Source organism: Streptomyces sp. NPDC058459, from assembly GCF_042721685.1.
GTDB lineage: Bacteria > Actinomycetota > Actinomycetes > Streptomycetales > Streptomycetaceae > Streptomyces.
In genome coordinates, this window is record NZ_JBHXLV010000007.1 from 1 (window position 1) to 54,665 (window position 54,665).

Consider the following 54,665-nt stretch of genomic DNA (forward strand, 5'->3'; position numbering starts at 1 on the left):
CCGCCACGGTGGTGGCGGACACCGGCACCGGTGCGCCCGGCAGCCGCTCGGTGGACGGCTGCTCCTGGACGGGCCGGGGGATGTCCGGCTCGATCCAGTGGCGCTGGGGGCGCAGGGGGTGGCCCGGCAGGGAGACCTTGCGGGCGAACGGGACCGGGGTGCCGTCGGCCGGAAGCCGCCCGTTGGAGCCGTCCGCGATCAGCGCGTGGAGTCCCGCCCGCACTTCGGCGAGGTCCCCGGCGGTGAACGTGTGCGCCACCGGCTGCCGGCTGCGGCCCGCGAACAGGGTGTACGCGAGGTCCGGGAGCCGGATACCGGGGTGCTCGTCGAGGTGGACCAGCAGCCGGCGGGCGAGGTCGCTGAGGGCGTCGGCGTCGCGCGCGGAGAGGACGATCGGGTACGGCGTCGCCGGGTGGTCCTCGTCGTCGGGCAGGGCGGCGGGCGCCTGCGCCAGGACACAGTGCGCGTTCGTCCCCCCGATCCCGAACGAGCTCACCGCGGCGGCCCGCAGCGGCTCGGCGTCGAAGTGGACAGCGGCGCGCGGCACCTCGTACGGCAGCCGGTCCAGCCGCAGGAACGGGTTGGGCTCGTCGAGGTTGATCTGCGGCGGCACCGTCTGGTGGTGCAGCACGAGCGCCGCCTTGATCAGTCCGGTGACCCCCGCGGCGGCGTCCAGATGACCGAGGTTGGCCTTGAGACTGCCGATGAGGGTGCCCTCGGCCGGCGTACCGGCCGCGCGGTGCGCGGCGGCGAGCGAACTCAGCTCCAGCGGGTCGCCGACCGCCGTGCCGGTGCCGTGCGTCTCGATGTAGCCGATGTCGCCGACCGGGACCTGGGAGATCGCGGTCGCCTTGCGGATCACGGCCTGCTGTCCCGCCGTGCCCGGCGCGGTGAACCCGATCTTCGCCGAGCCGTCGTTGTTGAGGGCGCTGCCCCGGATGACGGCGTAGACGCGGTCACCGTCACGTCGGGCGTCGGCCAGCCGCTTGAGGACGACGACCCCGCAGCCGTTGCCCTTGATCGTGCCGGACGACTCCGCGTCGAAGACCCGGCAGTGCCCGTCCCGGGAGAGGATGCCGCCCTCCTGGTAGTCGTAACCGGTGGCCTGTGGGAAGGAGATGCTCACGCCCCCCGCAAGCGCCGCATCCACCTCGCCGTCGTTCAGGGCCCGGCAGGCCAGGTGCACCGCGGTCAGGGAGCTGGAGCAGGCAGTCTGCACCGTCATGGCGGGGCCGCGCAGGCCGAGCTTGTAGGCGACGCGGGTGGCCAGGAAGTCCTTGTCGTTGCCGAGCAGGACCGGGTACGTCAGCGCGGCGTCCGCCCGCTCCGCGGAGCGCAGGACGTTGAAGAGCAGGTACGTGGAGAGGCTGCCGGCCGCGTACACGGCGACGTTCGCCCCGCCCCCGGTGACCAGGCCCGCGTCCTCGGCGGCCTCCCAGGCGCAGGTGAGGAAGACCCGCTGCTGCGGGTCCATGAGGCGCGCCTCGCGCGGGGTGACGCCGAAGAAGTCCGCGTCGAAGAGGTCGGCGTCCGCGAGGTCGGCGCCGTAGGGCACGCGCGTGGGCGCGTCCACCTCCGCCGGGCTCAGTCCGGCGGCCGTCATCTCCTCGGCGGAGAAGCGCCTCACGGCCTCGCGTCCGGACAGGAGCAGCTCCCACAGCTCGGGCACGCTCGCGGCGCCCGGGAACCGGCCGGCCATGCCGACGACGGCGATCGGGCCGGTGAACGGATCAGGACGGTCAGGCATGTGTGGTCCCCCGTATGGCGTCGATGTGGGCGGCGAGCTGCCGCGTGGTGGTGTGCGTGAAGAGTTCGATCATTTCCAGGCCGTCGACCCCCAGCCGGTCCCGCAGCCGCCGGTGCACCTCGACCACATGCATGGACGAGCCGCCGATGTCGAAGAAGTTGTCGTCGGGCCCGAACGTCGCCGCGGGCAGCACGCCGCGCCAGACGTCCTCGACGATGGAGGCGGTGGAGGCGGTGTCAGGTGCCGCGGCCGGCCTCGGCGGGGCGTCGGTGGCCGACGGCGGCCAGGGCAGGGCCCGTTCGTCCACCTTGCCGTTGACGGTCAGCGCCAGCGCGTCCACCCTGACGACGCGTGACGGCATCATGTACGACGGCAGCAGCCGGCGCAGCACGGCACGCAACTCGGCGTCGCCGGGCAGGCCGCGACCGGCGAGGAAGGCGACGAGGGCGGGATGGTCGGCGTCCCGTTCGTCGAGGCGCACCGCGCATTCGTGGGCGCCGGGCAGCGACAGCAGTGCCGACTCGATCTCGCCCAGCTCGATCCGGAAGCCCCGTAGCTGGACCTGCTTGTCGATGCGCCCGAGGTGCACCAGGGTGCCGTCACGGCGGACCAGGCCGAGGTCCCCGGAGCGGTAGACGACCGCGCCGTCCCGCACCGGGAAGCGCTCGGCGGTCAGCTCGGGACGCGCGAGGTAGCCGCGGGTGACACCGGCGCCGCCGACGACCATCTCGCCCGGCACGTCCGGCGGGCACAGGTGTCCGTCCTCGTCGACGACACGCACCGTCAGGTCGGACAGCGGCCGCCCGATGGCGGAGGCCGTCTCGTACTGAGCGTCCTGCTCGGTGACCAGGTGGTAGGTGACGTGCACGGTCGTCTCGGTGATGCCGTACATGTTGATCAGCCGGGTGTGCCGCCCCATGAGTGCGAACCAGGGCTGAAGGGCCGCGTACCGCAGCGCCTCGCCGCCCAGCACGACGTAGCGCAGGGCGACGGCGTCACGGTCCTCGGGGCGCAGCACCTTCACGAGCTGGCCGAAGGCGGACGGCGTCTGGTTGAGGACCGTGACCTGCTCGCGCACGAGGAAGTCGCGGAAGGAGTCCGGTGACTTGGCGACGGTCTCGGGGACGACGGCCAGCCGTCCGCCGTACAGCAGCGCCCCGAAGATCTCCCAGACGGAGAAGTCGAAGGCGTACGAGTGGAACAGGCTCCACACGTCGCACGGCCCGAAGCTGAAGCGCTCCTCGGCCGAGCGCATCAGCCGCATCACGTTGCGGTGGGTGACCTGGACGCCCTTGGGGCGTCCGGTGGACCCGGAGGTGAAGATGACGTACGCGTCGGCGTCCGGGTCCGCCGGCTGCCGCGGCGCCGGTCCGGCCGGGCCGGAGGCGAGGAGGTCGTGGGCCACGAGGGCCGCGGTGCCGAGGTCGTGCCAGCGCGCCTCGTCCTCGACGACGGGCAGTCCTTCGGGGAAGCTGCGCAGGATCTGTTCGACGCGCGCGGCGGGCGAGCCGGGGTCCAGCGGTACGTAGGTCTTGCGGGCCTTGAGGACACCGAGGATCACGGCGATCAGCGCAGTGCCCCGGCGCATGGCGATGCCCACATGCTGTCCGGGCACCTCCCGGGCGAGCCGGGCGGCGATCCGGTCGGACAGCTCGTCGAGTTCGGCGTACGTCAGCCGGTCCCCGCCCGCGGTGACGGCCGTGCGGCCGGGGAGCCGCTGCGCGATCTTGGTGAACCAGGCGTCCAGCGACCGGTCGACCGGATACGCCGGGCGCGCCGTGTGCGGGTTGACCAGGTGGTCGAGTTCGGCCCCGGCCTGAGGGGAGAGGGCCGGGATGGCGGTGACGGCGATGCCGGGATCGTCCCGGACGCTGTCGAGGACGGTGCGCATCACGGACAGCGGATCGGTGGCCCACTGCTCGTGCGAGCACTCGACGTTGACGGTGAAGGAGCGGCCGAAGTCCTCCACGTTCATGGACAGCGGGTACTTGACGAGTCGGCGGGGCTGGATGAGCCACTCCACCTCGCAGCCCGCGAGGCGCGGCTGGAGGGGCTCCTTGTAGTAGGTGAAGGTGCTGTCGGTGCTGAGGATGCCGCCGACCGCCCCGGGGCAGACCTCGCGGGCCGCGGCGGCGAGGTCGAAGTTCTGGTGGCGCAGCATGCCGGTCGTCGTCGCCTGTACGGAGCGGCACAGGTCGGCGAAGGTGTCGTGCTCGGTGAGGTCGACGGCCAGCGGGAGGGTGTTCACAAAGTAGCCGAACGCCTGCCGCTGGCGCAGTCCGCGCCGGCCCGCCAGGGGCAGCCCGGTGACCAGCCGGCGGCCGCCGGTGCAGCGGGCGTAGGCCACCAGGTAGGCGGCGAGGAAGTAGGAGAACGGCGTGCAGCCCAGCTCCTTGGCCTGCTGCCGGATGCGGTCGCTGGTGAGGGCGTCCAGACGCAGGCGCCGCTCCTCGCCGGGCAGGCCGCCGTCCGGGGCGCGGCGGCCCCGGAGACGGTCGTCGCCGAAGGTGGTGACATGCTCCAGCTGCTTGCGGAAGAAGGCCACCGCGTCGGGCCGCGGCGGGAGCGGGCCGACCAGGTCGGAGGGGTCGTCCTGGGTGGCCGGCGAGAGTTCGGCGTCCGGGTCGGCGTACAGCCGCTCCAGCTCCGCGATGAAGTTGAAGTACGAGTAGCCGTCCATGACGATGTGCGAGAACAGCAGGGCCGCGTAGACGGCGTGGTCGTCCTGGTAGAGCGTGAAGTGGTACTGCGCGGGGGCGTCCGGCGGCAACGGGGTGTCGGCGCGCTCGGCCAGGAGCCGGGCGACCTCCTCGCGCTGGTCCCCGCTGAGCCTGATCAGCGGGATGTCCTCGGCACGGGGCTCGGGTCCGGGCCGGTGTACGGCGAGCACCTGACCTTCGTGTTGTTCGAAGACGGTGCCGAGAGCGCGGACACCGCGGCCGAGCCGGGCGAGCGCGCCGCGCAGCCGGTCGATGTCGACGCCCCCGGTGATCCGGTAGGCGCCGGCCAGGTTGAAGGCGGCGTTGTTGGTGAAGAGCTGGGTGTGGGTGTAGAGCTTCAGCTGCGCCGGAGTGGCCGGCCGCGCCGAGCGGCACTCAGTCATGCGGGTCTCTCTCTTCGTACGTCTCTACGTCGGTGGATCGTTCGCGGGCTGTCAGTGAGCCGGCTTGCTGAGGTCCCAGGCGAAGGCGCGCGCGGTCCTGCGGGGCAGATGGCGCAGGCCCCACGCGGCGACCTTGTAGCGGAGGCTCGGGATGCTGACGACCGTGCCCTTCTCAAGATCCTTCAGGGCGGTACGGACCACGTCGTCGGCGCTGAGCCACAACCAGGGGGGCGGGAAGCTGGTGGGGATTCCCGCGCGCTGGTGGAACTCCGTACGGGTGTAGCCGGGCAGCAGGGCCGTCATCCGCACTCCGGCCGATGTGACCTGGTGCGAGGAGGCGAGGGACTCGGTGAAGGCGAGAATCCACGCCTTGCTGGCCGGGTAGGTGGAGCTGAGCCAGGCCGGACCGAGTCCGGCGACGCTGGCCACGTTGAGGACGGCTCCGGCACGGCGCTCGGTCATCGCGGTCAGGGCGGCGTCCGTCAGTCGCAGGACGGCTCGGACGTTGAGGTCGAGCAGGCGCTCCTCGGCAGCGATGCCGTTCGCCAGGAAGGGCCGTTCGTGGCCGATGCCGGCGTTGTTGACGAGCAGATCGACGGCGGGCGCGGCCCCGAGGCGCTCTACGACCGCGCCGCAGCCCTCGTCGCTGGTCAGGTCGGCCGGGATGGTCTCGACGTCGACTCCCCGCTCGCGCAGGTCCTCGGCGCTCTCCTTGAGATCGGTCTCGGAACGCGCCACGAGGACGAGGTCGTAGCCGCGTGCCGCGAGCTGACGGGCGAAGGCGCTGCCCAGTCCGGCTGTGGCTCCGGTGACGAGGGCTGTGGGCATGGCGGTGACTCCCTGTCGTGACGGGTGGGCGGGTGCGTGGGAGGGGTGGAGAACCTGCGGGGTACGGACGGGAGCAGGGGGCGGTTCGGTCCGGGGGCCGCTCGGTCGAGGGCGGACGCGTCGCGCGGCGCGGAACGGTCGGGGCGGCGAGCCGGCCGGGCCGGCACTCGGGGTGGGGCGCTGCGGTCGTCCGCGCAGCTCAGCCCTTCCGGCGGAGTTCAGGCCGCGCCGAGCGGCGCCGGACGCCGGGTCCCGGCAGGCGGAGGGGGCGGTGACGGGCGCGCACGTCCCCGGCCGGAGGGCCCCGGCCCCTTCATCTGGTTCATCTGGTTCATCTGGTTCATCTGCTTCATCTCGGCGGACACGCTCAAGCCGCCACGGACAACCCCAGCACCCGCTCTCGTACCGCCGCGAATCCGGCCACCGCGCGGTCGAGGTGTTCGCGCGTCTGCACGGCCGTGTAGCTGGTGCGCAGCCGCGGTGAGGCGGCCGGAGGCAGCACCGCGTTGACGTACACCCCTTGTTCGATCAGCAGGTTCCACGCGTGCAGCGTGGCCAGTTCGTCGCCGGTGTCCACGGGCACGATGGGAGTGGCGGCGTCCCCGACCCGGTAGCCCAGCGCGGTCAGCTCGCGGCGCATGTACGCGGCGTTGTCGGCCACCGCCGTGCACCGCCAGGGCTCGTCGCGCAGGATGCGGAGGGACTCCAGCGCGGCGGCGGTGTTGGCCGGGCTGGCGCTCGCGGAGAACATCAGCGCGCGGGCGTTGTGGCGGAGGTAGTCGATGACCTCCTCGTCGCCCAGCACGGCACCGCCGATGGAGCCGAAGGCCTTGGAGAAGGTGAGCGTGATCAGCGGGACCCGGTCGGTGAGACCGAAGTGGGAGCAGGTGCCGCGCCCCTTGTCGAGCACACCGGCGCCATGGGCGTCGTCGACGAGCAGGGTGGCGCCGAACTCCTCGCATATGTCCACGAGTTCAGGAAGCGGGCACAGATCGCCCTCCATGCTGTAGACACCGTCCACCACGACGAGCACGCCGCCGCGGTGATTGGTGCGCCGCAGCTTGCCGGCGAGGTCGGCGGTGTCGTTGTGCGCGAACCACTGGATCTTGGCGCGGCTGAGCCGGGCGGCGTCGATCAGTGAGGCGTGGGCCTCCTTGTCGATGAGGATCAGGTCGCCCGGTCCGCACAGCCCCGCGATGGCTCCGAGATTGGCCTGATAACCGGTGGTCAGCAGCAGCGCGGCGGGCTTGCCGAAGAATTCGGCGAGTTCGCGCTCCAGCTGGTCGTGCAGGTCGATGTTGCCGTTGAGGAAGCGCGAGCCGGTGCACCCGGCGCCGTACCGGGCGGCTGCCTCGGCGGCGGCGGCTATGACCCGCGGGTCGGTGCTGAGCCCCAGGTAGTCGTTGGAGCCGCACATGACGACCTCACGCCCGCCGGCCATCCGGGCGACACCCGCGTCCCGCGCGTCGAAGTTGAGGAAATAGGGGTAGAGACCGGCGTTCCTGGCGTCGCGCGCCCGTGTGTAGGAGACGCATTTCTGTACGAGGAGACTCACTCTCGTCCACCTTTTCGAAGGTCGTTGGAAGGCATGGACAAACTAGGTCGCGGAATATGCAGTTCCATCTCTCGGACGACCATGTGGAGAATGCTGGACATGGTCGTGAGTTCCCGCGGCGGCGCCGTTGCCGACCTTTCAGGTGGGTGAGAGAGAGGTTCTGGATCGCGTTCCGCGCATTCGGCACGGAATGGACTCATCGGCCGGCGCGGTCCCAGCTGTTCCAGAGCAGCTGAAAGACGGATGCGATGTCACATAGCGCGTTGCCGACCGCGTTCGCGATCTTGTTCATATGTCCCCCTGATGTGATCACGAGGGAAAGCGTCACAGGTCGCCACGCGCCTACCTGGACGCACCACCCCCGTGGGTACGTCTTTGACGTGCGAGAACGCTCCGGTTCCGACCGCTTGGGGCGAGATTCAGAACGATCCGACTCGTTCTAAGCTATAGTTGCGGCCCGATCGCGTCAAGTGACATTCTAGTGAATGGTTTGACTTTCAATTAGTCGATGGAAGGGGAGTCCAAGGCTCCACTTGAACCGTCGCATTACCGCTGGTACGCCATGGGAGCCGCCGGGATCGGCCCGGCTTCCCGTTTTCTTGAACCAAATTCAAAAACCACCTGGGAGAACCCTGTGGAACGCCAGTGGAACGTACAGGAGAGCATCCTCGTGGATGCGCCCCGCACGAAGGTCTACGCGGCACTGTCCCGCCCCCGGAACATGGGCGAATGGAGCCCGGAGTGCTTCTGGGTGTGGCATCGCGGTACGACGGCGCGCGAGGGGACCGGGTTCGTGGGCTTCAACCGCAGGGGCCCGCTGGTGTGGTTCACGAACTGCCAGGTCACCGTGGCCGACGCGCCCCACGAGTTCGCGTTCGAGGTCAGCACCTTCGGCCTGCCCGTGGCCCTGTGGGGCTATCGGCTGGAACCGGCCGGGGAGGGGACCCGCGTGACCGAGTACTGGCGGGACCTGCGGACCGGTCCACGCGCTCGCGTCACCGAACTGCTCGGCCTGGTGTTCACCGGCACCCGCCCCGAAGCGCGGGCGGCCGCCAATCTGGCCGGCATGCGCACCACGCTGCGCCGGCTGCAGCGGGCCCTCGCGGGCTGACCCACCGACAGACCCACAGAGAGGCTGCGCGGCTCATGGACCTCACGACGGACGCAGGATCATTCGCACCGCTCAGGGAGCGCATACGCACCGCCGGCCTGCTCACCCCCCGCCGGGGCTACTACGCGGCCAAGTTCGCCACGAACACGGCCCTGCTGGCCGGTTCCTGGACCGTTTTCGCCCTGGTCGGCGACTCGTGGTGGCAGCTCGCCTGCGCCGCCCTGCTCGCCTTCGCGTACGGCCAGACCGGGCTGCTCGGCCATGACGTGGGCCATGCCCAGGTCACCCATGACAGAAGAGCCATGGAGATCCTCGGGCTGCTGCACGGCAATCTCGCCCTGGGCTTCAGCTACGGCTGGTGGATGAGCCACCACACCCGGCACCACAACCACCCCAACCACGTGGACCTGGACCCGGACATCCTGCGCCGGGTGGTCGCCTTCTCCCCGCGCCAGGCCGAGGGCGTCTCCCGCCTGCGCGCCTTCGTCATCCGCCACCAGGCACGCCTGTTCTTCCCGCTGCTGTGCCTGGAGTCGCTCGGCCTGCGCATCGGCTCGGTCATCGCCATCCGGCGCGGGGTGGTGCGACGCCCGCGACTGGAACTCGCCCTGCTCGCGGTGCACGCGCTCACCTACGGCGCCGTGGTCCTCATCACCCTCTCCCCGCTGCCGGCCCTGCTGTTCGTGGTGGTGCACCAGGGCCTGTTCGGCGTCTACCTGGGCTGCGTCTTCGCCCCCAACCACAAGGGCATGCCGGTGCACGACGGCGAGGAACCCGACTGGCTCGCCCGCCAGGTGCTGACCTCCCGCAACATCGTGAGCACCCGCGCGCACGACTTCTTCTACGGCGGCCTCAACTACCAGATCGAACACCACCTGTTCCCCACCATGCCGCGCCCGCACCTGCGTCGCTGCCGGCCGCTGGTCCGGGACCACTGCGCCGAGATCGGCCTGCCCTACTACGAGGTCGGCGCCGCCCGCTCCTACCGCGAGGTCCTCGCCCACCTGGACGAGGTCACCCGCGCCGTCGCCCGGAGCGCTCCCGCGCCACGCTGATCCCGTCGGTGAGCAGCGCGACCAGTTGCCCGGTGAAGTCGTCCGACACCGGCCTGCGCCGCACCAGCAGACGAATCCACAGGGCCCCGGCCACCGCGTCGACCAGCAGGGCCGGATCGAGACCGGCGGGCAGTTCGCCCCGTCCCACGGCCCGGGTGAACAGCGGCTGATGGCGCCCGAGCCGGTCCTCCAGGAACAGGGTCACCAGCTCGCGCATGGCCGGATGGCGTACGGCGCCCACCAGCGCGGCCTCCACCACCGCCCGCGTCTGCGGCTCGGCGAGCAACCCCTCGACCCGGGCGGCCAGTTCGGTCAGGTCACCGGTCAGGCTCCCGGTGTCGGGCAGGTCGAAGGCGAGCGTCCCGGAATGCAGCAGGGCGTCGCGCAGAAGCTCCGACTTGGAGGGCCACCAGCGGTAGATGGTCGTCTTGTTGACGCCGGACCGCTGGGCCACCCCTTCGACGGTGAAGGCGTCGTAGCCCTGCCCGGCCAGCAGCTCCAGACTCGACGCGAAGATCTCCTCCTTGCGGCGCGGGCCGCTCCGCTCCCCGGCCCACGTCCGCGCCATGACACCGTCCACCACTGTCGCCTCCACACCGGCCGAGAAGCCAACGCAACGTTGTGTTGCGTCAATCCTATCCGGACCCTAGGATCGCAACGCACCGTTGCGTTGCGTTTGTCGACGGCGGTGCGGGTGCGTCCGGCTCGGCGCTCAGGGGGAACCGCATGAACGCGACTGTCCGACTCGTCTGTCTGCCCTACGCCGGTGGCGGCGCCGACGTCTACCGGCCCTGGGCGTCCGTCCTGCCGGCGGGGGGCGAGCTGATCGCCCCGGAGCTGCCCGGACACGGCCGCCGGCTGCCCGAACAGCCCCTGGACCGCGCGGAGGACGTCGTCGCGGACCTGCTGCCGCGACTCGGCGACCCGTCAACCCCGCTGGTGGTGTTCGGGCACAGCATGGGCGGCCTGCTGGCGTACGAGGTGTGCGACGCGCTGGACCGGCTGAGCACTCCCCCGCAGGCACTCGTCATCTCCGCGATGGGTCCGCCCGACCTCGTCGAGCCGGCGGTGAGCCGCGCCCTCGCCGAGGACCCCGAAGCGCTCCTGGACCATGTGGCAAGCCTGGGTTCCACCCCCTCCCCCGTGCTTGCCGATCCCGGGATGCGGGCGCTGGTGCTGCGCCCGCTCCAGGCGGACTTCCGTCTGCTGGGCCGTGCCCGGCGGACGGAAGTCCGCGAGGTCCCCGTCCCGCTGTACACGTTCGCCGGGGATCAGGACCCGGTCCACCCGGCGCACGAGGTGGCCGGGTGGCAGCGGCACGCGCGCCGGTGGGGAGGTCTCCAGGTACTGCCCGGCGACCACTTCTTCCCCTGGCACAGCGACAGCGTGCCGCGCTTCCTGGGCGGGCTCGTGCGGTCGGTCGCGGCGGGACGTACGCCGGCCGCCGTCCCGCCCCACGACAGGTACGGGACGAGCTGACCGGGGGACACCGCCGTGCCGCCCGCACCGCCCGGCCGACGGTCCGTGCGACGGCGGTGCGGTGAGCGGTCATGACGACGAACCCGAACACGAGAGAGGACATCGCCGTGCGAGCCAGCACTGTCTGGAAGCAGCCGGGCGCCTGGCTGGTCGTGGTCGTGGGCTGTGTACTGGCAGCCCTGAGCACCTTCAGCTATCTGCTCCCGGCCACCGACCCCGAGGGCCGGCTGCACCGGTTACCCCTGGTCCTCGTCTCCGAGGACCAGGGCGTCACGGCGCCGGACGGCACCGAGGTGGACCTCGGGGCGCGGCTGGTCCGCGGCGTCACCGCCGCCGCTGCCGGGGACGACCGGGTGGAGTGGACCGTCGTCGCCGACCGGGCGGACGCCGAGCGGGCGTTGGCCCACCAGGACGGCTACGCCGCGCTGGACGTCCCCCGCGACTTCACCGAGAAGTCGCTCTCCCTGCTGGCCGCGGGCAGCTCCGCCGAACGCCCCGTACTGACCGTGCTGACCCACCGGGGAGTGGGCGGCATGGCGGCCTCGATGGCGGACAGGGCCGTACGCCAGACCGCGGCGAAGGCATCCGCCCAGCTCGGCTCCCAGCTCGTCGCCCGCGCCGAGGCAGCGAGGAAGGCCGGCACCGGCCCCGCTGCCACCGCGCCGACGAGCGCCGGCGCCCGGCCCGGGAGCGCGGCCGCCGCCCCCGGCTTCCTCGCCCTCCTCCACGACCCCGTCCAGGTCACGGCGGAGCAGCAGCCCGTGGCCGCCGGCTCGACCTCCTCCGGCGGCGCCGTCCCGCTCTATCTGGCCGTCGCGCTGCTCATCTCCGGACTCCTGCCGGCCAGCCTGCTGACGATGCTCGTCGATGCCCGGCTCGGCTACATCCCCCTGGAGGTCGGCCCGCGCCGGCTGTTGAACCCCGTCGTCGGGATCGCCCGCTCCTCCACGTTCCTCGCCAAGGCGGTCATCGGTGCCGTCATGGGGTTCGCCTGCGGCGCGGTGGTCGCCTGGGTCGCCCTGGCCGGCATCGACCTCGGCGCTCGGGCCCCCGGCCCGCTGGTGGTGTTCTGCGGTCTTGCCTGCGCAGCCGTCACGCTGCTGACCCTGGCTCTGTTCGCGGTGCTCGGCGCCCCCGGCCAGATCCTCGCCCTCCTCGTGGCCACCCTGATCGGCATCCCCCTGTCGGGCGGCGCCATCCCGCCCGAGGCCCTGCCGGCCCACCTGGAGACACTGGGGCAGCTCCTGCCGGCCCGTCATGCCGTCGAGGGCATCAGGTCCCTGCTGTTCTACGGCAGTGACACCCCCCGGCTGACCACGGCGTGGCTGGCGCTGGGGGCGTACGCGCTCGGCTCCGTCCTGCTGGGGCTGCTGGGCTCGCACCTCTACGACCGGCGCGGCTACCGGCGGGCCCACGAGCACGAACTCACGCCCCGGCCCACCGCACACCCCGCGCCGACGCCGCTCCCCCGTCCCTCATCGTGAGGTGAGATCCGCCATGACCACGTTCCTGACCATGTCCGGCACGCCCTCACCGGACTCCTGCACCGAGCACGTCCTGTTCACCCAGGTCGTGCCCCGCCTGGCGGACGACGGCCACGAGATCCGTCACCTCGCCGCGCGGGACCTGCCCGCCGACGCCCTGCTGCGCGGCGACGCCGGTCATCCCCGGCTGAGCGCGGCGGCGGAACTGCTCGCCGCGGCCGACGGGGTCGTCATCGCCACCCCCGTGTACAAAGCCTCGTACTCCGGCCTGCTCAAGGCCCTCCTCGACGTGCTGCCCCGGCGAGGTTTCGCGGGCAAGGCCGTCCTGCCGCTGGCGACCGGGCACATGGCCAGCCACGGCGTGCTGCTCCACCAGGCCCTGCGCACCGTACTGCGCTCGATGGGCGCGACCGCCATCGTCCCCGGCTGCTTCCTGACCGAACGCGCGGCACGCTCTCTGCTGGTTCCGCAGTACGCCCACGCCCGCGAGCAGCTCGACCACAGGACGGACATGCTGCGGCGCGCCACGGCGAAGCTCTCCCTCCGTCAGGCGGCCGACGGGCGGAGCGTCGCGTGAACCGGCCCGGCGTGCGCGTGTTCGGCGACGAGAACGCTTCCCCCGTGGTGATGGTGCACGGTATCCGTGTCTCCTCCTCCATGTGGCTCCCCCACGCACGGCGGCTCGCGCCCGGCTTCCGGGTGAGCGCCCCCGATCTGCCCGGCCACGGCACCCTGCACGACCGCGCGTTCAGCCTCGCCGGGGCCGTCGAGGCGCTCGACGCCGCGATCACCGAGGCGCACGCGGTGACCGGTCGACGGCCCCTGGTCGTCGGCATGTCCCTGGGCGGGTACGTCGCGATGGCGCACGCGGTGGCCCGCCCCGAGCATGTGCGCGGACTGCTGGTGTGCGGTTCGACCGCACGCCCGCAGGGCTGGAAGGGGCTCGCCTACGCCACCGCCGCGCGCGTCGACGAGCGCCGGAGCGCGGAGCGCGGCGCCAGGGTGAACGCCCGCTTCTTCCTGCGCCACGCCACCGCCGAGTGCGCCGAGGCCGTCATCTCCGGCGGCTTCGCCCGGCATGCCTTCGGTGAGGCCGTCGGGGAGCTGCGCCGCCTGGACGCCCTCGGCCTGGCCGCCCGCCTGCGGGTCCCGACCCGGTTCGTCAACGGACGCCGTGACCTGCTCTTCCGCCTGGACGAACGGGCCTTCCTGAAGGCCGTGCGCGGCGGCGGCACGCCCGCCTCCCTCACGCATGCCCCCGGCGATCACCTCTTCCCGCTGCGGGACCCGGATGCCTTCGCCGAGCTGGTCCGCGACACACACGCGCGGCTGCGCGCCGGCTGAGAGGGCGCGCGCAGGCCAAGTCGTTCTTGCTCCCCGCGTGCGCGGGACCCGTCCGCGTCCCGGCCCTCCCTGGCGGGAAACCGCCCCGCCCCTCCCCCGGGTGCGCAAGCATGAGGCATGCGGCCGAGCGACTGGTATCTCACCGAAGACGTGGACGACTTCCTCACCCGGGCCGGAGGGTTTCTGCGGGCGCGGCCCGCGGCGCACGTGATGCAGCTGACCTGGGCCGAGCGGGTACGGGTGCGGGGGGCGGGGGCGTTCGCCCAGGTGCCCGTGTTCGGGTCGCTGGCGGAGGGCGGGGAGGTGACCGGGACCTTCTACCATTTCCCGCCCCGCGGCCTGGGCCTCTCCCCGCTCACCCCCGAGCAGGCCGACAGCCTCGCCGCCCAGCTGGCCGGCCGCGGGCTCACCCCGGCCTCCGTCGGCGCGGACCACGACACCGCCACCGCCTTCGCCGAGGCATGGCAGCGGCACACCGGCGCGACGGCGAAGCTCCGTGACATACGGGTCCGCCTGTACCGGCTCGGTACTCTCACCCCGCCCGACCCGCATCCGGCCGGCCGGGCCCGTGTCCTCGGCGAGGAGGATCTCGACCAAGCCGTCTTCTGGTGCGGCGAGTTCGCCAGGGCCGTCGGGGAGGACGTCACCGTCGACGCCGGGACCTGGCCCCGCACGCGCTACGCCGACAAGCGGTACACCCTCTGGGAGACCCCGGACGGCACCCCCGTCTCCGTCGCGGGCATGAACCCGCTGATCGGCGGCCAGATCCAGGTGGACATCGTCCACACCCCGGCCCACCTGCGGGGCCACGGCTACGCGGGCGCCGTCACGGCCGCGGTGAGCCGGGCCGCGCTGGCGGCCGGGGCCCAGGAGGTCGTCCTGTTCGCCGACCGGTCCAACCCCACCAGCAACGCCCTGTACCAGCGCCTCGGCTACCGCCCGCTGAGCGACTGGTCGGGGTACGACTTCGCCTCCGGCGGCTGAACGCACTCCCCCGCGGCGAGGCCACCGGGCCGAGCCGGAACCCGACGCGGGAGTCTCAGCGTGTGCGGCTGACCTCCGGTTCCGCCACGCGGACCTCAGCCGGTGTCCGCATCCGGCGGACCTCTGGAGCCACCAGCACCGCCGACGTGGCCAGGACGACCAGGGCCGCGCAGCCGGCCAGGGTCCAGCTCGTGCCCGCCGCCGAGGCGACGGGGCCGGCGATGAGGAGGCCGAGGGGGGCCAGGGCCAGGGAGCCGAACCAGTCGTAGGAGGTAACGCGGGAGAGGACGTGTTCCGGGATCTCGCGTTGCAGGGTGGTGGACCACAGGACGCTGAAGACATCGTTCGCCACGCCCGCGCCGAACATGGCGGCCGCCGTCAGCCAGAGCGGGGCGCCGACGCTGAGCAGGAGCATCGGCACTGCGGCCGGGAAAGTGCTCGACACCGCCACCAGGACGGGGCGACGGACTCGTACCCGCGCCGCGAGGCCCGCCCCCGCGATGGTGCCGAGGGCCTGGGCGCCGACGATGACCGACCAGCTCCGGGCGCCACCCTGGTGTTCGACGATGAGCGGGCCGAGGACACCGACCTCGGCGTTCAGCGCGGCGATCACGACCGCGTACTGGGCGACCACGGCCCACAGCCACTGCCGTGAGGCGAACTCCCGCCATCCTTCGCGCAGTTCGGTCCAGCCCGACGCCCGTACGCGCGGCCGTCCGGCCACCCGCAGCCGGCCCGTGAGGACCGCGCTGACGACGAAGGAGGCCGCGTTGAGGGCGAGCGCCCAGCCCGCGCCGACCAGGGCCACGGTCACGCCGGCCAGGCCGAGGCCGAGGAGGAGGGAGGTGTTGGTGCCGACGCGGAGGAGGCCGTTGGCCCGCTGGAGCCGGTCGACGGGGACGATCAGGGGGACCAGGCCCTCCATGGCGGGGCCGAACAGCGAGGTCGCCGTACCGGCCACCGCCGCGAGCAGGCACATCGCGGCCAGCGGGGCGTGCCCGGTCAGCACGATGGCGGCGAGCCCCCCGTACGCACCGGCACCCAGCACGTCGGCCAGCATCATCAGCCGCGACCGTGACATCCGGTCCGCGATCACACCGCCCACCAGGACGAGCACCAGTTGCGGCACCGCCTGGCACGCCAGCACCAGCGACAGCCGCCCCGCACTCGCCCCCGGCAGCGCGAGCACCGCGAACCCGAGCGCGACCCGCGCGAAGCCGTTGCCCAGCACGGAGACGACCCGTGCGCCGAGAAGCAGGACGAAGCGCCGATCGCGCCAGAGGTGGGTGTCCACGGCCCCGCAGCCTACGCCCGTCGGAGCAACTCCAGGGCTTTTCCGGGGACTTCGGGCGGGTGTCGTTCGGGGCGACGCGCCGATCACTGCACGGCCGCACTCCCGCCCCCGTACCGCAGCCCGGTTCGCGACGGCCCGGAGGAGGTCGTCGGGGTCGGCGCCGGTGCGGATCTCGCCGGTCTCGGCTGCGGCGCGTCGGTCACGGCGCCGTCGGCAAGCCCGACCACGACGACTCCGTGCGCCTGATCCACAAGGCGCTGGACGCCGGGATCGACTTCCCGAGGCGCACCTGCGGTGCCGGTGGGCCGCGCAGCCGGCGGGTGCCTGGCGGTCAGACGGGGAGGTGTTGGCTCAGCCACTTCCGCAGGGTGGTGAAGTCCGCCTCGGTCAGGCCGTAGTCGTGGTCCACGCGGTGCAGCAGGGCCGGCCCGGGATGGTGGACGGCGACGTACGCCCGGTCGGCCTCGGTGATCTCGTCGTCGATCCAGACGAACGGGCGGCCCGCCGCGAACGCGACCAGCGGGCGTGTCTTCCAGTGGATCAGCGCGGGCGGCTCCTCCTCGTCCGGCCAGGGCACGACCGGCAGCGGCGGCAGGCCCAGCCAGGGCGCGAGCACCGCGTTGGCGTCGTCCATCCAGGTCGACGCCCACACCAGCTCACAGCCCAGCGCCGCCAGCCGCGCCCCGAGCCTCACCCCTCAGCATCGGGCATGCGTCCGTCTCCGGCCCGGTGCCAGCGGGTCAGTGCCGCCGTCACCCGCTCCGTGTCGGGCACCTCCGTCATCCCCAGCGGACGCGCCCCCCTCGCCAGGACCTCCCGCAGCTTCACCGCGAGGGCCCCGGCAGCCGGGGCTGCGGGACCCTCCAGCGCCAGCGCCGAGCGGATGACGTCCGTGAAGACGGACTGGGCGCGCTTGTACGCGAGCAGCGGCGGCAGGTCGTCGGCCCAGCCGCGCACCGCTCCGGGGCGCACCGCGCGGACGGATGTGTGCCAGCGGGCGGCGATCTCGCGGGCCTGCGGGGCGGGGTAGCGCATGAGGTGGAGGTGGGTGGCCAGTTCGTAGAGCGGGTCGCCGACCATGGCCAGCTCCCAGTCGATGGTCCACAGCCGGTCCACCGGGTCCACGATGAAGTTCTCCCGGTGCAGATCGGCGTGGAGCAGGCAGAAGGGACGCCCGGTCAGGCCGCGCACCTGGGCACGCAGGTGCTTGAACGAGGTGTCGGTCAGGCCGAGTCCGGCGAAGAGCGGCTCGAAGCGGTCGAGGTTGCGGCGGTAGACCTGGTGCTCGGTGAAGTGGACGAGCCGCTCCAGGAAGCCGTCGCTGTCGCCGTCCGCCGGGCGGTCCTCGGCGGCGCAGCGCCGCTCGGCCGTGACATCGTCCGGGCCGATCGCCGCCAGCTTCCCGAACAGCTCGGTGAGCTGGCGGCACAGCGCCTCCGGCACCTCGGTGCCCGAGGGGTGGCGCGCGCCGAGGGTGGTGCCCTCGATGAACCGCATCAGGCGGGTCTCGCCGACCTCCAGCAGGCCGGGGACGCGCGGCACCCGGTCGCCCAGCGCGGTGAGCAGCCGCTCCTCCGAGGCGAAGCAGCGCCGGTCGAACCAGAGCAGACCGTCCCTGGGCTCCCGGCACTTCCACCGCCCCGGATACAGCCGTGCCGCCTCGCCGGCCAGCGGGAAGACGTACGTCTCGTGGTGGTAGCCCTGGAGCGGTCCCTCGACCACCTTGTCGTCGCCGCTCACCCCGGCCGCGTTCAGCCGGGCGTTCGATACCGTTTCGGGGGACATGGCCCGTTCTCTCGCCGTGCGCCCTGCCGAAAGGGGCGGAAGTGGCAGCACGCTACAGGGTCAGGAACGGGTCGCGTCCCCACGACTCCGGGCCGGTTCCCCCAAACCGGCGATCGGGCGCACGGGTGTGCCAGTCGCTACCCGCGCAGGGCGAGCAGCAGAGGTTCCAGGGAGGTGAGGACCGTACCCGCGCCCGCGGCGCGCAGCTGCCCGGCACGCTGCTCGCCGGGCGCGTAGCCGAGGAAGCGCACTCCGGCCCGCTCGGCGGCTTCGAGGTCGGAGGGCGAGTCCCCGATCATCAGCGCGGAGCCGGGGGCCGCGTCCAGTGCGGCGAGCGCCCGTTCCAGGCAGTGCGGGTCGGGCTTGAGGTGACGCAGCTCGGCGGTGCGGCCGTAGATGTGCGGGGCGAAGCAGCCGGTCAGGCCCCGGCCGGCGAGGTAGGCGCGGACCACCCGGGGGGAGTTGTTGGTGGTGACGGCCATGCGGGAGCCGGCCGCGGTCCAGGTCCGGATCAGCGGGTCGGCGTACGGGGTCGGCCACGCGGAGGCCGCGGCCAGCAGCTCGTCCTGGGTGAGGCGTTCCTCCAGTTCGGTCACGAGGTCGCTGCCGGGATGGCGGCGGTCCACCGCGCGCAGCACCACCTGGGGGTCCGGCGTGTCCCGCTCGTCCTCGTCGAGCAGGCCGCGCAGTCCGCGCGCGGCCAGCCACTCCATCAGCCCGGCCGCGACCCGCTCGGCGCGGTGCCGGGCGAAGAGGCGGCAGACAGGGCCGTCGAAGTCCCAGAGGACGACCCGCGCGCCGATCATTTCCCGTAGCTTCCCGGGCTCGTAGTCGGTCTTCTTCTCAACCGTTTCGGTCGCCACCAGCTCATGCCGCGTCGTTTCCGGCGTCTCAGAAGTCACTAGGAGAGTGTCAGGTCCGTGGTGATGGTTTCCCAGAGGGCGTCGAACCACTTCTGGGACTGTTCCACGAAGGAGGCGTCCCGTTGACCCGACCGCTTCTCGAAGGAGAACAGCATGGACTCCGAGCCGAGGGTGTCGAACATCTCCAGGGTGCCGGTGTCGGTGGGCTCCTCGCGCCGGGTGACCATGTAGTACGCGTACAGCGCCTCCGCGCCGTTGAGCAGGTACAGCTTGGCCGGCGGGGTGAACGGCAGGGCGCGGAAGGCGACATGGACGTCGATGTCGTGCGTGGCGCGCAGGGCGTTGAGGTTGTACTGCAGGACCTGGCCCTGGGCGTTGCGCATCGCCAGCCAGCGCCGGTGCACCGGGTCGGCGTCGTCGCCCCCGGGGTCCACCGGGACCGGGAAGGCCAGGCTGATGTCCCGCGAGGGCAGCAGGACACGTACGTCGACGCGGTCGGGGCGGACCCGGCCCTCGTGGATCAGGCGCAGCGGCTCGCCGAGGGCCGGGATCAGGCTCTGCGCGGTCAGGCACACGGCGTCGACCCGGACATGGGACGCGGTGAACGCCTCCGCAAGCCGGGGGGCGAGGGCGACCATCGTGGGCTGGGGGCCGTCCTGCGCGGGGGCGGACTCCGCGACGCGCGGCGGGCTGCCCTTGGTGACCCCGCTGAGCAGCCCCTCCTCGTGCAGCACCCGCAGCGCCTGGCGGACCGCGCCGCGCTCCACGCCGAACTCCTCGGCCAGCTCGGCCTGGGTGGGCAGCCGCTCGCCCGCCCTGAGGTCACCGGCGCGGATGCGGGCGCGCAGCGCGTCGGCGATCTCCTGGGCGGTGAACCGTCTGCCGCTCACTGCCACGTTCTCCTGGGTCACGACCAAACGGTACAACCTTGCTCCATCTACCGGCAGTTGTCGCCACCCTGACAGCAGTTGGCTGCCAAGTCGAGCCAACTGAAGTCGACTTGGTCTAGCTCAGCACCAGTTCCGAGCTGATCGTCTCCCACAGCGCGTCGAACCAGAGCCGGGACTGCGCCACGAACCCGGTGTCCCGCTCCCCCGCCCCCCGCGCGAAGGCGAACAGCATCGACCGGGTGCCCTCGGCGTCGTACAGCGCCAGTTGCTCCGGCCCGATGTCCCGCTCCCGCCGGGCCAGGGTGTAGTAGGCGAACAGCGCCTCCGCGTCGTTGAGCAGATACAGCTTGACCGGCGGGGTGAACGGCAGCGCCCGGAAGCGGACCCGGACGTCGATGCCGTGCGTGGTGCGCAGCGCCAGCAGGTTGTGCCGGAGCACCTGGCCCTGGGCGTTGCGCTGGGCCAGCCAGCGCCGGTGCAGCAGGCCGGTGTCGGCGGCGTCCACCGGGGCGGGGAAGGCGAGGGCGATGTCACGGCTCGGCAGCAGCAGCCGTACGTCGATCCTGGCCGGTTCCAGCCGTCCCGCGTGGATCTGGCGGAGCGGTTCGCCGATGGCCAGGGTGAGCGAGACCGAGGTCAGACAGAGGGCGTCGACGCGGACGTGCGGGACCGCGAAGGCTGCCGCGACGCGGGGCGCGAGCCCCGCCATCGTGGGCTGCGGCGGGGCGGCCGGGCCGACCGCGCCGGGCGGGACGGCCACCGTGGCCGGGCTGCCCTGCGACGATCCGGCGAGCAGCCGCTCCACCCGCAGGATGCGCAGCGCCTCGCGGACCGTGCCGCGCTCGACCCCGAACTCCTCGGCCAGCTCCGCCTGGGTGGGCAGCCGTTCGCCGGGCCGCAGCACACCGGAGTCGATCCGGGTGCGCAGGGTGTCGGCCACCACGTGAGGTGTGACGCGTGACGGCCGTGACCGTGGTGACCTCTTCCGTCCAGTGGCGGAGACGTGTTCCGGGTCCACGGACAAAGGCTACAACTTCTCGCCATCTTGCGGCAGTTCGCGGAAAGATGGTTATGAGCCGCTTCTTCGCGGCTATAACTGAAGTGAAGTTGGCAGCCAACTTGGCCGACATGGTCGGACATCCCGACGGTTGGCCGACCGGGTTCCTCTCCGGAGGGGAGCCGGGAGCCCGGCGAGGGGCGGCCACGGGAACGCACAGCCACAACTGAACATCTGCACAGCCACAACCGAAGAACGTCAGCGCACAGCCACAACCGAACACCGGCACGTCAGCACGGCACGCCACGGATGAGCGGCCGCCGGCACGGCAGGAGGGAACCGGCGGCGACCGCCGCGCGCGGTCAGAAGGAGTCCGGGCACCACGGCCGTCCGGATGTGCGGAACAGGGCGTCGGCCAGCCGGGCGGCGCCCTCCCGCTCCTCGCCGACCCGCCCGAGCGCCGCCAGCCGGGTCAGCGAGCCGTCCCCGAGCCACACCGTGGCCAGCTCGGCCACCGGGAGCGTCAGCTCGGCCGGCGCGCCGCCCGCCGGGGTGCACGAAGCCCCCTCGGGCGACGCCTCCAGCCGGTACCGCCCGCCCGCCGTGCCGCCCTCGTCCAGCACCTGGAGCACCAGCGACCCGGACCGCTCGTAGGTCCGCGCCTCCAGCGCCCTCGCGACGTCCAGCAGCCGCACCCACAGCCAGTCCGTGTGCGTCTCGACGCGGGCCGCGCGGGCATCGGGCAGAAGGAAGGGCAGCAGGGAGTCGGGGGCCCGCCAGCCGGTCTTCACCTGGGCGATCAAGTCGATCGAGCACAGGAAGCGCCACAGCGCGCTCTCGGCCGCCGGGGTCGCGGCGGTCAGCCACTCCACGTCGGCCGAGTTGTACGGCTGCTCCCCCTCCCACCTGTTCTTGGACCGGTACGCCACCATGCCCTCGACCTCGCCGGAGGCGGCGCGGTACACCGCGAAGAACGGCTCGGTCCACTCCCGGCCGAAGCGGGCCACCCCGGTACGGGCGTCCCACCACAGCTCGCCCCGGCCGATCGCGCCCGGCGTGACCGCACGGACCCGCTCGGACAGCTTCGGGCCGAGCGCGCGCACCTCGGCGCCGTCCACGAGGTCGATCCGGGCGCCGTCCGCCGGGCCCGCCCAGCGCGGGTCGAGCCCGGAACGGCCCACGTCCACGGTCCAGTTGGTCGCCCAGGTCGCGGGACCGAAGCCGTGATGGCCGTAGATCGGGTACTCGGCGGCGACCAGGGTGGCGAGCACGTCACCGCGCTCCCGCGCCGCCGCCAGGTCCTGGCCCATCATCCTGGTGAGCAGGCCGCGGCGGCGGTGCGTCGGGGAGACGGTGACGTTGGAGATCGCGTTGGCCGGGACGTACGCGCCGCCGACCGCGGTGACCTCCTGCGCGAAGGAGCGGAAGGTGCCCACGCAGCGGCCGCCGTCGAAGGCGCCGAGCGCCCGGCCCGGCTCGAACTGCCGCAGTCTGGCCGCGCGTTGCTCTGCGGTGAGCAGTGGGTCCTGGAGGAAACCGGTGTCCAGGGCGCGATGCCAGTCGTCGAACTCGTCCTCGGCCGCGGGGCGTACGTCGATCATGAGACCACGGTAGGCGCACGGCCGGCGCGTGTCGCGCGCATTTTCCCGCGCCCCCGGACCGCTCAGGCCAGCAGGTCGTCCACCTGGGCCTCGCCCGCCCGGTACCGGCGCGCGATCTCACCCCCGCAGTCGTCGGTGGTGCGCTGGAGACCCTGGCGGCGGTGCGAGATCTCCTGCTCGTACCGGGTCAGCCGGCCCATCGCGTCGCCCAGTTCGGCGTCCGTGCGGGCGGTCAGGTCGGACAGCTCGACCTCGGCGAGCATCTCCGCCGCGAGCCTGCCGTACTCCTCGCTGTACGGGGTGCCCAGCGTGACATGGCGGGCGGAGGAGCGGTGGCGGGCCGGGCCGTCGGCGAGGATCTCCGACAGCCGCTCCATCACGGACCCGTCCGCCGGCACCGGCAGGCGGGCCCCGCCCCGCCGGGTCAGCTCGGCGCGCAGGATGTCGATCCGGCCCTGGAGCAGCCGCCGGACGTAGCTCAGGTCGGCCTCGTCGCGCTGGGCGTCCCTGCGCAGCGCGCGCAGCTCGGGCAGGCTCAGCGGGGCGAGCACGGAGGGGCCGCCCGCGCCTGTGTCCTCCGGCAGCGGGCTCGGCGGACTCTCGGCGCGCTGCGCGGGCGGCCGGTGGGTGACCGGACCACTGGTGCTCGGTGTGCTCATGTGCGGTGGACCGTCCCCTCGACCGGCGTGTGGGAAGCATCGTGCCACCCCCGGTGGCCGCTATGTGACCGACTGCCCCCGAACGGCCCTGGATGGGAGGTATTGATCGGTTGCGGGCCCCCGGACGGCCGCGCCCCGGACGCACGGCATGATGGGGCCTATGCGTGCGGTGGTGCAACGGGTGGACGGCGCGAGCGTCGTCGTGGACGGCGAGACGGTGGGCGCGATCGAGGGCGAGGGCCTGTGCGTCCTGGTCGGCGTGACCCACGAGGACACCGTGGAGAAGGCGGACCGGCTGGCCCGCAAACTCTGGTCGGTGCGCATGCTCTCCGACGAGAGGTCGTGCGGCGACACCGACGCCCCGCTGCTGGTGATCAGCCAGTTCACCCTCTACGGCGACGCCCGCAAGGGCCGCCGCCCCACCTGGAACGCGGCCGCCCCCGGCGCGGTGGCCGAGCCCCTGGTGGACGAGGTCGTCGCTCGGCTCCGCGCCCTCGGCGCGACCGTGGCCACGGGCCGGTTCGGCGCCCGGATGCGGGTGTCGCTGGTGAACGACGGCCCGTTCACGGTGCTGATCGAGGTCTAGCCGGGCCCCTGTGCCACCACCGCCGTCACCGAACGGCCCGGCAGCGGGCTGGAGTAGACGACGCTGGTGGTGACCGGGCCCAGACCCGCGATACGTCCCGTGACCCGCTCCAGGTCGCGCATCGAGCGCGCGACGACCTTCAGCACGAAGCAGTCCTCGCCCGTCACATGGTGGGCCTCCACCACCTCCGGGGTGCTGTCCAGCAGGTCGTGGAACGGCTTGTAGTTGCCGGTGGGATAGCGCAGCCGCACGAAGGCGAGGATGTCCAGCCCGAGCGCCTCCGGGCTGACCACGGCCGAGTAGCCGGTGACGACCCCGCTCTCCTCCAGCCGCCGCACCCGCTCCGTCACCGCGCTCGGCGACATGGCGACCGCGCGGGCCAGCTCGGCGTAACTGGCCCGCCCGTCGCGCTGGAGGGCGCTCAGGATGCGTATGTCGGTGGGGTCGAGGGAATCGGCGGCCATGACCGAGAGATACCACGGATCACCCGGCGAAGGGCGGGACAGGCCGTGGATCGCCGGTTCCACGCGGCGGACCCCGGCCCTAGCGTCTACGGCATGACAGTCACCGAGATCAGCGCCGCCCTGCGGATGCCCCCGGCCGCCCCCGCCGAGGCCGCCGCCTTCTTCGCCGCCCGCCTCGCCTTCCAGGCCGACGTCTCCGACGTGCACGCCTCGCTGGAGTCCGGCGCCCCCGGCTTCGTCCTCATCGACTCCCGCGGTCCGCGAGCGTGGGCGCAGGGCCGCGTCCCCGGCGCGGTGCACCTGCCCACCGCCGAGATTCCGGCACGCGCGGCGGACCTCCTCGACCCGTCGACTCCTGTCATCACCTACTGCTGGGGGCCCGGCTGCGACGGCGCGACCCGGGCGGCCCTGGCCCTGTCCCAACTCGGCTACCAGGTCAAGGAGATGATCGGCGGGATGGAGTACTGGACCCGCGAGGGCTTCCCCGTCGAAACCCCCTCCGGCACCAGCCGCCGCACCCCCGACCCCCTAGTGGCCCCGCCAGGCACGCCCGGCTGCGCCTGTTAGCACCCACGCGTACGCCCCGAGCCCGAGCGCGGTGCGGGTCAGGGCGTCGAGCCACATGTCGGTCTCGCCCCAGGCGATCAGCAGGGTGAGCGGGGCGGCCACAGCGAGGGCCACCCCGTACCGCCCCCATGTCCCCCGCCCGAGCCACGCGCCCAGCAGCCCGGCCGGGACCTGGACGGCGACGTGGAGGAGCAGCAGCATGGCCAGGGCCGCGAGCCAGGCGAAACCCGGGTTGTCCGCCGTCGGATCGTCCGGGGGTGTCGCGTAGGCCATCTCGACCACCCGGAGCGGCGGGACGACGAACGAGCACAGCAGCACGAAGCCGCTCAGATGCATGGCTCCGATGTGCCGCAGCACAGGTCTGCCGCGTCTGCCGCTCACCTACGGCTCGACCACCGTCTCCTGCGCCGCCGCCGTGTCCCCGGCCAGGAGCCGGGCGTCGGCGGGGACGTTGCGCTTGATCACGGCGAGGGCGACCGGGCCCAGCTCGTGGTGACGTACGGAGGTGGTCACGAGGCCGATCCTGCGGCCGTCGGGGCCGTCGTCCGCGAGGCGGATCTCGGTGCCGGCCGGGGGGAGGTGGACGTCGCTGCCGTCGAGGTGGAGGAAGACCAGGCGGCGCGGCGGCCTGCCGAGGTTCTGGACGCGGGCGACCGTCTCCTGACCTCGGTAGCAGCCCTTCTGGAGGTGCACGGCCGTACCGATCCAGCCCAGCTCGTGCGGGATCGTGCGGTGGTCGGTCTCGAAGCCGAGGCGGGGCCGGTGCTGCTCGACGCGGAGCGCCTCATGGGCGAGGATGCCGGCGACCGGGCCGGAGCGCGCGGCGAACTCCTCCAGCTCCTCGCGCGGCAGGAGGAGATCACGGCCGTACGGCGTCTCGCGGACGACCGCGCCCTCGGGGACCTCGGCGATGGAGCCGGCGGGGAGGTGGACCACCGCGGTGTCGGCGGTGCGGTCGGCGACCTCGACGCGGTAGAAGAACTTCATCGACTCCAGGTAGGCGATGAGCGCCTCCTGGGTGCCGGGCTCGACGTGCGCCCACACGGTCGTGCCGTCGTCCACTAGGTACAGGGCGTGTTCGATGTGCCCGTTGGCGGAGAGGACCAGCGCCTCGGTGGCCTCGCCCGCGGGCAGGTCGCTGACATGCTGGGTGAGCAGCAGATGCAGCCAGCTCAGCCGGTCGGCGCCGGTGACGGCGACGACACCCCGGTGGGAGAGGTCGACGAAACCGGTGCCGTCGGCGAGTGCACGCTGCTCGCGGAACAGGTCGCCGTAGTGGGCGGCGACGCCTTCGTCCACCCCCTCGGCGGGAACGGCGCCGGGCAGGGACAGCAGGGGGCTCTTCATACCGGCCAGCCTACGACGGGGTGGTCGGACTCTTCATCGCGCAGTCCGCACACCGGCCGAAGATGGCGAAGTGCTTCATGTCGGTGTCGAACCCGAACTGCTCGCGCAGCCGCGCCGTGAAGTCGGCGGCGATCTCCACGTCCGCCTCGATCACGTTCTCGCAGTCCCGGCACACCAGGTGGAGATGGTGGTGGCGGTCGGCGAGATGGTACGTCGGCGCGCCGTGGCCGAGGTGGGCGTGGCTGACCAGACCCAGCTCCTCCAGCAGCTCCAGGGTGCGGTACACGGTGGAGATGTTGACCCCGGAGGCCGTCCTGCGGACCTCTCCGAGGATGTCGTCCGGCGTCGCGTGCTCCAGCGCGTCCACGGCCTCGAGCACGAGTTGCCGCTGCGGAGTCAGCCGGTAGCCGCGCTGCCTGAGATCACTCTTCCAGTCGGTGCTCACCACACCAGAAGTGTAGGGCCGCCGACGGCGGACACCCCGCTCTGACGGGACGTCCGCCGGGTGCGCGGTGGTGTGCCCGAAGGCGGGGCTACTGGAAGGCGGGGCCTACTTGAAGAACGCGATGCCGTCGTCCGGCATGTCGTCCGGGAGGTCCTTGGCCCAGCGTTCGACGTCCTCGGGGGTGACGGCCTTCTTCAGCTGGGCCGACATGTAGGGGCGCAGCTCGACCTCGGGGGTCTGCTTCTCGCCGACCCACATGAGGTCGCCCTTGACGTAGCCGTACAGGCGCTTGCCGCCGGTGTACGCAGGGGACTCGGGGGTGCGGGCGACCGCGTCCGTGACCAGGTCGATCTGGGGCTTCTTGGCCGCCAGCTCGCCGTACCAGATCTCCACCACGCCGTCGTCGCGCGTCATCGTGACCGTGACCTTGCGCTCGGCGTCGATCCGCCAGAAGCCGGCCTCGGACTCCAGGGGGCGGACCTTGCTGCCCTCGTTGTCGAGGACCCAGGTGCGGGAGCTGTACTCCAGGAAGTCCCGGCCGTCGTGGGTGAAGGTCACCTCCTGGCCGAAGTTGCACTTCTCGGCGCCGGGGAAGTCATGGACACCCGCGCCCGCCCAGTTGCCCAGCAGAAAGGCGAGGGGGACGAGGTCCTTGTTCAGGTCAGACGGGATCTCGATCATGAGCGGCCGTTCCTGTCGGTTCTGGGGCGTTGCTTCAGCGCTGGCCCTGGTACAGCTTCTTCACGGTCAGCCCGGCGAAGGCGAGCACGCCGACGCAGACCAGGACCAGCAGCAGTTCGAAGAAGATCTCCACGGGTGTGCTCCTTGAGCGGAAGTGGACGTACGACAGAGCCGCGCCCAGCTTACGCGGCCGGGATCGGAGTCTCCTGACGAGGTCCGGCTGGGCGCGGGGAGCCGTGCGGTGGCCCGCACTACGATCGCCGCATGGCGAACAAGCTCGTGATCAAGGTGACCTCCGGGGCCGATGCGCCGGAGCGGTGCTCGCAGGCGTTCACGGTGGCGGCGGTGGCCGTGGCCAGTGGGGTCGAGGTCTCCGTGTGGCTGACCGGGGAGTCGGCGTGGTTCGCGCTGCCGGGACGGGCGGCGGAGTTCGAGCTGCCGCACGCGGCGCCGTTGCAGGATCTGCTGGAGTCCGTGCTCAGCGCGGGGCGGGTCACGCTGTGCACGCAGTGCGCGGTGCGGCGGGACATCGGCGAGGGGGACGTCCTGGCGGGCGTACGGATCGCCGGGGCGCAGGTCTTCGTGCAGGAGGTCATGGCGGACGGCACGCAGGCCCTCGTCTACTGATGCGTCGTCGACGCGAGCCACGTCCGAATACCGCGTTGTGGGGGCCGGGAGCGCGAACCTAGGATTCCGGCATGTCTCTGCGTGTGCGCATGCGCCAAGCCCTGCCGGAAGCGATGCGGGCCCGCGACAAGGTGGCGGTGAGCGCTCTGCGGGCGACGCTCGCCGCACTGGACAACGCCGAGGCGGTGCCCGTGGCGGAGGCCGGGAGGCGGGGCGGAGCCCTTGAGGAGTCCCCGGTCGGGGCCGGTGCCACCGAGGCGGCGCGACGCGAGCTGAGCGAGACCGGTGTGGTGGACATCGTGCGCGCCGAGGCCGCCGAACGGCTGGACGCGGCGGCGGAGCTGACCGCGCCCGCGCACGCCGACCATGTCGCGCGGCTCCGTGCGGAGGCCGCCGTGCTGCTTCGCTTCCTCGACGGCCCCGGCGGCCCCGGCACCCACCCGGTCGGCTAGGAGCGCGGGGGTTTCCTGCCGTCCAGTTCGTCCCACCACTCGTCGGACTGCTTGTCCCCGGAGGGGGCGTCCCACCAGCGGTCCTCGGGGCCGCGCCGGTTGGCGACCATCGCGGCCACCGGCGGGATGACCATGGCGAACAGGCACATCCCGACCGCGGCCGGGACGGACCAGAGCCGGACCACCGACCAGGCGAGGACGAAGAGGACGACGCAGACCCCCATCATCACGAAGTACCAGCGACGCCGCCGTGCGTACATGAGTCCAGAGTAGGGCCGGACAGCCGGAAGGGCCGCGCCCCAGGTGTCCAACCCGGTGGGCGCGGCCCCTGCCCCGGCCGCACAGGCCCGCGCAGGTCTCAGACGGCGATGGCGACCTCGGCCAGACCGCCCTGCTGGGCGACCACCGTGCGGTCGGCGGTGCCGCCGGGCACCAGGGCGCGTACCGTCCACGTGCCCTCGGCCGCGTAGAAGCGGAACTGCCCCGTGGCGGAGGTGGGGACCTCCGCGGTGAACTCGCCCGTCGAGTCCAGCAGGCGGACGTAGCCCGTCACCGGCTCGCCGTCCCGCGTCACCTGCCCCTGGATCGTGGTCTCACCGGGCTTGATCGTCGCAGCGTCCGGGCCGCCGGCCTTCGCTCCACACATGTCGTTCTCCGTAAGGGGTCTGACCAGAAGGTCGGTCGGGGTTGCTTACTTCGCTGCGCCCAGCTCGATCGGCACGCCGACCAGCGAGCCGTACTCGGTCCAGGAACCGTCGTAGTTCTTGACGTTCGCCACGCCCAGCAGCTCGTGCAGCACGAACCAGGTGAGCGCCGAGCGCTCGCCGATGCGGCAGTAGGCGATGGTGTCCTTGGCGAGGTCGACGTCCTCCGCCGCGTACAGCTCCTTCAGCTCCTCGTCGGACTTGAAGGTGCCGTCGTCGTTGGCGTTCTTCGACCACGGGATGTTGCGGGCGCTGGGCACGTGGCCGGGGCGCTGCGACTGCTCCTGCGGGAGGTGGGCCGGGGCGAGCAGCTTGCCGGAGAACTCGTCGGGCGAGCGCACGTCGACCAGGTTCTGGCTGCCGATCGCGGCCACCACGTCGTCGCGGAAGGCGCGGATCGCCTTGTTCTGCGGCTTGGCCTTGTACTCGGTCTTCGCCCGCTCGGGCACCTCGTCGCCGGAAACCAGCTCGCGGGCGTCCAGCTCCCACTTCTTGCGGCCGCCGTCGAGCAGCTTGACGTTGTCGTGGCCGTACAGCTTGAAGTACCAGTACGCGTACGAGGCGAACCAGTTGTTGTTGCCGCCGTAGAGGACGACGAGGGTGTCGTTGCCGATGCCCTTGTCCGAGAGGAGCCTCTCGAAGCCCTCCTGGTCGATGAAGTCACGGCGGACCGGGTCCTGGAGGTCCTTGGTCCAGTCGACGCGGACGGCACCCCGGATGTGGTTCTTCTCGTAGGCGGACGTGTCCTCGTCCACCTCCACGAGGGCGATGGTCGGGTCGTCGAGGTGCTCCTGCACCCAGTCGGCGTCGACCAGGACGTCGCTGCGGCTCATGCTTTTCTCCTCCGGGGCAGTCACGGTGGCGTGCGGTGAGAGAGGTGTCCGCGCGCACAACGGGTGCGGCGGCACACGGGTGCCCTGCCGGCAGGGCGGTCGGGAGACGCGGGAGTACGGTGACTTCCGCTCAGAGGGGGCGACAGAGCATGGCGGCAACGCGGCACAGGTCCACTGCCCGCCGCTTCGTGAGATCCGCCTGTCGCTCCATGCCGTCGATCGTAAGGAGATCAGGGCACACGTGTCACCGGCATGTCGGATACTGAGACACGATTGTCCAGATGTTGGGCCGAATGCGGGCGCCGGGACACCCGGAAAGCGCCCTCGGGCCCGGAATCCGGGCCCGCCGGGCGCTCCCGCCGATCCTCACGGCCACCGCACAGCCGCCCTACGGACAGCGCGTCTCGCCAGTCGGACAGGCGTACGAAGGCTCTCGCGGGTCCTTACCCGGCGAGCTTCAGGTCCGAACCCGTCACGCCGATCTCCACGCCGTCCGCCGCGGCCCGCACGCTGTGCACCGCGATGCCGCCCGGCAGCTGGTCCAGGGCCTGCTGGAAGTCGGTGATCTGACGGAAGGTGCCGTCGGCCAGGTCGGCGCCGGCGATGACCGGCAGCGCGTCGGCGTGCACCGAGACCTTGCCGTCCTTGACCTCCAGCGAACTGAGCACCGGGATGGTCCGCTCGATGCCGAGTGCCGGGATGCCGAGCTTCACCGAGACCTTGATCTTGCCGTTGCCGCCGTCCCCGAGCCCGGTGATCCGCGCGGTGACACCGGCCGCCAGCTCGGTCGGCTCGGTCTTCGCGGCCTGCATGAGCTGGTCGTAGCCGATCGTCGCGGACCCGGTGCCGCTCCTGGCGGTGGCCGAGGAGTAGTCGCCGGAGAACCTCACGTCCTCCAGGTCGGCCTTCAGGCCGTCGACACGGATCGTGCGGCCCTCGGTGCCGGTGGGCACCGGGTACGACTTGATGCCCAGCTCCACGTCGTCCAGCGAGCCGCCCGCCACCTGGGTGAGGAAGGGGAAGCCCTTGATGTCCACGTCCGGTGTCGTGGCGAGGTTCTCCCGCGACCGCACCCGGTCCGCGACCTCGCCCTCGGCGAAGTGCACCGCTACCCGGTCCGCGATCACGAAGAGCCCGCCGAGGATCACGACGAGGATCAGGAGTATTCGCAGGGCCCGCATGGTCTCCCCAGAGGTAGGCGGTTCGGTTCCGGCGCCGCCACCGTAGCCCCGCCGGAGCCGCTCGGGCGGGAATTGTGGATCACCTGTGACGGGCCGGCGCCGTACTGCGGCTTTTCCCGCGTTTACCCCCGGCGCTTTCCGGAAACCCCGGCCGGAAACCGCCTGCCGGCCGGGGCGGGCCCGGTCAGGCGAAGGCGCGGCCCAGGAGCCAGACCGCCGGGGCGGCGGCCGCGAGGGGGAGGGCCACGCCCGCGGTGAAGTGGACGAAGCGGGAGGGGTAGTCGTAGCTCGCGACCCGGTGGCCGATGAGGGCGCAGACCGCCGCGCCCGCGCCGAGGGCCGCGCCGGCGGTGCCCAGGCCCGTCAGGTCGCCGACGGCGAGGCCGGTGCCCGCCGCGGCGAGCAGCGAGACGACGACCGAGACCGGGGTCGGCAGGGGCAGCGCACGGGCCAGGACGGCGACCGCGACCGCCGCCGCGCCGACCGTGACCGCGTGCGCGGAGGCGCCCAGGAAACCGGTGGCGAGGATGGCGAGCGCCGAGGAGGCGACGGTGGCCATCAGGCCGTACATCCGCTCGTCCGGCGAGGCGTGCGAGCGGAGCTGGAGGACCAGGGCCAGCAGGACCCAGACGCCGAGCGGGCCGAGGATCGCGGCCGGGGCGTGCGCGCGGCCCGCCGCCAGCACGGCCGCGTCCGCGACCAGACCGCCGAGGAAGGCCAGCGCGATGCCCTGCCGGGCGGGCCACATGCCGTTCAGCCGGAACCAGCCGGCCGCCGTCACGGCCTGGAGCAGCACCAGCGGCACGACCAGGGCGTACGAGCCCAGCGGCGCGGCCCCGGCGAGCAGGGCGCCGAGCACGGCGGTGAGCGCGGCGGGCTGGATGCCGGGCTCGATGACCGGCGAACGGCCCTCCAGCCGGGCCCGCTGGGCGTCGGTGACGCGGGCGTTCCCGGCGAGGGTGGCGGGACCGAAGGCGGGCTCGGGCTCCGGTACCTGCTCCCGCGCCGGGGCCTGGTACGGCTGCTCGGCCACCGGTACCGGCGCGTGGTTCTGGGTGTCCCAGGTCGGTCCCTGCCACTGCTGGGCGGGGGCCTGCTGGGTCCCGTAGGGGTCGGCATAGGGGTTCGGGTGCTGCGGCTGCCCCGGGGCCGGGGCCCAGTCGCCCGGTGTCCGCTGCTGCCCGTAGGGGTCGTACCCCGGGTACGGGCCGCCCTCGTACGACTGCTGGTCGCTCAACGCCTCATCCTCCTGCGAACGGCGGGAGCACCTCGACCGTGCCGCCCTCGGCCAGCCGTACCGTCTCATGCGCGCGGGTCCCGACGGGAGCGCCGTCGACGAGGAACGCGCACCTGGTCAGCACGCGGGTGAGTTCGCCGGGGTGCCGTTCGCGCACCGAGGCCAGCGCCTCGGCCAGCGTCTCGGCGTCGTACGGTTCACCGGCGGTCCCGGCCGCGGCCTTGGCGGCGGCCCAGTAGCGCACCGTGACCTGGGGCATCTCGTTCCTCATCGGACGGCGGAAACAACAAAGAAAGAAAGACGGTGCGGCCCAGGCTAGTCCGTCCCCTGCCCGGTGCGCGTCCGCGCCCAGCGGGCGATCCGGGCCAGCAGCTCGTCACCGGCCGCGTTCTCCGCGTGGCCCATGCCCGGCTCCAGCCAGAGTTCGCCCGCCTGCCCGGCCGCGTCCGCGAGCATCCGGGGGTGGTCGAGCGGGAAGTAGCCGTCGCTGTCGCCGTGCACCACCAGCAGCGGGGCGGGGGCCAGCCGGGCGGCCGCCTCCACCGGGGAGAGCGGGATGGGGTCCCAGTCGCGGTGGTGGATACGGGTGCGGAAGCCGTAGCGGCCGACCAGCCGGCCCGAGGGGCGGGTGACCAGCCAGTGCAGCCGGCGCATCGGCGCGGTGCCCCGGTAGTACCAGCGGGCGGGCGAGCTGACCGAGACCACCGCGTCGACCGTGCCGGGGTGCAGCGCCGCGTGCCGCAGCACCACCGAGCCGCCCATGGAGAAGCCGACGCTCACCACCCGCGCGTGCCCGAAGCCGCGTGCCCACTCCACGGCCGCCGCCAGGTCCAGCACCTCCCGGTCGCCCACGGTGGAACGCCCGCCGGAGGCTCCGTGGCCCCGGAAGGAGAAGGTCACCACCGCCCCGTACGCGGCCAGCGCGCGGGCCACCCGGCGCACATGCGGCCGGTCCACGTCCCCGGTGAAGCCGTGCGCGACCACGAAGACCGTGTCCGCATGGGGTGCCCGGCCCGTTCCGTACACGGCGGGCCCGGGATCGTATACGGAATCCACCCGAATTCCGTCGGCCGTACGCAGAAAAGTCCGGACACCGGCGCCTTGACCCGTCTCGTGATGCGGACGAATGGTGGAACGTGGCGCGTGACCCGCCGGACGATTGCTCATGTGGGCTATTCTGCTGGGCAGAGGACTCGGGCAGCGAAGCCCCCGAGTCCTTTTGTGCTTTCGGTACCGCACCGGAGGCGTCCTCGCAGGGACCGAGGAGGAAACAGACGTATGAGTTCGCTGCTGCTCCTGACCAACGCCCTCCAGCCGTCGACGGAGGTGCTCCCCGCGCTCGGCCTGCTGCTGCACAGTGTGCGGGTCGCCCCGGCGGAGGGTCCCGCTCTCGTCGACACCCCCGGCGCCGATGTCATCCTCGTGGACGGCCGCCGCGACCTCCCCCAGGTGCGCAGCCTCTGTCAGCTGCTGCGCTCCACCGGACCGGGCTGTCCGCTGGTCCTGGTGGTCACCGAGGGCGGCCTCGCCGCCGTCACGGCGGACTGGGGCATCGACGACGTCCTGCTCGACACCGCGGGCCCGGCCGAGGTCGAGGCCCGGCTCCGGCTCGCCACGGGCCGCCGGCAGCTCGTCGGCGACGACTCCCCCATGGAGATCCGCAACGGCGACCTCTCCGTGGACGAGGCCACCTACTCCGCGAAGCTCAAGGGCCGGGTGCTCGACCTGACCTTCAAGGAGTTCGAGCTGCTGAAGTACCTGGCCCAGCACCCCGGCCGCGTCTTCACCCGCGCCCAGCTCCTCCAGGAGGTCTGGGGCTACGACTACTTCGGCGGCACCCGCACCGTGGACGTGCACGTACGGCGGCTGCGGGCCAAGCTCGGCCCGGAGCACGAGTCGCTGATCGGCACCGTCCGCAATGTGGGATACCGCTTCGTCACCCCGGAGAAGCCCGACCGGGCCGCCGAGGAGGCCCGGACCGAGGCCAAGCGGGCGGAGGCACAGCGGGCCGCGTCCGGCCGGGCAGAGGCGGCGGAAGGGGACGCCTCCGCGCTCCGCGAGGGGAGCGGGGTCGCGGCCGAGGCGTAGAGCCGCTCCGGCCGGGGTGGTGCGAGGCCACCCCCGGCTGCCGCCGGCCCGCCGCCGGGCTGGCACCGGGCCGGCACCGGGCTGGTATACACACCACGAATGCCCTGCCCAGAGCGGGTCGATCCGCGTAGACTCCGCGCGTGGCGAAGGTGACTCGGGATGATGTGGCACGACTGGCGGGTACCTCCACCGCCGTGGTCAGTTATGTCATCAACAACGGACCCCGGCCGGTCGCCCCGGCCACGCGCGAGCGTGTCCTCGCGGCCATCCAGGAGCTGGGGTACCGCCCGGACCGGGTGGCCCAGGCGATGGCCTCCCGCCGTACCGACCTGATAGGTCTGATCATCCCGGACGCCCGCCAGCCCTTCTTCGGGGAGATGGCGCACGCGGTCGAACAGGCCGCCTCCGAGCGCGGGAAGATGGTCCTGGTCGGCAACACCGACTACACCGCCGAGCGCGAGGTCCACTATCTGCGGGCCTTTCTCGGCATGCGGGTCTCCGGTCTCATCCTCGTCTCGCACGCGCTGAACGACCAGGCCGCCGCCGAGATCGAGGCGTGGGACGCCCGCGTGGTGCTGCTGCACGAGCGCCCGGAGGCCATCGACGACGTCGCCGTCACCACCGACGACCTCGGCGGCGCCCAGCTCGCCGTCCGCCACCTGCTGGAACACGGGTACGAGTACGTGGCCTGCCTGGGCGGCACCGCCGACACCCCAGCCGTGGGCGACCCGGTCTCCGACCACGTCGAGGGCTGGCGCCGGGCGATGGCCGAGGCGGGCCTGTCCACCGAGGGCCGCCTCTTCGAGGCCGCGTACAACCGCTACGACGCCTACCGGGTGGCGCTGGAGGTCCTGGCCGGGCCGCAAAGACCGCCCGCCATCTTCTGCTCCACCGACGACCAGGCCATCGGCGTGCTCCGGGCCGCCCGCGAGCTGCGCCTCGACGTGCCGGGCGAGCTGGCGGTGGCCGGGTACGACGACATCAAGGAGGCGGCGCTCGCCGACCCGCCGCTGACCACGGTGGCCTCCGACCGCCCGGCGATGGCCCGCGCGGCGGTCGACCTGGTGCTGGACGACGGGCTGCGGGTGGCGGGCTCGCGCCGGGAGCGGCTGAAGACCTTCCCGTCCCGCCTCCAGCTCCGGGCGAGCTGCGGCTGCGGTCACTGAAACCGCAGGTCAGCGAGGTCTCATCGGAACCGAAGGCGGTTCTGCCGGGGTTCTCAGCCGGGCCTCAGGAAGCTCTCATGGTCGCGGGACATGCTCCTCATATGACCGAGAGCACACGCCGCACCGGCGGCCACGAGGACGAGCATCCGCAGGGGAGTCACGCACAGCCGTACGCGGCCCCCGACGCGGCCGGCGCGCACCCCGAGTGGCCGCCCCCGCCGGCCCACGCCCCCACGGGGCCGGGGTCCGGGCGGCGCAAGCGTCCCGGCGGCCCGGTCACGCTGGTCGCGGCGGTCGCGCTGGTCGCGGCCGCGGTCGGCGGAGGCACCGCCTACGCCTTCCAGCAGCTCACCGGGCACGACACCACCGCCACCGACACGGCCACCCCTGTGGTCGCGGCCGGCAAGAAGGGCGACGTGGCGAACATCGCCGCCGCGCTCACCCCGAGCGTCGTCGAGGTCAACGCGACCCTGGCGAACGGCTCGTCCACCGGCTCCGGCGTGATCGTCTCCGGCGACGGCGAGATCGTCACCAACAACCACGTCGTCTCCGGCGCCTCCTCGGTGAAGGTGCGCACCAGCGACGGCACCAGCCACACCGCCCGCGTGGCCGGCACCGACAGCTCCAAGGACCTGGCGCTGCTGAAGGTCGAGGGCGCCTCGGGGCTGAAGGCCGCGCCGCTCGGCACCTCCTCGGCCGTCCAGGTCGGCGATACGGTCGTGGCGATCGGCTCCCCCGAGGGGCTGACCTCCACCGTGACCAGCGGCATCGTCTCCGCGCTCGACCGGGACGTGACCGTCCCCACCGACGAGGGCCGCGGCGGACAGGGCGAGCAGGGCGAGGGCGACCAGGGCGACCAGGGCGACCAGCGGTGGCCGTTCCAGTTCGGCGGCCGTGACTTCAACGGCGACACCGGCTCCTCCACCACCACCTACCAGGCCATCCAGACCGACGCCTCGCTCAACCCGGGCAACTCCGGCGGCGCCCTCATCGACGCCTCCGGCCGGGTGATCGGGATCAACTCCGCCATGTACTCCTCGGGTTCGCAGGCTGCCTCGTCCACGGACGCCGGCTCCATAGGGCTCGGCTTCGCCATCCCGGTCGACACCGTCAAGGCCGACCTCACGAAGCTGCGGGCGGGTTCCACCAGCTGACACCAGCACGCATCGCCAAGGCACAGCGCAGCACCGAGCAGCAGGGAGAACGTCATGATGAAGCGCGTCTCGCACCAGGCCCCTGTCTCCGGCCCGGCGAACATCGCCGTCGCCCTGGAGGTGGCGCACGAGCTGCACACCCCCGACCCCAGCCCCCGCCTGCCCGAGCTGCCCAGCCCCGCGCCCCAGCTGATGGGCCTGCGCACCTCCGCCGCCCGCCCGCACCGCCGCAAGGTGCCGCTGAACCGGCTGAACGCCCTGACCCGGCTCACCCCGGCCGGGGTCTGACCCCCCGGCCTCGGACGCGGCGCAGCCGAAACGTGCGAGGCTGAGAACCGCCCGTCCACGCCCCACCGCACCCACGAGGTACCGCCAGCGATGAGCCCCGCCGAAGGCGACCGTGACCCCCAGCGCATCCTGATCGTCGACGACGAACCGGCCGTACGCGAAGCCCTGGAACGCAGCCTCGCCTTCGAGGGGTACGACACCCGGGTCGCCGTCGACGGGGCGGACGCGCTGGAGCAGGCCGGGGACTACCGGCCCGACCTGGTCGTGCTGGACATCCAGATGCCCCGCATGGACGGCCTGACCGCCGCCCGCCGCATCCGCAACACCGGGGACACCATCCCCATCCTGATGCTGACGGCCCGGGACACGGTCGGGGACCGGGTGACGGGACTGGACGCCGGGGCCGACGACTACCTGGTCAAGCCCTTCGAGCTGGACGAGCTGTTCGCCCGCATCAGGGCCCTGCTGCGGCGCAGCTCGTACGCGGGAACCGTGTCCGCCGAGGCCCGCGAGGACGAGGCGCTCACCTTCGGCGACCTGCGGATGAACCTCGCCACCCGGGAGGTCCGGCGGGGCGAGCGTCCGGTGGAGCTGACCCGTACGGAGTTCACCCTGCTGGAGATGTTCATGGCGCACCCGCGCCAGGTGCTGACCCGGGAGCAGATCCTCAAGGCGGTGTGGGGCTTCGACTTCGAACCCTCCTCCAACTCCCTGGACGTGTACGTGATGTACCTGCGCCGCAAGACCGAGGCGGGCGGCGAGCCCCGGCTCGTGCACACCGTCCGGGGCGTCGGGTACGCACTGCGCCAGGGCGGCGCGGAGTGAGGAGGCTGATGCGCCGCTACCGGGCGCTGCCGATCCGGGCGAGGCTCGCGATGCTGGTCGCGGCGGCCGTCGCCTTCGCGGTGGCCGCGGTGTCGGTGACCTGCTGGTTCATCGTGCAGGGCAAGCTCTACAGCGAGATGGACGAGCGTCTGCAGAGCCTCGGCCGGCCGCTCAGCCCCGACCAGGTGACCACGCTGCTGCTGACCTGCCCGCGGTCTCCGGGTGCCGACGACGGCCCGCCGTCCTTCCTCTACCTCCAGATCGTCACCGCCGAGGGCAAGACCTGTGTCACCCCCTTCTCGGAGGGCACCGTGAAGGTCACCCCGGCGGACGTGGCCGCCGCCCGCAACGCCACCCTCGGCCGGCGCACCCTGCGCGACGGCGTCGACTCCAAGGGCGGCGACGTCCGGGTGATGACCAGCGCGGTGCCGGTCGGCGGTGCGCCGGGTACGCAGCCGTACCCGGAGGTCGCGGTCATGGTGGCGTTCTCCCTGAAGGACACCCAGCGGACGCTGAACGACCTCGCGCTGATCCTGCTGCTGGTCTCCGGGATCGGGGTCGTGGGCGCGGGCGCGGCCGGGCTCGCCGTGGCACGGGCGGGGCTCAGGCCGGTGGACAAGCTGACCGAGACGGTGGAGCACGTGGCCCGCACCGAGGATCTGGCCGTCCGTATCCCGGTGGCCGAGGACAGCGACGACGAGGTGGCCCGGCTCTCCCGGTCCTTCAACTCGATGACGACCGCGCTGGCCGGGTCCCGCGATCTCCAGCAGCAGCTGATCGCGGACGCCGGGCACGAGCTGCGCACCCCGCTCACCTCGCTGCGCACCAACATCGAGCTGCTGACCCGCAGCGAGGAGACGGGCCGCCCGATCCCGGCCGCCGACCGCAAGGCGCTGCTGGCCTCGGTGAAGGCGCAGATGACGGAACTGGCCGCGCTGATCGGGGACTTGCAGGAGCTGTCCCGCTCCGAGGGGCAGCGCGGTGAGCGGGTGCAGGTGTTCTCCTTTCAGGAGACCGTCGAAGAGGCGCTGCGGCGGGCCCGGCTGCGTGGGCCGGAGCTGAAGATCACCGCGGAGCTGGAGCCCTGGTTCGTCCGGGCGGAGCCCTCGGCGATGGAGCGCGCGGTGGTCAACATCCTGGACAACGCGGTGAAGTTCAGCCCCGAGGGCGGCACGGTCGAGGTCCGGCTGACCGACGGCGCGCTGACCGTACGGGACCACGGTCCGGGCATCGCGCCCGACGAACTCCCGTACGTCTTCGACCGGTTCTGGCGCTCCCCCAGCGCCCGCGCGCTCCCCGGCTCGGGGCTGGGGCTGTCCATCGTGGCCCGTACGGTCCAGCAGGCGGGCGGCGAGGTGACCCTCGACCGCGCCCCGGACGGCGGCACGACCGCCACCGTCCGGCTGCCGGGCGCGCCGACGCCCCCGCCGCAGACGCACCAGGAGCAGCAGCCCTAGCGGGCCCGCTCCACCCGGCGTTCGTCCCACACCGGTTCCGGGGTCTCGCGGACCCGGCCGTCGGAGCCGAAGACCAGGAAGCGGTCGAAGGAGCGGGCGAACCAGCGGTCGTGGGTGACGGCCAGCACGGTCCCCTCGTACGCCTCCAGCGCCTCCTGGAGGGCTTCGGCGCTCTCCAGGTCGAGGTTGTCGGTGGGCTCGTCCAGCAGCAGGGCGGTGGTGCCGGCGAGTTCCAGCAGCAGGATCTGCAGCCGGGCCTGCTGGCCGCCGGAGAGCCGCTCGAAGTTCTGCTCGGCCTGCCGGTCCAGGCCGTAGCGGCGCAGGACCGACATGGCCGGGCCGCGCGCCCGGGAGTGCTCGGACCACAGGATGTCCAGCAGGGTGCGCCCGACCAGCTCGGGGTGGGCGTGGGTCTGCGCGAAGTGCCCCGCCACCACCCGCGCGCCGAGCTTGAACAGCCCGGTGTGCGCGACGTCCGCCCCGGCCAGCAGGCGCAGGAAGTGGGACTTGCCGGAGCCGTTGGAGCCGAGGACCGCGACCCGCTCGCCGTAGAAGACCTCCAGGTCGAACGGCTGCATCAGCCCGGTCAGCTCCAGCGCCTCGCAGGTGATCGCGCGCACCCCGGTACGGCCGCCGCGCAGCCGCATCCGGATGTCCTGCTCCTTGGGCGGCTCGGGCGGCGGCCCGGCCTCCTCGAACTTGCGCAGCCGGGTCTGCGCGGCCGCGTACCGCGAGGCCATCTCATGGCTGACCGAGGCGGCCTGCTGGAGGGTGAGGACCAGCTTCTTGAGCTGGGCGTGCTTCTCCGCCCAGCGCCTGCGCAGCTCCTCGAAGCGGGCGAAGCGCTCGCGGCGGGCGTCGTGGTAGGTGGCGAAGCCGCCGCCGTGCGTCCAGACGTCCGCGCCGCCCTCGGCGGGCTCCACGCTGACGATGCGCTCGGCACAGCGGGCGAGCAGTTCCCGGTCGTGCGAGATGAACAGCACGGTCTTGCGGGTGGCCCGGATCTGCTCCTCCAGCCAGCGCTTGCCGGGCACGTCCAGGTAGTTGTCCGGCTCGTCCAGCAGCAGCACCTCGTCCTGGCCCCGGAAGAAGTACTCCAGCACCAGCCGCTTCTGCTCACCGCCGGACAGGGTGTTCACCTGCCGCCACTGTGCCTGGTCGTAGGGGATGCCGAGCGCGGCCGTGGTGCACATGTCCCACAGGGTCTCCGTCTCGTACCCCTGGGCCTCGGCCCAGTCGGAGAGGGCCTGGGCGTAGGCCATCTGCGCGGCCTCGTCGTCCACGGTCATGATGGCGTGCTCGGCCTCGTCGACCGCCTTCGCGGCCGTGCGGATGCGCTTCGGGGCGACGGAGACGAGCAGGTCGCGGACGGTCGACCCGTCCCGGACGCCGCCGACGAACTGGGGCATCACCCCGAGTCCGCCGCTGACGGACACCTTGCCGCCGTGCGCGCCGAGTTCGCCCGCGATGATCCTGAGCAGTGTCGTCTTGCCCGCCCCGTTCGGGCCGACCAGGGCGACGGCCGAGCCCTCGCCGACGCGGAACGACACATCACCGAGCAGCGCCCGCCCGTCCGGCAGGTAGTACTCGAGATGCGCGACGTCCAGATGTCCCATGCCGTGCATTCTCCCCGCCACACCCCTCGGGACGGAAACGGGATTCCTTCAGCACCCGGCAGCACCCGGGGCCTGCCACGCGCGCCGTACCCTCGTACGCATGAGCAGTGACGACTCCGTACGGTCCTTCCCCGCCCGCTCCATCGAGACGCACGCCGCACTCGCGCCGGGCCGGGCCGAGGGCGTGCTGGCACTCCTCGCCGAGGCCGCCCGCGAGGACGGGCAGCAGCCGGTGTCCGAGCAGGGCCGGCTGCACTTGCGCGGCGGTGCCCGCCCGGGGGTCTCCCATCTGCTGCTGCACGCCGGGGACGAACTGGTCGGCTACGCCCAGCTGGAGGACACCGACCCGGTGGAGGCGCCCGCCGCCGAGCTGGTCGTACGGCCCTCGCACCGGGGACGCGGGCACGGCCGGGCGCTCGGCACCGCCCTGCTGGCCGCCTCAGGCAAGCGGCTGCGGGTGTGGGCGCACGGCGGGCATCCCGCGGCCCGGCATCTCGCGCAGGTGCTCGGGCTGACCCTGTTCCGCGAACTGCGCCAGATGCGGCGCCCGTTGACCGGCCTGGAGCTGCCCGACCCGGTGCTGCCCCAGGGCGTGACGGTACGGGCCTTCGAGCCGGGCCGGGACGAGGAGGCGTGGCTCGCGGTCAACGCGGCGGCCTTCGCCCACCACCCGGAGCAGGGCTCGCTGACCCGGCGCGACCTGGAAGACCGGGAGGCCGAGGCGTGGTTCGACCCGGCCGGGTTCTTCCTGGCCGAGCAGGACGGCGAGCTGGTCGGCTTCCACTGGACCAAGGCGCACACCGAGGAGGGACTCGGCGAGGTGTACGTGGTAGGGGTGCGCCCCGGCCGCCAGGGCGGGGGTCTCGGCAAGGCCCTCACCACGATCGGCCTGCGCCACCTGGCCGGACGCGGCCTGCCGACCGCGATGCTCTACGTCGACGCGGACAACAAGGCGGCGGTGTCGGTCTACGAGCGCCTCGGCTTCACCATCCACGAGACGGACCTGATGTACCGCACGGAGACGTGAACGTCGCGGGCCCGCCCAGCGGGTGTGTGCCGTGGCGGGCCTTCTCCGGCCCAACGGGGGTGAGTTGCGCGCTCTCGGCACCACGCCGTGTACGGCACCTGACCGACGCCGTGCTCCCGCCGCCGCTCCTCGTGGCCGACGGGCGGGCGCCACGCCGGCCGCGCTGGAGCGGGAGTCGGGCACACCGCTGACGGCCTGGCCGCAGGGTGTCACTCCGGCGCACCGTCCGTGGTGACCGCGCTGCTCACCGCCGTCTCCTTCGTCGTGCCGCGGCGGCGTACCGGCAGATCGACGGGCGGCCCCTGCGGGCCGCCCCCCGATTTCCCGCACGTCATGTGTCCGTAACCCTTGATTCAGAAGGGCTTGCGACCCTCGGGCGATGGAACCCGTGGCCCCCCATTCCGAGCCGCGCCCCGAGAGGGCAGAGGGCGGCGCGTCCGCTCCTCCGGATCACTCGGGAACAGACGCTGCCGTTACGCCTCCGGCGCGGAAGAATGGGTTCATGAGTCAGCGAGATGCCCAGGTACCGGCCCACCCGTCCCCCGACAACGCCCTGCGGCCACAGCCCCCCGTGGGCTCCATCGCCGCCCACCGCCCGCACACGGTCGCGGCGGCCGTCTCCGACCTGGAACCCGATCTCGACTCCGACCTCGACGTGTACGAGGAGCGGGCCACGGGCGGCGCCCCGCTGCCGCTGGGCCGCTTCCTGGACCGGGAGCGCAGCTGGCTCGCCTTCAACGAACGCGTGCTGGAGCTGGCCGAGGACCCCGCCACCCCGCTGCTGGAGCGCGCCAACTTCCTCGCGATCTTCGCCAGCAACCTGGACGAGTTCTTCATGGTCCGGGTGGCCGGCCTGAAGCGCCGCATCGCCACCGGCGTCGCCACCCGCTCCGCCTCCGGGCTCCAGCCCCGCGAGGTGCTGGAGATGATCTGGTCCCGCTCGCGCGAGCTGATGGCGCGGCACGCCGCCTGCTACCACGATGACGTCGCCCCCGCACTCGCGGAGGAGGGCATCCACCTGGTCCGCTGGAGCGAGCTGACCGACAAGGAGCAGGCCCGGCTGTTCACGCTGTTCCGGCACCAGATCTTCCCCGTGCTGACCCCGCTCGCCGTGGACCCCGCGCACCCCTTCCCGTACATCTCCGGCCTCTCGCTGAACCTGGCCGTGGTCGTGCGGAACCCGGTCAGCGGCCACAAGCACTTCGCCCGGGTCAAGGTGCCCCCGCTGCTGTCCCGCTTCCTGGAGAGCGGCCCCGGCCGGTTCGTCCCGCTGGAGGACGTGATCGGGGCGCACCTGGAGGAGCTGTTCCCCGGCATGGAGGTGCTGGAGCACCACGCCTTCCGGCTCACCCGCAACGAGGACCTGGAGGTCGAGGAGGACGACGCGGAGAACCTGCTCCAGGCGCTGGAGAAGGAGCTGATGCGGCGCCGCTTCGGGCCGCCGGTCCGGCTGGAGGTCGAGGAGGACATCGACCGCGAGGTGCTGGACCTCCTGGTGCGCGAGCTGAAGATCTCCGAGGCCGAGGTCTACCCGCTGCCCGGCCCGCTCGACCTCACCGGCCTCTTCCGCATCCACGGCCTGGACCGGCCGGAGCTGAAGTACCGCAAGTTCATCGCGGGCACCCACCGTGACCTCTCCGAGGTGGAGTCCGCCTCCGCGCCGGACATCTTCGCCGCGCTGCGCCAGCGGGACGTGCTGCTGCACCACCCGTACGACTCCTTCTCCACCTCGGTGCAGGCGTTCCTGGAGCAGGCCGCGCAGGACCCGGACGTGCTGGCGATCAAGCAGACGCTGTACCGCACCTCCGGCGACTCCCCGATAGTGGACGCGCTGATCGACGCGGCCGAGTCCGGCAAGCAGGTCCTGGTGCTGGTCGAGATCAAGGCCCGCTTCGACGAGCACGCCAACATCAAGTGGGCGCGCAAGCTGGAGGAGGCCGGCTGCCACGTCGTCTACGGCCTGGTCGGGCTGAAGACGCACTGCAAGCTGTCGCTGGTGGTCCGCCAGGAGGGCGAGACCCTGCGCCGCTACAGCCACGTCGGCACCGGCAACTACCACCCGAAGACCGCCCGGCTCTACGAGGACCTCGGCCTGCTCACCGCCGACCCGCAGGTCGGCGCGGACCTCTCCGACCTCTTCAACCGGCTCTCCGGCTACTCCCGCCGCGAGACCTACCGCCGGCTGCTGGTCGCCCCCAAGTCCCTGCGGGACGGGCTGATATCGCGGATCGACAAGGAGATCCAGCACCACCGCGCGGGCCGCCCGGCCTTCGTCAAGATCAAGGTCAACTCCATGGTCGACGAGGCCGTCATCGACGCCTGCTACCGGGCGTCCCAGGCGGGCGTGCCGGTCGACGTCTGGGTGCGCGGCATCTGCGCGGTCCGGCCCGGGGTCGAGGGGCTCTCCGAGAACATCCGGGTCCGCTCGATCCTCGGCAGGTTCCTGGAGCACTCCCGCGTGTTCGCCTTCGGCAACGGCGGCGAGCCCGAGGTGTGGTTCGGCAGCGCCGACATGATGCACCGCAACCTCGACCGCCGGATCGAGGCCCTGGTCCGGGTCACCGACCACGGTCACCGGGCGGCCCTCAACCGCCTGCTGGACACCGGCATGTCCGACACCACCGCCTCCTGGCACCTGGGCCCCGACGGCGAGTGGACCCGGCACGCGACCGACGCCGACGGCCAGCCCCTGCGCAACATCCAGGAGATGCTCATTGACGCCCGGAGGCGCCGGCGTGGCACCACGACACCCTGACCGGCCCCACCCGGAGCAGGCCCCGGCGGCGGTGCGCGCCAGCGGCGCCCGCCCGTCCGGCCCGGCGGACACCGCCCGCGTGACCGGACCGGGTTCCCCCGCCGTCCCCGGCCCCGGCGGTCCCCCGACCGGCGACGACCTCGCCGCGTATCTACGGGCGCAGGCCACCGAGTTCCTGCGGGCGCTCCGCTCGCACCGGGAGACCGGGAACGGGCCGGGCGGCGCCGGGGACACCGCCGACGCCGGGCGCGCGCTGCGCCGCTCCGCCCGCCGGATCAGCGCCGCCCTGCACACCTTCCGGGCCCTCCTCGACCCCGCCTGGGCCGATACCACGCGGCCCGAACTCGCCTGGGTGTCGGGCACCCTGGCCCAGGAGTACGCACAAGAGGCGCGCCTGGACCGGCTGTTGCTCGCGCTGCACCGGCTCTCCGGCTCGACTCCCGTGCCGGTGCGGGCCGTGGTGCACGCGGGCGCCCCGGGACCGGTGTCCGAGCGGGGAACTCTCACCGTCGGCGCGGCCAAGGCGGGCGCGCTGCTGGAGCGCCGGCTCACCCTGGCACGGGCCCGCGCCCACTCCGCCGCGCTGGAGGCCCTGGGCTCCGCCCGCTTCCACGCCCTCGCCGACCGGATCGCCCTGCTGGCCAGCGAGGTCCCCCTCGCGCCCGCCGCGCCCGGCACCGTCCTCGGGCCCCTGGCCGTCGCCGCCGAGGACCGCCTCACGGGTGCCGTCGCCACCCTCCCCCTGGTCACCGCCGGCGCCCCCTACAACGCGCAGGCCCTGATCCACGGCCTCTCCCCCGACCCGGCCCCGCACCCCCAGGACGGCCCCTGGCACCAGGTCCGGCTGCTCCTGCGCCTGCACCGCTACGCCCGCGAGATCCCGCACACCGCCCCCGCCGACCCCAGGCTGCGCCCGGCCGCCGAGTCCCTGACCCGGCACCGCGACGCGGCCGAAGCCGCCGCCGAGGCCGCCCAGGCCGCCCGCACCCCCCGGATCGCCCCCGCCACCGCCTACGCCCTCGGCGTGCTCCACGCCGACCAGCGCCACGAGGTGGAGGCAGCCAGGTTCGCCTTCCAGCAGACCTGGCAACACACCCCCTGACCCAGGCAGGAGTTCCCCCGTGCCCGCAGGCCCCGACGCGCTCCCCAAGACCGTCCACGCCGCCGGCTGCGTCCTCTGGCGCCGGGCACCCGGCACCGGCGCCCTTGAGGTGTGCCTCGTCCACCGCCCCCGGTGGGACGACTGGTCCCACCCCAAGGGCAAGCTCAAGCGGGGCGAGTCCGCGCTCGCGGCGGCCGTGCGGGAGGTCGCGGAGGAGACCGGGTACGCGGCCGAGACCGGGCCCGAGCTGCCCACCCTGCGGTATCCGGTCGAGGGGCGCCCCAAGCAGGTGCGTTACTGGGCCGCCGAGGCCGTCTCCGGGGCGTTCACACCCAACTCCGAGGTGGACGAGGTGGTGTGGCTGGCGCTCACCGAGGCGCGGGCCCGGCTGACCCAGCCCCGCGACCGCGATCTGCTCGACGCCCTCACCCGGCGGCTCGAACACCCCTGAGCACGCGGGGAGCACCCGGGAGCGTGCGCCGGAGCGCTCACGCTCCGCCGAGGTGCCCCTGCGCGTCCGTCCGCGCCTGGCTGCGTGCCCGCCGCGCCGGCCCCCGCCAGCCGCAACTGCACCGCGCCACGCAGAAGCGCCCCTGCTCGGCCGTCTCCGTGCGGTGTTCCCGCGCCCCCTCGGGGCCCTCATCCGACGCCACGGCGCCACGCTACCGGCCACCCCCCGGGGCGTGTCCCGGCCCCCTCCCGGCTCCCCTCGGCCCCCTTGTCCGTTCCGGGGGCCGGACAGCGCGTGACGGCACTCCCTACCCGTCGTTAACCGGAAGGACAGGGGGCCAGTGACGGACAAAACCGGCTGGGGGTTAGGCAGGCCATGGATCGGCGGCAGCACACGCGCGCGGGCAGGACGGGCGTCGCGGTGGGGATCATGGGACTCACGGTCGGGCTCGGGGCGGGTGCCTCGGGGTGTTCCGGCAGCGGGGCCGCCGCCGAGGGGGTGAACGGCGCGGGCGGCGAGCCGGTTGCCGTGCTCCGGCAGGCCGCCGACACCCTGGGCGACGCGGGCACCGCGCGGGCCACCACCTCCATGGAGATGGCGACCGGCGGCACCCGGGTCACCATCCGGGGCCGGGGCGTCTACGACTTCGGGCGCCGTCTCGGCCGGCTGACCGTGATCCTCCCGGCGGACCCGACCGGCACCCCGGAACACCGGCCCATCACCGAACTCCTCGCCCCCGGCGCCCTGTTCATGAAGAACCGGGGCGCGGGCGTGCCCGCCGACAAGTGGGTCAGGGTGGAGGCCGCGACCGTCTCCGACGGCAACCTGGTCACCGGCGGCGCGACCGACCCGTACGCCGCGGCCGAGGTGCTGCGCGGGACCCGTACGGCGGTCTACGTGGGCCTGACGAGCGTCGGCGGCACCGCCGTACGGCACTACCGGGGCACCGCCGACCTGGCGGGCGCGGCCCGTGCGGCCTCGGCGGGCAACCGGGCGTCGCTCGCCGCGGCGGCGAAAGGGTTCGCCACGGCCGAGGTCCCGTTCGACGTGTATCTCGACGCCGAGGGCCGCATCCGCAAGCTCCGCCAGCGCTTCAGCTTCGTCAACGGGCCCCGGGCGGCGGCCGTGGCGGTCGCCTCCACCACCCTGCTGCACGGTTTCGGCACCGAGGCCGACGTGACGCTGCCCCGCGAGTCCGACATCTACGCGGGCCGCCTCGCGGATGGCCAGGGGGCCCCGGCGGACTAGCCCGTCCGTGCCATGCGCGGCGCGTGGCGCGATCCCTACTCTAGGAAGCCGGTGCCGGCAGGCAGGACCAAGAGGAAGAGGTGACGCGCGTGGCCCCGGTCGGCGGTACGGCGGTGCAGGACCACGTGGCCCTCGCGGAGATAGAGCTGTGCGGCGAGCTGATCATCGCCGCCTCGGCCGCCGAGGACCGGCTGAGCCTGGCGAGCATAGACGAGGTGCTCCGGGTCACCGAGGAGCGCGCAGCCGCCGCCTAGCCCAGCGGATCAGGTGCGCAGCATGCGCCCGATGGCCTTCGTCGCCTCGTCCACCTTCGCGTCGATCTCGTCGCCGCCCCTGAGGGCCGCGTCCGCCACGCAGTGCCGCAGGTGCTCCTCCAGCAACTGGAGCGCGAAGGACTGGAGCGCCTTGGTGGAGGCGGAGACCTGGGTGAGCACGTCGATGCAGTACGTGTCCTCCTCGACCATGCGCTGGAGCCCCCGGACCTGGCCCTCGACCCGGCGCAGCCGCCTGAGGTGCTCGTCCTTCTGGTGGTGGTAACCGTGCGTGGCGCCGGGCTCGGTCGTCGTCATCGCGGGCCTCCATCTCGGGACGGCGGGAACACATACCCCTGGTGGGTATATCGTAACGAACTTCCCGGGGTAGCGGACAGGTCGAAGGTCCCCCGTGCCGAGCAACGGTGCGCGATGGGCGACACTGGGGGATGGCCCGATAGCCGTGGCCGGATGATGCACCTAGCATCAGCCAGACCGAAACCAGAGCATCCCGAGGACCACACGTGCGCTTTCGTCTGACCCCCAGGGAGACGAGCTTCTACGACATGTTCGCCGCGTCCGCGGACAACATCGTCACGGGCTCGAAGCTCCTGATGGAACTGCTCGGGGCGGACTCCTCCGCCCGAGCCGAGATCGCAGAGCGTATGCGGGCCGCGGAACACGCCGGTGACGACGCCACGCACGCGATCTTCCACCAGCTGAACTCCTCCTTCATCACGCCGTTCGACCGCGAGGACATCTACAACCTGGCCTCGTCGCTCGACGACATCATGGACTTCATGGAGGAGGCCGTCGACCTGGTCGTCCTCTACAACATCGAGGAGCTGCCGAAGGGCGTCGAGCAGCAGATCGAGGTGCTGGCGCGGGCCGCGGTGCTGACGGCGGAGGCGATGCCGAACCTGCGCACCATGTCCAACCTGACCGAGTACTGGATCGAGGTCAACCGGCTGGAGAACCAGGCGGACCAGATCCACCGCAAGCTGCTCGCCCAGCTCTTCAACGGCAAGTACGACGCGATCGAGGTGCTGAAGCTCAAGCAGGTCGTGGACGTGCTGGAAGAGGCGGCGGACGCGTTCGAGCACGTGGCGAACACGGTGGAGACCATCGCCGTCAAGGAGTCCTGAGGCGTCGATGGACACCTTCGCTCTGATCGTGACCATCGGGGTCGCGCTCGTCTTCACGTACACCAACGGCTTCCACGACTCCGCGAACGCCATCGCCACCTCGGTGTCGACGCGTGCGCTGACCCCGCGCGCGGCGCTGGCGATGGCGGCCGTGATGAACCTCGCCGGCGCCTTCCTCGGCTCCGGTGTCGCCAAGACCGTCTCCGAGGGCCTGATCGAGACCCCGCACGGCTCGCACGGCATGGCCATCCTCTTCGCCGCGCTGATCGGCGCGATCGTCTGGAACCTCGCCACCTGGTACTTCGGCCTGCCCTCGTCGTCCTCCCACGCGCTGTTCGGCGGCATGGTGGGCGCGGCGCTGGCGGGCGGCACCGACGTGCTGTGGAACGGGGTGGTCGAAAAGATCGTCATCCCGATGTTCATCTCCCCGGTCGTCGGTCTGGTCGGCGGCTACCTGGTGATGACGGCCATCCTGTGGCTGTTCCGCAAGGCCAACCCGCACAAGGCCAAGCGCGGCTTCCGCATAGCCCAGACGGTGTCGGCGGCCGGTATGGCGCTCGGCCACGGTCTCCAGGACGCGCAGAAGACCATGGGTGTCGTGGTGCTCGCCCTGGTGATCTCCGGCGACGAGACCTTCGGCGACCCGATCCCGGTCTGGGTCAAGATCTCCTGTGCGCTGATGCTGTCGCTCGGCACCTACGCGGGCGGCTGGCGCATCATGCGCACCCTGGGCCGCAAGATCATCGAGCTGGACCCGCCGCAGGGCTTCGCCGCCGAGGCGACCGGCGCGTCGATCATGTTCACCACGGCGTTCCTGTTCAAGGCGCCGATCTCCACCACCCATGTCATCACCTCGGCGATCATGGGTGTGGGCGCGACCAAGCGGGTCAACGCGGTCCGCTGGGGCGTCGCCAAGAACATCGTGCTCGGCTGGTTCATCACCATGCCGGCCGCGGCGCTGGTCGCGGCGGGCGCCTTCGAGCTGGTCGACCTGGCCGTACTGTAGAAGCCGCGCACAGAGCAAGGGCCCGCCCCCGGATCACCGGGAGCGGGCCCTTCTCATGTCCTCGCGGTGGCACCGCCATGCAGCACCGCGAGGGGCACAGTGCCGGTCCGGCTCAGCCGAAGCGGCCCGAGATGTAGTCCTCGGTGGCCTGCACCGAGGGGTTGGAGAAGATCCGCTCGGTGTCGTCGATCTCGACCAGCTTGCCCGCCTCACCCACCCCGGCCAGGTTGAAGAAGGCGGTACGGTCCGAGACGCGCGCCGCCTGCTGCATGTTGTGGGTCACGATGACGATCGTGAACCGTTCCTTCAGCTCGCCGATCAGGTCCTCGATCGCGAGAGTGGAGATCGGGTCGAGCGCGGAGCACGGCTCGTCCATCAGCAGCACCCGGGGCTCGACGGCGATGGCCCGCGCGATGCACAGCCGCTGCTGCTGGCCGCCGGAGAGGCCGGAGCCGGGCTTGTTCAGCCGGTCCTTGACCTCGTTCCACAGGTTGGCGCCGCGCAGCGACTTCTCCACCACGTCGTCCAGCTCGCTCTTGCGGTGGCCGCCGTTCAGCCGCAGGCCCGCCGCCACGTTCTCGAAGATCGACATGGTGGGGAACGGGTTCGGGCGCTGGAAGACCATGCCGACCTCGCGCCGCACCGACACCGGGTCGACGCCGCTGCCGTACAGGTCCTCGTCGTCCAGCAGCACCTTGCCCTCGACGCGGCCGCCGGGGGTCACCTCGTGCATCCGGTTCAGGGTGCGCAGGAACGTCGACTTGCCGCAGCCGGAGGGGCCGATGAACGCCGTCACCGAACGGGGCTCCACGGTCATCGAGATGTCCTCGATCGCCTTGTGGGCACTGTAGAAGGCGGTGAGTCCGCTCACATCGATTCGCTTGGCCATTGCTTCACTACTTCCAGTCGGTCGCTGAGGGGGGCCGCGTCAGCGACCGGTCTTGGGGGCCTTCCAGCGGGCGATGCCGCGGGCCGCCAGGTTGAGGATCATCACGAACGCGATCAGCGTCAGCGAAGCGGCCCAGGCACGGTCGTAGGCCGCGCCCGCACCCGCGCTCTGCGCGTACTGCTGGTAGATGTACAGCGGCAGCGACGCCTGGGCGCCCTCGAAGGGGTTGGCGTTGATGAAGGGGTTGCCGAACACCAGCAGCAGCACCGGGGCGGTCTCGCCCGCGATGCGGGCGACGGCCAGCATGACGCCGGTCGTGATGCCGCCGAGCGAGGTCGGCAGGACCACCTTGAGGATGGTCCGCCACTTCGGGATGCCGAGCGCCAGGGACGCCTCGCGCAGCTCGTTCGGGACCAGCTTCAGCATCTCCTCGGTGGAGCGCACCACCACCGGCATCATCAGGATCGCCAGGGCCAGCGAACCGGCGAACCCGAAGGGCTGGAGGTCGAGGATCAGCATCAGGCTGAGGATGAACAGGCCCGCGACGATGGACGGGATGCCCGTCATCACGTCGACGAAGAAGGTCACCGCCAGGGCGAGCCGACCCCGGCCGTACTCCACCAGGTAGACCGCGGTGAGCACACCGATGGGGGCGCCGATCGCGGTGGCGAGGCCGACCTGCTCCAGGCTGCCGAGGATGGCGTGGTAGATGCCGCCGCCGGGCTCGGAGTCCGAGATCACGCCCATGGAGTGGCTGAGGAAGTAGCCGTCGAGGACCTTCACGCCGCGCGAGACGGTCGTCCAGACCAGCGACACCAACGGGATCAGGGCCAGCAGGAACGCCACCCAGACCAGTGCGGTGGCGACCCGGTCCTTAGCCTGGCGGCGGCCCTCGGCGCGGGCGGCGACCGCGTAGGTGCCGAGGACGAACAGCAGCGCGGCGATCAGGCCCCACTGGACACGGCTGTGCAGTCCGGCCACCAGGCCGATGCCCGCGGCCAGGGCGACGGAACCGGCCGCGACCGCCCACAGGGACCACTTCGGCAGCCCGGCACCGCGCCGCACACCGGCGCCGTCACGGGGATTCAGTGCGGTGCTCATGCGTTGGCCCCCGAGTACTCCTTGCGGCGGGCGATGATCGCGCGGGCCGCGCCGTTGACCAGCAGGGTGATGACGAACAGGACCAGACCGGAGGCGATCAGCGCGTCCCGGCCCTGCACGGACGCCTCACCGAACTTGGAGGCGATGTTCTGCGCGAAGGTGCCGCCGCCGGGGTCGAGCAGGCTGGCCTGGATGTCGTAGCTCGGGGAGAGCACGGTGGCCACGGCCATCGTCTCGCCGAGCGCCCGGCCGAGGCCCAGCATCGCGGCGGAGATCACACCGGAGCGCCCGAAGGGGAGCACCGCCATGCGGATGACCTCCCAGCGGGTGGCGCCGAGGGCCAGAGCGGCCTCCTCGTGCATCCGGGGCACCTGGCGGAAGACCTCGCGGCTCACGTTGGTGATGATCGGCAGGATCATGATGGCCAGCAGGATGCCGACGGTGAGCATCGCGCGCGGCGCGCCGCCGTCCCAGGCGAAGATCCCGGTCCAGCCGAGGAACTCGTCCAGCCAGCCGTACAGGCCCTGCATGTGCGGGACGAGGATCAGGGCGCCCCACAGGCCGTACACGATCGAGGGCACGGCGGCGAGCAGGTCGATCACGTAGGCGATCGGGCCGCTCAGCCGGCGCGGGGCGTAGTGGGTGAGGAACAGCGCGATGGCGACCGCGATCGGCAGGGCCAGCGCCATGGCGACGATCGAGGACACGACCGTGCCGAACGCCAGCACCGCGATGCCGAAGACCGGCGGGTCGGTGTTGGTGTTCCACTCGAAGGTGGTCAGGAAGTTGCCGTCGTCGGCGCTGATCGCCAGGCACGCCCGGTAGGTGAGGAAGACCGCGATGGCGGCCATGATCACCAACAGCAGGATGCCCGAGCCGCGCGAGAGGGCCAGGAAGATCCGGTCGCCGGGGCGGGTCACACCCGTGGCGGGCCGCCGCGCGTGGGCGGCGGGGGGAGGGGGTGCGTCGGTTGTCGTCGATATGTCCATCGGGTTCTCCGGTCTGCTGAGCCGCGCGGGCGGCTCACAGGAGCCGTACGCGACGTGCGGCTCCGGGCGGCGGTGCACCGGACGGTGCGGCCGGCCCCCACGAGCGGGGCCGGCACGCACACGCGGAATCAGGTCAGCTCAGGCCGGCGACGGTGGTGCGGACCTTGGCGATGATCTCTGCGGGGATGGGCGCGTAGTCGTTCTCCGACAGCACCTTCTGGCCGTCCTCGGAGGCGAGGTAGGTCAGGAACGCCTTGGTCGCGGGCAGCGTCTCGGGCTTGTTGCCCTTGTCGCAGACGATCTCGTACGTGACCAGGGTGAGCGGGTAGGCGCCCTCGGCCTTGGTGTTGTAGTCCAGCTTCAGCGTGAGGTCACTGCCGGTGCCGACGACCTTGGCGGCCGCGATGTCGGCGGTGGCGGAGTCGGTGGAGGGCTTCACCGGGGTCTTGGCACCGGTGGCGACGGCCACGGTGGTCATGTCCTTGGCGTAGGACAGCTCGAAGTAGCCGATCGCGCCCGGGTTCTGCTTGACGCCCTGGGCCACACCGGCCGACCCGGAGGCCGCCTGGCCGCCCTTGGCCTGCCACGCCTTGCCGCCCTCGTACTTCCAGTTGTCCGGGGTGGTGGCGATCAGGTACTTGGTGAAGTTGTCCGTGGTGCCGGAGTCCTCGGAGCGGTGGAACGCCTGGATCTTCAGGTCGGGCAGCTTCGCCGAGGGGTTCAGCTTCTTGATCGCCGCGTCGTTCCACTTCTGGATCTTGCTGTCGAAGATCTTGGCGAGCGTCGGGGCGTCCAGCACCAGGTCGTCCACGCCGGGCACGTTGTAGCCGAGCGCGATCGGGCCGCCGACCATCGGCAGGTCGATGCCCTGGCCGCCCTTGCAGACCTTCTTCGAGGCGAGGACGTCCTCAGGCTTCAGCGCGGAGTCGGAGCCGGCGAACGCGATCTGACCCTGGTTGAAGGAGGTGACACCGGCACCGGAACCGGCGCCCTTGTAGTTGATCTGCACACCGCACGCCTGGGAGAACTCCTTCACCCACGCGTCGATCGCGTTCTTCTGCGCCGAGGAGCCGTCAGCCAGCAGCTGGCCCTTGGCCCCGTCGCACTTGATCGAACCGGCGGCCGCCGACGACGACGTACCGCTGGGCTTCGTGCCCGCGTCGTCGGAACCGCACGCCGTCAGGGCCAGGGCACCGGAGACGGCGACCGCACCGAGCGAGAGGGCGCGCAGCCGGTTCTTGCGCTGAAGCTTCACGTTCGGAAGTTCCTTCCAGGAGCCGCCGCGAGGGGCGGCGTGCGAAGTTGGTGGTACGCCAGTGCGTCTTGTCCGCACTCCGTACCGGCTACGGCCGAAATTAGGCAGAACAGGTGAAGCCGCCGATGGCCCGAAGTGAACGAGGGGTGAACCCCTGCCGTCGGCCCGGTGAGGTGACGGAACGCATACGAAATGGACACGCCCATGTCTCGGCCGGCGACGCGTTCTCGCCCCCCGACCGCAACCCCGGCCCCCCGCCCGCCGTCTGGGTCAAGGAGAGGCCACCCGGACCCGGGGGCCGACAGGGGCGAGGGGCGGCGGACATGGACCGACGGATGTTTCTCATGGGCGGGGGCGCCACCGCCCTCACCGCATGCGCGCCGGGCGGCGACGCCTCCGCCCGGCCGGCCCCCACCGGGCCACGGATCTCCACCGCCGCGAGGGCCGCCGCCGACTGGACCGCCCTCGCCCGCGACCTCGACGGCACCCTGGTCCGCCCCGGCGACGCCTCCTGGACCCCGGCCCGCCGCCTCTACAACACCCGCTTCGACACCCTGCGCCCCGCCGCCGTCGCCTACGCCGCCCACACCGCCGACCTCCGCACCCTGCTCGCGTACGCCCGGACCCGCCGGATCAAGGTGGCGATCCGCAACGGCGGCCACTCCTACGCCGGTTACTCCTCCGGTGACGGCCGCCTGATCCTGGACGTGTCCGCCCTGAACCGGGTCAGCGTCTCGGGCGGGCACGCCGTGGTGGGCGCGGGGGCCAAGCTGATCGACGTGTACCGGGCGCTCGCCGCCAAGGGCGCGACCATACCGGCCGGCTCCTGCCCGACGGTCGGGATCTCCGGCCTGGTCCTCGGCGGCGGCCACGGTGTCGCCTCCCGCGCCTACGGCCTCACCTGCGACAGCCTCACCCAGGCCACCCTGGTCACGGCGGACGGCCGTAC

At 72.5% G+C, this 54,665-nt stretch carries 57 protein-coding genes and 1 pseudogene (1 of these 58 running past the window's edge); 26 read left to right on the top strand and 32 right to left on the bottom strand.

Going from position 1 to position 54,665, the window contains the following annotated elements; all coding sequences use genetic code 11:
- From ACFWN1_RS02825 to ACFWN1_RS02840, 4 genes are all read right to left on the bottom strand, one after another.
- Positions 1-1,747, bottom strand: a 1,747-nt coding sequence (locus tag ACFWN1_RS02825) for a beta-ketoacyl synthase N-terminal-like domain-containing protein (RefSeq protein ID WP_384357474.1), incomplete at its 3' end; no start/stop codon positions are given.
- Positions 1,740-4,850 carry an amino acid adenylation domain-containing protein gene (locus ACFWN1_RS02830; RefSeq protein WP_384357476.1) on the bottom strand — a complete coding sequence of 1,037 codons (3,111 nt, stop codon included), beginning with the start codon at positions 4,848-4,850 and terminating at the stop codon, positions 1,740-1,742. The genes ACFWN1_RS02830 and ACFWN1_RS02825, both read right to left, overlap by 8 nt.
- A gap of 51 nt (positions 4,851-4,901) precedes the next feature.
- Entirely contained in the window at positions 4,902-5,678 is a 777-nt protein-coding gene (locus ACFWN1_RS02835) for an SDR family NAD(P)-dependent oxidoreductase (protein ID WP_384357478.1), read from the bottom strand.
- A gap of 367 nt (positions 5,679-6,045) precedes the next feature.
- Complete coding sequence (locus ACFWN1_RS02840) at positions 6,046-7,233, bottom strand: aminotransferase class I/II-fold pyridoxal phosphate-dependent enzyme (RefSeq protein ID WP_384357480.1); 1,188 nt, start codon at positions 7,231-7,233, stop codon at positions 6,046-6,048.
- Positions 7,234-7,903: 670 nt separating this feature from the next.
- Here ACFWN1_RS02840 and ACFWN1_RS02845 point away from each other — a divergent pair.
- Together ACFWN1_RS02845 and ACFWN1_RS02850 are read left to right on the top strand one after the other, a co-directional pair.
- Entirely contained in the window at positions 7,904-8,344 is a 441-nt protein-coding gene (locus ACFWN1_RS02845; RefSeq protein WP_384357482.1) for an SRPBCC family protein, read from the top strand.
- Positions 8,345-8,379: 35 nt separating this feature from the next.
- Positions 8,380-9,399, top strand: coding sequence for a fatty acid desaturase family protein (locus ACFWN1_RS02850; RefSeq protein ID WP_384357484.1), 1,020 nt, complete (start codon positions 8,380-8,382; stop codon positions 9,397-9,399).
- On the opposite strand, the gene ACFWN1_RS02855 is transcribed toward ACFWN1_RS02850, so the two are convergent.
- A complete protein-coding gene (locus tag ACFWN1_RS02855) occupies positions 9,359-9,967 on the bottom strand; it encodes a TetR/AcrR family transcriptional regulator (RefSeq protein ID WP_384357486.1) in 609 nt (202 codons plus the stop codon). The two genes, ACFWN1_RS02850 and ACFWN1_RS02855, sit on opposite strands and share 41 nt — an antisense overlap.
- 158 nt (positions 9,968-10,125) lie before the next feature.
- On the opposite strand from ACFWN1_RS02855, the gene ACFWN1_RS02860 reads away from it, so the two are divergent.
- From ACFWN1_RS02860 to ACFWN1_RS02880, 5 genes are all read left to right on the top strand, one after another.
- Positions 10,126-10,878, top strand: coding sequence for a thioesterase II family protein (locus ACFWN1_RS02860; protein WP_384357488.1), 753 nt, complete (start codon positions 10,126-10,128; stop codon positions 10,876-10,878).
- Positions 10,879-10,985: 107 nt separating this feature from the next.
- Positions 10,986-12,362, top strand: coding sequence for an ABC transporter permease (locus tag ACFWN1_RS02865; RefSeq protein WP_384357490.1), 1,377 nt, complete (start codon positions 10,986-10,988; stop codon positions 12,360-12,362).
- 13 nt (positions 12,363-12,375) lie between these two features.
- Entirely contained in the window at positions 12,376-12,939 is a 564-nt protein-coding gene (locus ACFWN1_RS02870; RefSeq protein ID WP_384357492.1) for an NAD(P)H-dependent oxidoreductase, read from the top strand.
- Positions 12,936-13,706: an alpha/beta fold hydrolase gene (locus ACFWN1_RS02875; protein WP_384357494.1), complete on the top strand. Its 771-nt coding sequence runs from the start codon at positions 12,936-12,938 to the stop codon at positions 13,704-13,706. The genes ACFWN1_RS02870 and ACFWN1_RS02875 overlap by 4 nt, the downstream gene beginning before the upstream one ends.
- A gap of 117 nt (positions 13,707-13,823) precedes the next feature.
- A complete protein-coding gene (locus ACFWN1_RS02880; protein WP_384357496.1) occupies positions 13,824-14,690 on the top strand; it encodes a GNAT family N-acetyltransferase in 867 nt (288 codons plus the stop codon).
- Positions 14,691-14,745: 55 nt separating this feature from the next.
- On the opposite strand, the gene ACFWN1_RS02885 is transcribed toward ACFWN1_RS02880, so the two are convergent.
- From ACFWN1_RS02885 to ACFWN1_RS02920, 8 genes and pseudogenes are all read right to left on the bottom strand, one after another.
- A complete protein-coding gene (locus ACFWN1_RS02885; protein WP_384357498.1) occupies positions 14,746-15,984 on the bottom strand; it encodes an MFS transporter in 1,239 nt (412 codons plus the stop codon).
- A gap of 331 nt (positions 15,985-16,315) precedes the next feature.
- Positions 16,316-16,672 (bottom strand): annotated as a pseudogene (locus tag ACFWN1_RS02890) (hypothetical protein); the annotation flags it as partial.
- A 2-nt stretch (positions 16,673-16,674) separates the two neighbouring features.
- Positions 16,675-17,769, bottom strand: coding sequence for a phosphotransferase family protein (locus tag ACFWN1_RS02895; RefSeq protein WP_384357500.1), 1,095 nt, complete (start codon positions 17,767-17,769; stop codon positions 16,675-16,677).
- A 137-nt stretch (positions 17,770-17,906) separates the two neighbouring features.
- Positions 17,907-18,722: an HAD family hydrolase gene (locus ACFWN1_RS02900; RefSeq protein WP_384357502.1), complete on the bottom strand. Its 816-nt coding sequence runs from the start codon at positions 18,720-18,722 to the stop codon at positions 17,907-17,909.
- Positions 18,671-19,549 carry a GntR family transcriptional regulator gene (locus ACFWN1_RS02905; RefSeq protein ID WP_384357595.1) on the bottom strand — a complete coding sequence of 293 codons (879 nt, stop codon included), beginning with the start codon at positions 19,547-19,549 and terminating at the stop codon, positions 18,671-18,673. The genes ACFWN1_RS02900 and ACFWN1_RS02905 overlap by 52 nt, the downstream gene beginning before the upstream one ends.
- Before the next feature lie 88 nt (positions 19,550-19,637).
- Positions 19,638-20,546: a winged helix-turn-helix domain-containing protein gene (locus ACFWN1_RS02910; protein ID WP_384357504.1), complete on the bottom strand. Its 909-nt coding sequence runs from the start codon at positions 20,544-20,546 to the stop codon at positions 19,638-19,640.
- A 335-nt stretch (positions 20,547-20,881) separates the two neighbouring features.
- On the bottom strand, positions 20,882-22,120 hold the full coding sequence (locus ACFWN1_RS02915) for a GNAT family N-acetyltransferase (protein WP_384357506.1): 1,239 nt from the start codon (positions 22,118-22,120) through the stop codon (positions 20,882-20,884).
- A gap of 62 nt (positions 22,121-22,182) precedes the next feature.
- A complete protein-coding gene (locus tag ACFWN1_RS02920; protein WP_384357508.1) occupies positions 22,183-22,779 on the bottom strand; it encodes an aerial mycelium formation protein in 597 nt (198 codons plus the stop codon).
- A gap of 160 nt (positions 22,780-22,939) precedes the next feature.
- On the opposite strand from ACFWN1_RS02920, the gene dtd reads away from it, so the two are divergent.
- Positions 22,940-23,365 (top strand): D-aminoacyl-tRNA deacylase, encoded by a 426-nt coding sequence (gene dtd / locus ACFWN1_RS02925; RefSeq protein WP_384357510.1) that lies wholly within the window; start codon positions 22,940-22,942, stop codon positions 23,363-23,365.
- Here the strand turns inward: dtd and ACFWN1_RS02930 are convergent.
- Positions 23,362-23,829 (bottom strand): Lrp/AsnC family transcriptional regulator, encoded by a 468-nt coding sequence (locus tag ACFWN1_RS02930; RefSeq protein ID WP_384357512.1) that lies wholly within the window; start codon positions 23,827-23,829, stop codon positions 23,362-23,364. The two genes, dtd and ACFWN1_RS02930, sit on opposite strands and share 4 nt — an antisense overlap.
- A gap of 93 nt (positions 23,830-23,922) precedes the next feature.
- Here ACFWN1_RS02930 and ACFWN1_RS02935 point away from each other — a divergent pair, with 93 nt between their 5' ends.
- Positions 23,923-24,396: a rhodanese-like domain-containing protein gene (locus ACFWN1_RS02935; protein ID WP_384357514.1), complete on the top strand. Its 474-nt coding sequence runs from the start codon at positions 23,923-23,925 to the stop codon at positions 24,394-24,396.
- On the opposite strand, the gene ACFWN1_RS02940 is transcribed toward ACFWN1_RS02935, so the two are convergent.
- The 4 genes from ACFWN1_RS02940 to ACFWN1_RS02955 form a co-directional block, all read right to left on the bottom strand.
- A complete protein-coding gene (locus ACFWN1_RS02940; RefSeq protein ID WP_384357516.1) occupies positions 24,358-24,777 on the bottom strand; it encodes a hypothetical protein in 420 nt (139 codons plus the stop codon). The two genes, ACFWN1_RS02935 and ACFWN1_RS02940, sit on opposite strands and share 39 nt — an antisense overlap.
- Complete coding sequence (locus ACFWN1_RS02945; RefSeq protein WP_384357518.1) at positions 24,778-25,743, bottom strand: YgfZ/GcvT domain-containing protein; 966 nt, start codon at positions 25,741-25,743, stop codon at positions 24,778-24,780.
- A gap of 10 nt (positions 25,744-25,753) precedes the next feature.
- On the bottom strand, positions 25,754-26,191 hold the full coding sequence (locus ACFWN1_RS02950; RefSeq protein ID WP_384357520.1) for a Fur family transcriptional regulator: 438 nt from the start codon (positions 26,189-26,191) through the stop codon (positions 25,754-25,756).
- Between the two features lie 102 nt (positions 26,192-26,293).
- Positions 26,294-26,869, bottom strand: coding sequence for an FABP family protein (locus tag ACFWN1_RS02955; protein WP_384357522.1), 576 nt, complete (start codon positions 26,867-26,869; stop codon positions 26,294-26,296).
- Between the two features lie 264 nt (positions 26,870-27,133).
- Here ACFWN1_RS02955 and ACFWN1_RS02960 point away from each other — a divergent pair, with 264 nt between their 5' ends.
- Together ACFWN1_RS02960 and ACFWN1_RS02965 are read left to right on the top strand one after the other, a co-directional pair.
- Complete coding sequence (locus tag ACFWN1_RS02960) at positions 27,134-27,496, top strand: DsrE family protein (protein ID WP_384357524.1); 363 nt, start codon at positions 27,134-27,136, stop codon at positions 27,494-27,496.
- Between the two features lie 113 nt (positions 27,497-27,609).
- A complete protein-coding gene (locus ACFWN1_RS02965; protein WP_384357597.1) occupies positions 27,610-27,948 on the top strand; it encodes a hypothetical protein in 339 nt (112 codons plus the stop codon).
- On the opposite strand, the gene ACFWN1_RS02970 is transcribed toward ACFWN1_RS02965, so the two are convergent.
- The 8 genes from ACFWN1_RS02970 to ACFWN1_RS03005 all read right to left on the bottom strand — a co-directional run bounded on the left by ACFWN1_RS02970 (position 27,945) and on the right by ACFWN1_RS03005 (position 33,070).
- Positions 27,945-28,208, bottom strand: coding sequence for a DUF3099 domain-containing protein (locus tag ACFWN1_RS02970; RefSeq protein WP_384357526.1), 264 nt, complete (start codon positions 28,206-28,208; stop codon positions 27,945-27,947). The two genes, ACFWN1_RS02965 and ACFWN1_RS02970, sit on opposite strands and share 4 nt — an antisense overlap.
- A 98-nt stretch (positions 28,209-28,306) precedes the next feature.
- Positions 28,307-28,594, bottom strand: a complete 288-nt coding sequence (locus ACFWN1_RS02975) for a DUF1416 domain-containing protein (protein ID WP_384357528.1) — start codon at positions 28,592-28,594, stop codon at positions 28,307-28,309.
- 45 nt (positions 28,595-28,639) lie between these two features.
- Complete coding sequence (locus tag ACFWN1_RS02980; RefSeq protein ID WP_384357530.1) at positions 28,640-29,485, bottom strand: sulfurtransferase; 846 nt, start codon at positions 29,483-29,485, stop codon at positions 28,640-28,642.
- Between the two features lie 130 nt (positions 29,486-29,615).
- Positions 29,616-29,696 carry an Ms5788A family Cys-rich leader peptide gene (locus ACFWN1_RS02985; protein WP_384357599.1) on the bottom strand — a complete coding sequence of 27 codons (81 nt, stop codon included), beginning with the start codon at positions 29,694-29,696 and terminating at the stop codon, positions 29,616-29,618.
- 232 nt (positions 29,697-29,928) lie between these two features.
- Positions 29,929-30,666 (bottom strand): DUF2993 domain-containing protein, encoded by a 738-nt coding sequence (locus ACFWN1_RS02990; RefSeq protein ID WP_384357532.1) that lies wholly within the window; start codon positions 30,664-30,666, stop codon positions 29,929-29,931.
- Positions 30,667-30,850: 184 nt separating this feature from the next.
- Positions 30,851-31,903: a hypothetical protein gene (locus ACFWN1_RS02995; protein ID WP_384357534.1), complete on the bottom strand. Its 1,053-nt coding sequence runs from the start codon at positions 31,901-31,903 to the stop codon at positions 30,851-30,853.
- Positions 31,904-31,907: 4 nt separating this feature from the next.
- Complete coding sequence (locus ACFWN1_RS03000; RefSeq protein ID WP_384357536.1) at positions 31,908-32,162, bottom strand: MoaD/ThiS family protein; 255 nt, start codon at positions 32,160-32,162, stop codon at positions 31,908-31,910.
- 56 nt (positions 32,163-32,218) lie between these two features.
- Entirely contained in the window at positions 32,219-33,070 is an 852-nt protein-coding gene (locus ACFWN1_RS03005; RefSeq protein ID WP_384357538.1) for an alpha/beta hydrolase, read from the bottom strand.
- Positions 33,071-33,181: 111 nt separating this feature from the next.
- Between ACFWN1_RS03005 and ACFWN1_RS03010 the strand changes: the two genes are divergently transcribed.
- From ACFWN1_RS03010 to ACFWN1_RS03035, 6 genes are all read left to right on the top strand, one after another.
- Complete coding sequence (locus ACFWN1_RS03010) at positions 33,182-33,991, top strand: winged-helix domain-containing protein (protein WP_384357540.1); 810 nt, start codon at positions 33,182-33,184, stop codon at positions 33,989-33,991.
- Positions 33,992-34,131: 140 nt separating this feature from the next.
- A complete protein-coding gene (locus ACFWN1_RS03015; protein ID WP_384357542.1) occupies positions 34,132-35,157 on the top strand; it encodes a LacI family DNA-binding transcriptional regulator in 1,026 nt (341 codons plus the stop codon).
- A 101-nt stretch (positions 35,158-35,258) separates the two neighbouring features.
- Positions 35,259-36,311, top strand: coding sequence for a S1C family serine protease (locus ACFWN1_RS03020; RefSeq protein ID WP_384357544.1), 1,053 nt, complete (start codon positions 35,259-35,261; stop codon positions 36,309-36,311).
- Between the two features lie 54 nt (positions 36,312-36,365).
- Positions 36,366-36,599: a hypothetical protein gene (locus ACFWN1_RS03025; RefSeq protein WP_031183953.1), complete on the top strand. Its 234-nt coding sequence runs from the start codon at positions 36,366-36,368 to the stop codon at positions 36,597-36,599.
- A 90-nt stretch (positions 36,600-36,689) separates the two neighbouring features.
- The gene (locus ACFWN1_RS03030) at positions 36,690-37,424 is read left to right on the top strand and encodes a response regulator transcription factor (protein WP_384357546.1); all 735 of its coding nucleotides are present in this window, start codon (positions 36,690-36,692) and stop codon (positions 37,422-37,424) included.
- A gap of 8 nt (positions 37,425-37,432) precedes the next feature.
- Complete coding sequence (locus ACFWN1_RS03035) at positions 37,433-38,881, top strand: sensor histidine kinase (RefSeq protein WP_384357548.1); 1,449 nt, start codon at positions 37,433-37,435, stop codon at positions 38,879-38,881.
- Here the strand turns inward: ACFWN1_RS03035 and ACFWN1_RS03040 are convergent.
- Positions 38,878-40,497 (bottom strand): ABC-F family ATP-binding cassette domain-containing protein, encoded by a 1,620-nt coding sequence (locus ACFWN1_RS03040; RefSeq protein ID WP_384357550.1) that lies wholly within the window; start codon positions 40,495-40,497, stop codon positions 38,878-38,880. The genes ACFWN1_RS03035 and ACFWN1_RS03040 overlap by 4 nt on opposite strands.
- A gap of 100 nt (positions 40,498-40,597) precedes the next feature.
- Between ACFWN1_RS03040 and mshD the strand changes: the two genes are divergently transcribed.
- The 6 genes from mshD (at position 40,598) to ACFWN1_RS03070 (ending at position 47,334) form a co-directional block, all read left to right on the top strand.
- Positions 40,598-41,524: a mycothiol synthase gene (gene mshD, locus ACFWN1_RS03045; RefSeq protein WP_384357552.1), complete on the top strand. Its 927-nt coding sequence runs from the start codon at positions 40,598-40,600 to the stop codon at positions 41,522-41,524.
- A 379-nt stretch (positions 41,525-41,903) separates the two neighbouring features.
- On the top strand, positions 41,904-44,279 hold the full coding sequence (locus ACFWN1_RS03050; protein ID WP_384357554.1) for an RNA degradosome polyphosphate kinase: 2,376 nt from the start codon (positions 41,904-41,906) through the stop codon (positions 44,277-44,279).
- A 79-nt stretch (positions 44,280-44,358) separates the two neighbouring features.
- Positions 44,359-45,381: a CHAD domain-containing protein gene (locus ACFWN1_RS03055; protein WP_384357601.1), complete on the top strand. Its 1,023-nt coding sequence runs from the start codon at positions 44,359-44,361 to the stop codon at positions 45,379-45,381.
- 19 nt (positions 45,382-45,400) lie between these two features.
- On the top strand, positions 45,401-45,832 hold the full coding sequence (locus ACFWN1_RS03060) for an NUDIX hydrolase (protein WP_384357556.1): 432 nt from the start codon (positions 45,401-45,403) through the stop codon (positions 45,830-45,832).
- Between the two features lie 375 nt (positions 45,833-46,207).
- The gene (locus ACFWN1_RS03065; protein WP_384357558.1) at positions 46,208-47,080 is read left to right on the top strand and encodes a hypothetical protein; all 873 of its coding nucleotides are present in this window, start codon (positions 46,208-46,210) and stop codon (positions 47,078-47,080) included.
- 80 nt (positions 47,081-47,160) lie between these two features.
- Positions 47,161-47,334: a hypothetical protein gene (locus ACFWN1_RS03070; protein WP_167513628.1), complete on the top strand. Its 174-nt coding sequence runs from the start codon at positions 47,161-47,163 to the stop codon at positions 47,332-47,334.
- A gap of 9 nt (positions 47,335-47,343) precedes the next feature.
- Here ACFWN1_RS03070 and ACFWN1_RS03075 read toward each other — a convergent pair whose 3' ends face one another.
- The gene (locus ACFWN1_RS03075) at positions 47,344-47,649 is read right to left on the bottom strand and encodes a metal-sensitive transcriptional regulator (protein ID WP_384357560.1); all 306 of its coding nucleotides are present in this window, start codon (positions 47,647-47,649) and stop codon (positions 47,344-47,346) included.
- A 206-nt stretch (positions 47,650-47,855) separates the two neighbouring features.
- Between ACFWN1_RS03075 and ACFWN1_RS03080 the strand changes: the two genes are divergently transcribed.
- A complete protein-coding gene (locus ACFWN1_RS03080; RefSeq protein ID WP_030804247.1) occupies positions 47,856-48,476 on the top strand; it encodes a DUF47 domain-containing protein in 621 nt (206 codons plus the stop codon).
- Between the two features lie 7 nt (positions 48,477-48,483).
- Positions 48,484-49,482: an anion permease gene (locus ACFWN1_RS03085; RefSeq protein ID WP_384357562.1), complete on the top strand. Its 999-nt coding sequence runs from the start codon at positions 48,484-48,486 to the stop codon at positions 49,480-49,482.
- Positions 49,483-49,594: 112 nt separating this feature from the next.
- On the opposite strand, the gene pstB is transcribed toward ACFWN1_RS03085, so the two are convergent.
- The 4 genes from pstB to pstS all read right to left on the bottom strand — a co-directional run bounded on the left by pstB (position 49,595) and on the right by pstS (position 53,716).
- Positions 49,595-50,371, bottom strand: coding sequence for a phosphate ABC transporter ATP-binding protein PstB (gene pstB / locus ACFWN1_RS03090; RefSeq protein WP_384357564.1), 777 nt, complete (start codon positions 50,369-50,371; stop codon positions 49,595-49,597).
- A gap of 39 nt (positions 50,372-50,410) precedes the next feature.
- Complete coding sequence (gene pstA, locus ACFWN1_RS03095; RefSeq protein ID WP_384357566.1) at positions 50,411-51,472, bottom strand: phosphate ABC transporter permease PstA; 1,062 nt, start codon at positions 51,470-51,472, stop codon at positions 50,411-50,413.
- Positions 51,469-52,461 (bottom strand): phosphate ABC transporter permease subunit PstC, encoded by a 993-nt coding sequence (gene pstC, locus ACFWN1_RS03100; protein ID WP_384357568.1) that lies wholly within the window; start codon positions 52,459-52,461, stop codon positions 51,469-51,471. The genes pstA and pstC overlap by 4 nt, the downstream gene beginning before the upstream one ends.
- A gap of 133 nt (positions 52,462-52,594) precedes the next feature.
- Positions 52,595-53,716: a phosphate ABC transporter substrate-binding protein PstS gene (pstS, locus tag ACFWN1_RS03105; protein WP_384357570.1), complete on the bottom strand. Its 1,122-nt coding sequence runs from the start codon at positions 53,714-53,716 to the stop codon at positions 52,595-52,597.
- 323 nt (positions 53,717-54,039) lie between these two features.
- Here pstS and ACFWN1_RS03110 point away from each other — a divergent pair, with 323 nt between their 5' ends.
- Positions 54,040-54,665, top strand: partial view of an FAD-binding oxidoreductase gene (locus tag ACFWN1_RS03110; RefSeq protein WP_384357572.1) — the 5' portion only. 904 nt of this gene lie beyond the right edge of the window; only the first 626 of its 1,530 coding nucleotides appear in the window; it begins with the start codon at positions 54,040-54,042; its stop codon lies off the right edge, out of view.

Coding starts and splice junctions, on each gene's coding strand:
- ACFWN1_RS03005 (WP_384357538.1), bottom strand. CDS start 33,070: ATGAGCAATCGTCCGGCGGGTCACGCGCCACGTTCCACCATTCGTCCG.
- ACFWN1_RS03000 (WP_384357536.1), bottom strand. CDS start 32,162: ATGCCCCAGGTCACGGTGCGCTACTGGGCCGCCGCCAAGGCCGCGGCC.
- ACFWN1_RS02955 (WP_384357522.1), bottom strand. CDS start 26,869: ATGATCGAGATCCCGTCTGACCTGAACAAGGACCTCGTCCCCCTCGCC.
- ACFWN1_RS02985 (WP_384357599.1), bottom strand. CDS start 29,696: ATGGAGCGACAGGCGGATCTCACGAAGCGGCGGGCAGTGGACCTGTGC.
- ACFWN1_RS02930 (WP_384357512.1), bottom strand. CDS start 23,829: ATGGCCGCCGATTCCCTCGACCCCACCGACATACGCATCCTGAGCGCC.
- ACFWN1_RS03050 (WP_384357554.1), top strand. CDS start 41,904: ATGGAACCCGTGGCCCCCCATTCCGAGCCGCGCCCCGAGAGGGCAGAG.
- ACFWN1_RS02860 (WP_384357488.1), top strand. CDS start 10,126: ATGAACGCGACTGTCCGACTCGTCTGTCTGCCCTACGCCGGTGGCGGC.
- ACFWN1_RS02935 (WP_384357514.1), top strand. CDS start 23,923: ATGACAGTCACCGAGATCAGCGCCGCCCTGCGGATGCCCCCGGCCGCC.
- pstC (WP_384357568.1), bottom strand. CDS start 52,461: ATGGACATATCGACGACAACCGACGCACCCCCTCCCCCCGCCGCCCAC.
- mshD (WP_384357552.1), top strand. CDS start 40,598: ATGAGCAGTGACGACTCCGTACGGTCCTTCCCCGCCCGCTCCATCGAG.
- ACFWN1_RS02830 (WP_384357476.1), bottom strand. CDS start 4,850: ATGACTGAGTGCCGCTCGGCGCGGCCGGCCACTCCGGCGCAGCTGAAG.
- ACFWN1_RS03035 (WP_384357548.1), top strand. CDS start 37,433: ATGCGCCGCTACCGGGCGCTGCCGATCCGGGCGAGGCTCGCGATGCTG.
- ACFWN1_RS03030 (WP_384357546.1), top strand. CDS start 36,690: ATGAGCCCCGCCGAAGGCGACCGTGACCCCCAGCGCATCCTGATCGTC.
- ACFWN1_RS03025 (WP_031183953.1), top strand. CDS start 36,366: ATGATGAAGCGCGTCTCGCACCAGGCCCCTGTCTCCGGCCCGGCGAAC.
- ACFWN1_RS02990 (WP_384357532.1), bottom strand. CDS start 30,666: ATGCGGGCCCTGCGAATACTCCTGATCCTCGTCGTGATCCTCGGCGGG.
- ACFWN1_RS03075 (WP_384357560.1), bottom strand. CDS start 47,649: ATGACGACGACCGAGCCCGGCGCCACGCACGGTTACCACCACCAGAAG.
- ACFWN1_RS03085 (WP_384357562.1), top strand. CDS start 48,484: ATGGACACCTTCGCTCTGATCGTGACCATCGGGGTCGCGCTCGTCTTC.
- ACFWN1_RS02855 (WP_384357486.1), bottom strand. CDS start 9,967: ATGGCGCGGACGTGGGCCGGGGAGCGGAGCGGCCCGCGCCGCAAGGAG.
- ACFWN1_RS02970 (WP_384357526.1), bottom strand. CDS start 28,208: ATGTACGCACGGCGGCGTCGCTGGTACTTCGTGATGATGGGGGTCTGC.
- ACFWN1_RS03065 (WP_384357558.1), top strand. CDS start 46,208: ATGGATCGGCGGCAGCACACGCGCGCGGGCAGGACGGGCGTCGCGGTG.
- ACFWN1_RS02965 (WP_384357597.1), top strand. CDS start 27,610: ATGCGGGCCCGCGACAAGGTGGCGGTGAGCGCTCTGCGGGCGACGCTC.
- ACFWN1_RS02870 (WP_384357492.1), top strand. CDS start 12,376: ATGACCACGTTCCTGACCATGTCCGGCACGCCCTCACCGGACTCCTGC.
- ACFWN1_RS02945 (WP_384357518.1), bottom strand. CDS start 25,743: ATGAAGAGCCCCCTGCTGTCCCTGCCCGGCGCCGTTCCCGCCGAGGGG.
- ACFWN1_RS02835 (WP_384357478.1), bottom strand. CDS start 5,678: ATGCCCACAGCCCTCGTCACCGGAGCCACAGCCGGACTGGGCAGCGCC.
- ACFWN1_RS03020 (WP_384357544.1), top strand. CDS start 35,259: ATGACCGAGAGCACACGCCGCACCGGCGGCCACGAGGACGAGCATCCG.
- ACFWN1_RS02895 (WP_384357500.1), bottom strand. CDS start 17,769: ATGTCCCCCGAAACGGTATCGAACGCCCGGCTGAACGCGGCCGGGGTG.
- ACFWN1_RS02960 (WP_384357524.1), top strand. CDS start 27,134: ATGGCGAACAAGCTCGTGATCAAGGTGACCTCCGGGGCCGATGCGCCG.
- ACFWN1_RS03040 (WP_384357550.1), bottom strand. CDS start 40,497: ATGGGACATCTGGACGTCGCGCATCTCGAGTACTACCTGCCGGACGGG.
- pstA (WP_384357566.1), bottom strand. CDS start 51,472: ATGAGCACCGCACTGAATCCCCGTGACGGCGCCGGTGTGCGGCGCGGT.
- ACFWN1_RS02915 (WP_384357506.1), bottom strand. CDS start 22,120: ATGATCGACGTACGCCCCGCGGCCGAGGACGAGTTCGACGACTGGCAT.
- ACFWN1_RS03010 (WP_384357540.1), top strand. CDS start 33,182: ATGAGTTCGCTGCTGCTCCTGACCAACGCCCTCCAGCCGTCGACGGAG.
- ACFWN1_RS02880 (WP_384357496.1), top strand. CDS start 13,824: ATGCGGCCGAGCGACTGGTATCTCACCGAAGACGTGGACGACTTCCTC.
- ACFWN1_RS02980 (WP_384357530.1), bottom strand. CDS start 29,485: ATGAGCCGCAGCGACGTCCTGGTCGACGCCGACTGGGTGCAGGAGCAC.
- dtd (WP_384357510.1), top strand. CDS start 22,940: ATGCGTGCGGTGGTGCAACGGGTGGACGGCGCGAGCGTCGTCGTGGAC.
- pstB (WP_384357564.1), bottom strand. CDS start 50,371: ATGGCCAAGCGAATCGATGTGAGCGGACTCACCGCCTTCTACAGTGCC.
- ACFWN1_RS02920 (WP_384357508.1), bottom strand. CDS start 22,779: ATGAGCACACCGAGCACCAGTGGTCCGGTCACCCACCGGCCGCCCGCG.
- ACFWN1_RS02975 (WP_384357528.1), bottom strand. CDS start 28,594: ATGTGTGGAGCGAAGGCCGGCGGCCCGGACGCTGCGACGATCAAGCCC.
- ACFWN1_RS02850 (WP_384357484.1), top strand. CDS start 8,380: ATGGACCTCACGACGGACGCAGGATCATTCGCACCGCTCAGGGAGCGC.